Raw genomic sequence first — 49,647 nt, 5'->3', positions numbered from 1 at the left:
GGCTTTCGCCGGCACGACCGGTTGCGGGCCCGCATTCTGATGCATCACCAATTCAAGAACGTAGGCAAGCACCTAGGATAAAGGGGCGGAGGAAAAGATCCTCCACCCCAACATTTGAAATAGAACCTGAAAAGGAGGAAACCTGATGGATCAACAGAAAAAGACCCCATTATATGAAGAGTTTGTCAGATTGGGAGCGAAGACGATTAACTTTGGCGGCTGGCAGATGCCGGTACAGTTTACGGGCATAAAAAAAGAACATGCAGCCGTAAGGGAAGCTGCAGGGCTCTTCGATGTTTCCCACATGGGAGAAATATCGGTCAAAGGAGAAGAGGCAACAGCTTTCTTGAACAGCGTGCTTACTAATGATGTAGAAAAACTGAGCGAAGGAAGAGCCCAATACACGATGATGTGTTATGAAAACGGTGGGACTGTCGATGATCTGATCGTTTATTACCTCAATAAAAACGAATATTTACTTGTAGTTAATGCTGCTAACAAAGATAAGGATATGGAATGGCTGCTTGCCCATCAGACGGGTGAAGTCGAAATCGATGATGTTTCCGCCTCCTACGCACAACTTGCCATTCAGGGTCCGAAGGCTGAAGAGATTCTTCAATCTCTTACGGACAATCAGCTTCAGGACATTAAGTTTTTCCGCTTTCATGCCGGGGTAAGTTTTGCCGGGGTAGAAGGGAAGGCACTAGTTTCCCGGACCGGTTATACCGGAGAGGACGGATTTGAAATCTATCTTCCCGCAGCGTCCGCTGTCGACTTATGGAAGGCGTGTCTCGAAGCGGGGGAAGAGTACGGGATTCAGCCGGTCGGTTTAGGTGCAAGGGACACGCTGCGCTTTGAAGCCGGTCTCCCGCTTTATTCCCAGGAGCTGTCCGAAAATATCACCCCGGTAGAAGCCGGGCTGGGCTTCGCGGTAAAAATAGACAAAGAGGCGGATTATCCCGGTAAGTCCGTCCTGAAGAAACAGAAACAGTCCGGGACCGGGAGGAAATTGGCCGGAATAGAAATGCTGGATAAAGGAATTCCGAGAACCGGATACGGGATTTACGATGAGGATGGCGAAAACATCGGTTTTGTTACTAGCGGCACTCAATCACCGACTCTCGGAAAAAACCTGGGTCTCGCCATTTTGAAAAAAGAATATACGGACATGGACCAGACATTATACGTAGAAGTAAGAAAGAAAATGTTAAAAGCCAAAATAATAAACACTCCATTTTATAAAAGGTAGGAGGTACGACGGATGGAATTCAGATATTTACCTATGACCGACGAAGATAAGTCTGTGATGCTGGAAACGATCGGGGCGGGGTCGACCGATGATTTATTTTCGGATATCCCTGAAAAGATCAGATTAAAAGAGGAAATGAAGCTGAAACCTCCTGAAAATGAATATGCTCTGATGAAGGAACTGAGGGAACTTTCCGAGAAGAACGCGAACATGCGTCAGTACACCTCGTTTCTGGGAGCGGGCGTATATGATCACTACATACCTTCAGTAGTTGATCACGTCATTTCAAGATCGGAATTCTATACAGCATACACCCCTTACCAGCCTGAAATTTCACAAGGGGAGCTGCAGGCTATTTTCGAATTTCAGACGATGATTGCCGAGTTGACAGGTATGGACGTCGCCAATTCCTCCATGTACGACGGCGGTACGGCGCTTGCAGAAGCTGTAACCCTTGCTGCGGCACAGTCGAAAGGGAAAAAAATATTACTTTCGGACACGGTGCATCCTGATTCACTGGAAGTAATAAAGACGTACGCCAAAGCACACGACCTGGAACTGGTGTTTCTTAATGAAGAGAACGGCACGATGGCGTTAGACGAGCTCGAAAATCATCTGTCGGAAGATGTTGCGGCAGTCGTAGCCCAGTACCCGAATTTCCTCGGGAAAGTCGAACCGCTCGGGGAGATAAAGAAAGCCATGAAAGACAAAGCTGAAAAGGCGATGTTCATCGTCTCTGCCAATCCGCTTGCTCTCGGATACCTGACTCCACCTGGGGACTTCGGGGCGGATATCGTAGTCGGTGATACACAGGTGTTTGGTATCCCGGCCCAGTACGGAGGGCCACACTGCGGATACTTTGCCGTTACGAAAAAACTGATGAGGAAAGTTCCCGGAAGGCTCATCGGAGAAACGGTGGATGAAAAAGGAGAAAGAGGCTTCGTTCTGACGCTTCAGGCCAGGGAACAGCATATCCGCAGAGAGAAAGCGACATCGAATATCTGTTCCAACCAGGCACTGAATGCTCTTGCTTCAAGTGTTGCACTTACATCACTCGGCAAGGAAGGCCTGGTTAAAATGGCGAAAATGAATATTCAGAAAGCGATGTATCTGCGAAAGTGTGTAATAGAAAAAGGAATGAGTCTGCTTGTGGATGGCCCGTTCTTTAACGAACTGGCTATCAGACTTCCTGTTCCGGTCAGGGAAGCCAACGAGTATTTGTTCGACCACGGGATCATAGGTGGTTTCGATCTTGGAAAGATAGACAGTAAATATGAGAACTGCATGCTGGTAGCTGTAACTGAACTCCGTTCCAAAGATGAAATTGAAGAATTTGCACAGTTGTTGGGGGGATTAGATGAATAACGAGGCGTATCCACTTATATTCGAAAGAAGTACCGCTGGGCGATCCGGGTTCAGTCTTCCTGAAAATGATGTGGAGGACATGGAGATTGAAAGCATGTTTGAAGATGAATACATCCGAAAAGAGAAGGCAGAACTTCCGGAAGTGAGTGAACTTCAGCTGATCAGGCATTATACAGGTCTTTCCACGAGGAACCACGGTGTGGACACAGGTTTCTACCCTCTCGGTTCCTGTACGATGAAATATAATCCAAAGCTGAATGAGGACGTAGCGCGACTTCCGGGCTTCAGTCACATTCACCCTTACCAGGAGGAGAGTACGGTGCAGGGGGCTCTCACATGGATGTATGATCTGCAGGAGTCTCTCTGTGAAATTACGGGTATGGACACCGTGACACTTCAGCCGGCAGCCGGTGCTCAGGGCGAATGGACAGGACTTATGATGATCCGGGCCTTCCATGAAAACAATGGGGACTACGGGCGGACCAAAGTTATTGTGCCTGATTCTGCTCATGGTACGAATCCTGCTTCCGCAACGGTAGCCGGGTTTGAAGCGGTAACAGTGAAGACGAACGAACGCGGGCTGGTGGACATTGAAGATCTTAAGCGGCTGGTCGACCATCAGACAGCTGCCCTTATGCTTACGAATCCTAATACTCTCGGTTTGTTTGAGGAAGAAATTCTTGTAATGGCGGAGGTCGTTCATGAAGCCGGAGGCAAACTGTATTATGACGGAGCGAACCTGAATGCGATCTTAGGGTACACAAGACCCGGAGATATGGGTTTTGATGTTGTTCACTTAAACCTTCACAAAACATTTACAGGGCCACACGGAGGAGGAGGACCGGGGTCCGGGCCGGTCGGGGTGACCGCCGAGTTTGACCCGTATCTGCCTAAACCGGTACTCGTGAAAAACAATGACGGCATTACGTTCGAGTACGAAAGACCTTCTTCCATAGGACGGGTGAAGCCTTATTACGGTAATTTCGGCATAAATCTGCGTGCTTACACTTACATCAGGACTATGGGTGCAGAAGGGCTCAGGAGAGTCAGTGAGTACGCTGTCCTTAATGCCAACTACATGATGCGGAAGCTTGAGAAATCATTTGAACTTCCGTACAAACAGCATTGCAAGCATGAGTTTGTAATTTCCGGAAAACTTCAGAAGAAGCAGGGGGTCCGGACGCTGGATATGGCGAAAAGACTGCTTGATTTCGGTTATCACCCGCCGACGATCTATTTCCCGATAAACGTCGAGGAAGCGATGATGATCGAGCCTACGGAAACAGAAGCCAAGGAAACGCTGGATGGTTTCATCGAAACGATGGAACAGATTGCGCTGGAAGCGAAAAACGAGCCTGAGAAAGTGCAGGAAGCCCCTCACTCGACAGTAGTGGGACGAATGGATGAAACGACTGCCGCGAGAAAGCCGGTACTGAAATACGACTTCAACAGATAACGGCATTGGCAGCATATGTAATAATAATAACCCCCGGATTTTCTATTGTCCGGGGGTTATTACTGTTATTTTTTTGCCTTGATTTTACCGTTCCACTTTTTAAATCCACCCTCGAGCTGATTCAGATCTTTGTAGCCTTTTTTGTGGAGAAGCATGGCTGCACGTGTCGATCTTGCTCCGCTCTGACAATAAAGGTAGACGGGTTTATCCTGACGTATTTCCGCTGTGCGGTTACGCATCTGTGAAAGAGGAATATTGCGTGCCCCGAGGATATGACCGCTATCGAATTCTTTCGGTTCCCTTACATCAATCAGTTGTGCTTTCCGGTACCCCTGTTTAAACTCATCTTCTGACAGCGTAGTTAGAATTTTTTTGGATTTCATATATCGATACACAGAAAAGGCAATGAAAATAATGACAATGCCCAGTAGAATCCACCAGTTCATAAAATCTTCCCCCTAATTAAGAATATTTCCTTATTAATTATAATCAGTTCCCTTTATAATTTCAAAGGTTTCCTTCCTGGAAAAGCCATCCACAAAAAGCAAGGAACAAATTCTTTTGAAAGAAATGATTTTGACCGATTTTACTTCGTTATACGCCTTCACGTTTCTTTATATATACGTTTACTGAGTTGACAAATTAAAAATACGTTGTTCAAAAACACAATATATTGTGTTTTTTAAAAAAAGAAGCACAATATATTGATTAACTTTTTGTGGATGTGGTATGTTACTAATTAGAAGATATGTTCCGGAAAGGGAGAGGATTACCATGACAACGAGTGCATCTGAAAAAGTTCACACAAAAATTAATGTACAACAGTTGAACGAGGATATCAAATTATTTCCTCAGGTTTTTGAGGTGAGTGATGACATGACCACCACCCATGATGGTGTCTCCAGGCTTGTAATGCTGGACAGGTATGCATTTAAGGATACAGAGAGACTGACGTTAAAAGAAGGGGACTTTGTCGTACTGACTGTCAAGGCTGATCCCAAGTTCCCTGCACGGGGATACGGTTTCATCGTCTCTATCGACTGGGAAACGAGAGAGGCTATGGTGAAAGTGGAAGATGAGTTTTCTCACGTGCTGGACGAAGAAGAAGCTGACGGAGTCGTGAAACGCGGTCTCGATACTATCGATAAACCTATGGAAGTTTATTACGAACAGATAGCCAAGAGAAATGCTGCGGGCCTCTCCCGGGTCGAGACTACCAAAGAAAGACAGGAACAGAGTTTCAGCGAATTCTATGAAGAACTCTCACAGATGAACTTCGTTCCTGCAGGCCGGGTGCTTTACGGGGCAGGTTCCGAAAAGGAAGTAACGTATTTTAACTGTTACGTTATGCCGTTCATCCAGGATTCCAGGGAAGGCATTTCGGATCATCGTAAACAGGTGATGGAAATTATGTCCCGGGGTGGAGGAGTCGGCACAAACGGCTCGACATTAAGACCGAGAAACACGTTGGCAAGAGGAGTGAACGGGAAGTCCTCAGGCTCCGTTTCCTGGCTCGATGACATAGCGAAACTTACTCACCTGGTCGAACAGGGCGGATCCCGCAGAGGGGCCCAGATGATCATGCTCGCCGACTGGCATCCGGATATTCTGGAGTTCATTATTTCCAAGATGCAGAACCCGAGAATTCTCCGCTATTTAATTGAAAATACAACGGACGAACAGATTAAACAGCTGGCGCAGGATAAGCTCAAATTCCAGCCTCTTTCCGAAAAAGAACGGGATCTTTATCAGAGTGTCGTTAATTTTAAGGGGATAGAAGGTCAGGGAGGATTTACAAACCAGTCCATCAGGGAGGCCGAAGAAAAACTCAGAGATGGCGGCACGTATTCCGTACATCACTCAGACTTTTTGAGCGGGGCCAATATTTCTGTATGTATTACAGACGAATTTATGGAAGCCGTTGAGAATGAAGCGTTCTACTCTCTTCGCTTTCCGGACGTGGAGTCATACACCGAAGAAGAAATGAAGTATTACAATGAAAACTGGCAAGACTCCGGAGATGTAAGAGAATGGGAAGAAAAAGGACTGGGCGTACGTACTTACAGAAAAGTTGCGGCCCGGGAACTATGGGATCTGATTAACATTTGCGCAACTTATTCAGCAGAACCGGGGATCTTTTTCATCGACAATGCGAATGAAAAAACAAATGCTACGGCGTATGGACAGAAAGTTGTTGCGACCAATCCTTGTGGGGAACAGCCACTGGCTCCCTGGAGCGTGTGTAACCTTGCAGCCGTGAATCTGGCAGAGATGGCTGATAAGGAAAACAAAACGGTTGATTACGAAAAGTTGAAACATACAGTAAGCGTCGGAGTACGCATGCAGGATAACGTTATTGATTCCACTCCTTACTTCCTGGAGGAAAACAAAAGACAGGCTCTGGGAGAACGCCGGGTAGGCCTTGGTGTAATGGGTCTTCATGATCTGCTCATTTATTGTGAGACGGAATATGGGTCGGAAGAAGGCAATAAACTGATCGACGAAATTTTCGAAACGATTGCCGTAACCGCCTATGAAGCTTCGATTGAACTTGCTGGCGAGAAAGGCAGTTTCCCATTCATAGAAGGGGAATCACCGGAAGATACGAAAGAAAAGAGAAGTCAATTCGTTAACACAGGATACATGAAAGGGATGCCGGAACACGTAAGAGAAGGAGTGATGAGAAACGGAATCCGGAACTCTCACCTGTTGACCGTGGCTCCTACCGGTTCCACAGGAACCATGGCCGGAGTGAGTACCGGTCTGGAACCATATTTCTCCTTCTCCTATTACAGAAGCGGCCGTCTCGGGAAATTTATAGAAGTGAAGGCGGATATCGTTCAGGAATATCTGGATCGTACGCCTGGAGCTGATGAAAATAATCTGCCTCACTGGTTCGTAACGGCTATGTCCATGACTCCGGAAGCTCATGCTGATGCCCAGTGTGTAATTCAGAGATGGGTGGACAGTTCAATTTCGAAAACGGTGAACGCTCCCAAAGGTTACACTGTGGAACAGGTCCAGTCCGTTTACGAACGGTTGTACGATGGCGGTGCAAAAGGTGGTACCGTTTATGTAGACGGCAGTCGTGACTCCCAGGTTTTAACCCTGAAAGCCGAACAAAGTGAATTCGACGGGGAACAAGAATCCTTTGAGTTCGAAGATGAAAAAAGAAAAGTGGTTCTCATGGATACTGTACAGGAGCTGCAGTCCACTAACGTCTCTATCGGATCGGAAATCGGTGATACATGTCCTGTATGCAGACAGGGGACGATTGAAGATATCGGAGGCTGTAACACTTGTACGAATTGTAATGCTCAGTTGAAATGCGGTCTCTAAAAAGTGTCAAAGTGAAGATATTTTAAGACTTATATGTATAAGAAGGACCCGGACTCTGTCAGAACAGTCCGGGTCTTCGATATATGCAGAACGATATTCCGCCATTGGTCCGGAAATCTTCGTAACGACCCTGACATAAAATGGAACGGATATTTTCACGTGAGGTCGAGTTGTTAATCTCTTTGAATTAGTGTATGATTTTTAGTGAATGACCTGAGTGATAACGGAGGTAAATTATGCCCACACCGAGTATGGAAGATTACATTGAGCAGATTTATTTGTTAATTGAGAATAAGGGGTATGCCAGAGTTTCCGATATTGCGGAAAACCTTAATGTTCATCCTTCCTCTGTAACCAAAATGGTGCAAAAACTCGGGAAAGATGAATACTTGATCTACGAAAAATACAGAGGTTTAATGCTTACTTCAAAAGGTAAGAAAATTGGGAAACGTTTAGTATACCGGCATGAGTTACTGGAGAACTTTCTTGAATTAATCGGGGTGGAGAAGGATAAAATATACGAAGAAGTGGAAGGGATCGAGCACCACTTGAGCTGGGATTCCATCGATCGCATCGGTGATCTGGTTCAGTATTTCGAAGAAGATTCCTCGCGACGCGAAGCCTTAATCCACATTCATAATAAAAGCGAAGAAGATGCTTAAAATGCATCTTCTTTTTTGATCACCTGAAAAAGCGGTGTTTATGAACATGTGCAAATACAATGAGTGCTAGAAGGTCGCTCTGTCCTTGTCTTTATTTTTTCCTTTACTCCCGTCGATCACTTTCAGATGAGGAGCGTTGGATCTGCGTTTTTTCGTTTGTTTTCCTGAGGGCCTGGCAGTTTTGACCTGTTCGTTCGAGCTGGTGCCGTACTTCTGTTTTGACTGTTTGACGGCCTGCTTATATTTCTTCATTTCATCTGTGTTGCCCCTTACACCTCCGGATCTTTGTCGAATGAAAAAGAAATAAATCACCCCGTAGATGATGGCGGCGACAACAACCATAGTAAGAATGGAAACCAGAAAGCTGCCCGTGTTGGTCAGAAGCTGATTGACGATATAGAACACAGCAAATCCGATAAATACATACATTACCCATTTAAACCATCCGCGTGCCATGAGGAGGCCTCCTTTCATAGCTCTTATACTACTGTTATACCACTTTTCGGGGTGTTTCTATCATGAAATCGCAAAATTTTTCAATTCTTATTTCACGTATCGCCCTGCAATCATTTTAACAGATGAAAACCCGCGAAATTCTTTTTGAATCAATAGTCGCATACGGAGCGATGACGCTGGAGTAGTGATGGTACGTACAATTATGATACACTATTAATGGCTATTAGTAAGAATATTCAAAGGAGGTTGAACACATATGTCGCGATTGGTACAAATAAGGGAGTCCATGAAGAAACAGAATATAGACGGGCTGCTGGTCATGAGTGATAAAAACAGGAGGTACATAACCGGTTTCACCGGAACTTCCGGAGCTGTAGTCATTACGGACAGAAGTGCGAAACTGATTACCGATTTCAGATACGTAGATCAGGCGAATGATCAGGTGAGTGAATTTGAAGTGGTAGAACACAAGGGCCCGATGTCCGACGAAGTGGCTGCACAGTTTTCCGAAGCAGGCAGTAAAAAAATCGGATTCGAAAAGGATCACATTACCTATGGTATATATGAAACTTTTTATGAGAAGGTAAAAGGGGAACTGGTTCCTGTATCAGGCATCGTCGAAGCTTTGCGTTTAATAAAGACAGACGAAGAACTTAGCGTGCTGAAGAAGGCAGCTGAAATTGCGGATGATGCTTTCGATCACATTCTGGACTTCATCAAACCTGGGGTGAAAGAGATAGACGTATCGAACGAACTTGAATTTTATATGAGAAAGCAGGGGGCCACATCTTCGAGTTTCGATATTATAGTCGCTTCCGGGTATCGTTCTGCACTGCCGCACGGGGTCGCTTCCGAGAAGGAAATCGAGTCCGGTGACCTGGTTACTCTCGATTTTGGAGCCCTCTACAAAGGGTACTGTTCCGACATTACGAGAACAGTGGCCGTAGGTGAGATAAATGAAAAACAAAAAGAAATATATTCAGTCGTGCTCGAAGCTCAGAAAAAAGGAATGAACGGTCTGAAGGCCGGCCTGACAGGTAAAGAAGCCGATGCACTTACGCGAGATGTCATCGAAGATAAAGGGTATGGCAGTTACTTCGGACATTCCACCGGTCACGGTATAGGTCTCGACGTACATGAAGGACCCGCACTGTCGCATCGCTCCGACGTGGAACTGAAACCCGGCATGGTCGTTACGGTGGAACCGGGTATATATGTGAAAGGCGTAGGCGGCTGCAGAATCGAGGATGATACGGTCATAACGGAAAACGGGAACGAGCCTCTGAATTTTGCACCTAAAGAACTGATTGTTTTATAAGTTGGGAGGAAAATAATGATTTCAGTAAACGATTTTAAGACAGGACTAACTATTGAAGTAGACGGGGAAATTTGGAGTGTCATGGATTTTCAGCACGTTAAACCGGGTAAGGGAGCGGCTTTTGTCCGTTCTAAACTCAGAAACCTCAGGAATGGAAATATCCAGGAAAAGACCTTCCGTGGCGGCGAGAAAGTGAACCGTGCTCACATCGAAACGAAAAAAATGCAGTATTTGTATGGGTCGGGGGATATGCATACGTTTATGGATACACACACCTACGACCAGCTGGCATTGCCGGAGCAGCAGATCGGCGATAAACTATACTACATCAAAGAAAATATGGAAGTGTCTATTCAGACGTATGGAGCTGAAACGATCGGAATTGAACTTCCGAAAAACGTCCAGTTGCAAGTGACCGAAACGGAACCTGGTGTGAAAGGTGATACGGCGAGCGGAGGTACGAAACCTGCCACGCTTGAAACGGGTCTTACTGTTCAGGTACCGTTCTTCGTGAACGAGGGCGACATGCTTCTCATCAGCACCGATGAAGGGAAATATGTATCCAGAGCCTAGCCAGCTGTCCTTCCGGAGTTTTCGGACTCCGGAAAGATAGTTTTAACGAAAATATTTCATAGATTACTTTTTGTAATCGCTTTCCGATTAGTTGCAGGCCGGAAATATCTATCGTAAAATGAGGAAGTAGTCACATTATACAGATTTTACATAAAAGGAGTGCCAGTAAATGCTAAAGGTGCAGGAAATCAGGGAAATTATTAAGCTAATTGATGAATCAAGTGTCCAGGAATTCGAATACGAATCCGGAGACAGTAAAGTCACTTTGAAAAAACACGGGGGCTCAGTTCCTGTGGCTGAGGCACAACCTGTAGTACAGGCACCATCACCAGCACAGGAGGCTGCGCCAGTCAGGCAGGAAAACACTCCCGTTGAAGAACAGCCTTCCAACGAGAAGGGTAAAGCAGAAGAGAAAACGCAGGAATCGAAGACTGAAGGTTCTGCCGATTATGATTATGAAGTAACTTCTCCAATGGTAGGGACTATTTATCACGCTCCGTCGCCGGAAGACGATCCGTACGTACAGGTAGGAGACAGAGTAAGTAATGATTCTGTAGTTTGTATCGTGGAAGCAATGAAACTATTTAATGAAATTGAAGCGGAAGTTTCTGGGGAGATTGTTGAAATCCTGGTAAGCGACGGGGATCTTGTTGAATATAACCAGCCACTCTTCCGCGTAAAACGCTAAAGAGAGGTGGGAGCATTTGATTAAAAAAGTATTAATAGCCAACAGGGGAGAAATCGCGGTTCGGATCATTCGTGCGTGTAAAGAAATGGATATTGAGACTGTTGCTGTCTATTCCGAACCGGATAAGGAAGCCCTGCACGTCCAAATTGCAGATGAAGCCTACTGTGTAGGTCCCAAACTCAGTAAAGACAGCTACTTGAATTATACGAACATACTCAGTGCAGCTACGATGAGCGGCTCCGATGCCATTCATCCGGGGTACGGGTTTTTATCGGAGAATGCTGAGTTCGCTGAGATGTGCGAAGAATGCAATGTGACTTTTATCGGTCCATCAGCATATGCAATTCAGAACATGGGTACGAAGGACGTAGCGAGACAGACGATGGAAGATGCCGGAGTCCCGGTGGTACCAGGTTCGAAAGGTATAATCAAGGATACGGATGAAGGTAAACAGGTCGCTGAAGAAATTGGCTACCCCGTAATCATTAAAGCCACTGCCGGGGGCGGAGGCAAAGGGATACGGGTAGCCCGTGACGAGAAAGAACTGATTGAAGGTATTAAGATGACGCAGCAGGAAGCGGAAACTTCTTTCGGTAACCCGGGCGTATATCTTGAAAAATTCATAGAGGATTTCCGTCACGTAGAGATTCAGGTCCTCGCCGATAATCATGGCAACGCCATTCACTTGGGAGAAAGGGACTGCTCTGTACAGAGACGTCTTCAAAAGCTGATCGAAGAAACTCCTTCTCCGGCAGTCACGGAAGACATCCGTAAGGAAATGGGTGATGCTGCTGTGCAGGCAGCGCTTGCTGTTAATTATTCCGGGGCAGGAACGATAGAGTTCATTTTCGATCATAACGAAAAGAAATTCTACTTTATGGAAATGAACACACGTATCCAGGTGGAGCACCCTGTAACTGAAATGGTCACAGGTGTCGATCTGATCAAAGAGCAGATTAAAGTTGCCAACGATGAAGTTCTCTCCTTCAGTCAGGAGGATATTAAATTTGAGGGCTGGGCGATTGAATGCAGGATCAACGCAGAAGATCCTTTCAAGAATTTCATGCCTTCCGCCGGCTACATTGATATGTACCTTCCGCCCGGAGGATTCGGAGTCAGGGTGGATTCAGCAGCCTACACAGGCTATATGATCCCTCCGTACTACGATTCCATGGTAGCTAAACTGATCACATACGGACAGGACAGAGACGAAGCTATCGCAAAAATGAGACGTGCCCTCAGCGAATTTGTGGTGGAAGGGGTACACACTACTATCCCGTTCCATCAGCGAATGATGAACCATGAAGTATTTAAGGGAGGCGACTTTAACACGAAGTTCCTCGAAACATACGCTGTCATGGATGAGAAAGAGGAGAATTTATAATGGATGAACATCCGGTGAATGTAACCGAAAGCTCGAACCTCGGTTCTATAGAAATAGCCCCTGAAGTAATCGAAGTTATTTCAGGTATTGCGGTGTCCGAGGTGAGCGGTGTAGCTGAAATGAGAGGTAACTTTGCAGCCGGGGTGGCTGAAAGACTCGGTAAAAAATCGCGCGGAAAAGGTGTGAAAGTAGATCTTCTCGAAGAAGGTGTTGTAATCGAGACTTACGTAGTGATGGATTACGGAATTTCTATCCCCGAAGCTGCGAAAAAAATTCAGGAAAACACCCGCCAGGCTCTTGAAAACATGACCTCTCTTTCCGTAAAAGAAGTGAACGTTCATGTCGTCGGTGTCCACATGGATATCAAAGAAACAGAAACGAACGAATGAAAGGATCGGAGCAGCTGCTCCGATCTTTTTTTGATGATAAAAAGTGGAGAACGAAAAAGGCACTGCCTCTCTTGCGTAATTTACTTACGGATCTTGTTAGCATTTCGGGTTTGTAAATGATATGATTTTAATCGGACAGAGTTCGAAAGGGGAAAGAAAATGAAAAGAAGGCTAGCCAGAGAAAAAGCATTTCAGGCGCTTTTTCAAATGCTCACAACACATTTGACACAGCAGGAAGCAGTGGATTACGTAATGGAAGGCGAAAGAGACGAGTTTCTGATGGAGCTCGTTGACGGGGTGACCCGACATCAGCAGGAACTTGATGAGCTTATTTCGGATCATCTGGAGCACTGGTCACTCGAACGTCTCCCTAAGGTGGAAAGAACAGTGCTTCGCATAGCGATATTCGAGTTGAAATTCTACGGGGATACTCCAACTCAGGTTGCAATCAATGAAGCCGTCGAACTCGCGAAAACATTCGGAGAAGAGACATCCGGAAGGTTCGTAAACGGAGTTTTATCTAAAATTCAATAACAGGAAACGGGGGAGTAAGGAAATGGCAGCAGAAATCATATATGGCAGCGAACTGGCTCAGGAGATAAGAAGCGAACTGAAAAGTGAAGTGGAGACTCTTAACGGACAGGGCATCCATCCAAAACTTTCGGTCATAATAATCGGGGACGATCCCGCTTCCAAATCCTATGTAAGGGGGAAACAGAAAGCCTCCAATAAAATAGGTATGGATGCTGACCTGTGGGAATATGACAGTACAATCACAGAAACAGAGTTGCTGAACAAAATTGAAGAGCTGAATAACGAGAAAAGCGTGCACGGCATTCTTGTTCAACTTCCCCTTCCCGAACATATTGAAGATCAGAAAGTGATCGAGGCTATCTCGCCGGAAAAAGACGTGGATGGTTTCCATCCGATCAGTATCGGTAAGATGATGACGAATCAGGAGACGTTCCTTCCATGTACTCCTCACGGAATTATAGTAATGATGGAACGGGCCGGGATTGAACTGGAAGGAAAACATGCAGTCATCCTCGGCAGAAGTAATCTTGTAGGAAAACCGGTAGGACAGCTCCTTCTTAATAAGAATGCGACGGTGACTTACTGCCACTCAAAAACCGAGGATGCGCAAAATATAACGAAACAGGCTGATATCCTTATTGTGGCGATAGGTAAACCGTCCGTAATTTCGGCAGAAGATATTAAATCCGGAGCAGTCGTCATCGACGTAGGCGTGAACAGAGTGGATGGAAAGCTTACCGGGGATGTTGATTTTGAATCCGTTAAGGAAAAAGCATCCTATCTCACTCCTGTCCCTAAAGGGGTAGGTCCAATGACTATTACGATGCTTCTCCACAACACGATTGAAGCAGCGAAAAGAATACACCAATAACCGGGGGAGGGGTACCCAGTGGAAGATCGTTATTTGACGGTCACGGCCCTGACAAGGTATATCAAGCAGAAGATATCGAGAGACTCCCATCTTAAAGAAGTGTGGTTAAGAGGGGAAATCTCCAATTTCAAGCATCACAGTCGCGGCCACATGTATTTCTCAGTAAAAGATGACAGCGCACGCATTCAAACGGTTATGTTTGCAGGTAATAACCGCAATCTTAACTTTGCACCGGAAAACGGCATGAGCGTCCTCATAAGAGGAGAAATTAATGTTTATGAGCCCATGGGTCAGTATCAGTTATATGCAAAAGAAATGATACCGGATGGTATCGGAGACTTACATATTGCTTTTGAACAGCTTAAAGACAGACTCATGAAAGAAGGAATATTTTCCGACGAAAACAAGCAGTCAGTTCCGCTCATCCCCGCTCACATCGGTGTTATAACTTCTCCGACAGGGGCAGCCATCCGGGATATTATCACAACTGTAGAGAGAAGATTTCCCGTGGTGAAAATATCCGTACTCCCGGTTCCTGTTCAGGGGAAAAGAGCAGCGTCTTCTGTATCACGCGCTATCGCCTATGCTAATCAGAACCTTGAATGCGATCTGCTTATCGTAGGCCGGGGGGGAGGGTCGATAGAAGATCTGTGGGGATTCAATGAAGAGGAAGTTGCGAGAGCTGCTTATCATTCCCGTATACCGATAATCTCTGCAGTCGGCCACGAAACGGATACAACGATTATTGATTTTGTCGCCGACTATCGTGCCCCTACCCCGACAGGAGCGGCAGAAATAGCGGTACCGGACTGGAAAGAATTGAACAGTCAAGTTATTAATTATACCCGCAGACTTCAGCAGGCTCTCGATGTGAAAGTGGAGCATGCGAAGGAGCGACTCCAATCACTGAAGAAATCATATGCCTTCAAATATCCGAAACAGCTTACTCAGCAGAAAGAGCAGGATCTCGACAGAATAATGGACCGGTTCCATGCCGCTGCAGAACGACTGCAAAGGGAAAAGGCCGATTCGGCTAAACGGCTGGAAAACAGACTGCATCAGGTCAGCCCGGACAAACGTTTGGAACGTGAACAGGCGAATGTCCGGCAGCTGGATATCCGTCTGAACAAAAAGATGCAGAGAATTGTGGAAGAGAAGAAGTACCGCTGGCAGTCGCTCGTGCAGCAGCTCTCACTCGTAAACCCTCTGGAAATTATGAAAAGGGGCTATGCCCTGCCGTATAATGAACAGAATGAACTGATTAAATCCGTCAAAAATGTAAGTGAAGATGAAACAATCCACCTGCAGATAAATGACGGAATGATTTACGGTAAAATCATTGGATGGGAGGAGAAGGAAGATGAGTGAAAATAAAGAACAGACGTTTGAAGAAAACATGAAGCAGCTGGAAGAGATAGTGGAAAAACTTGAATCCGGCGATGTTCCTCTGGAAAAAGCTATTCAGTATTACCATGAGGGCATGAAACTTTCTAAAACATGCAATGATAAATTGAGCAGTGTAGAAGGGCAGATGAAGCAGATTCTGAATGAGCAGGGTGAATTTGAGTCATTTGATATACAGGAGGACGAATAGTGGAGCAGTACCTGAAAGAACAGAAGGCCTGGATCGATGAGAAAATATATACGAAGATAGATGAGTTCACCTCCGAAGGAAGGCTCCGTGATTCTATCATCTACTCGATGAAAGCGGGTGGGAAAAGATTACGTCCCATGCTGATGAAAGCGACGTTTGAATCTTTCTCGGAATCGGATCCACTATATGTTTCTCCCGCTGTAGCCCTTGAAATGCTTCATACCTATACACTCATACACGATGATCTTCCGGCGATGGATGATGATGATATGAGAAGAGGCAGATGGACCAATCACATACAATTCGACGAAGCTACTGCTATTTTAGCCGGGGACTCTCTCCTGACGATGAGCTTTGAGCTGATAAGTTCGGATCCCTCCCTGTCTCCAGAACAGAAAGTTTTCATTATACGTCAACTCTCCCGGGCTGCGGGTCCGAAAGGCATGGTCGCCGGGCAGATGTGGGATATGCAATATGAAGATCTGGAAACAGACGTGGATACGCTGAAAAGGATCCATTCAAACAAAACAGGGAAGCTGATCGCTTTTTCCATTATTACCGGCGGTTATCTTGCCGGTCTTGAGGAAGAAAAGTTGCAGAAACTGAAAGAAATCGGAGAAGCCGTCGGTCTCATTTTCCAAATTCAGGATGACATACTGGATGTGACAGGAGATACTGCCAAACTGGGGAAAGCAACAGGAAGCGACGAATCGAATTTGAAAAGTACGTATCCTAAACTTCTGGGTCTTGAAGGGGCGAAACAGGAAAAGCAGAAATACGAACGAAGAGTGGAAGAACTCCTTAGTGAACTGAAAGCCGATGAAACTCCGTTAGCGGACCTGATCGGTTACATGAGCCAAAGAGAATATTAGTCGGTTTTACTTTGAGACGGTATATATTGTGTGATATATTTAAGGTAAGTTAGGAATGGTGCAGTATTCTAGTCAGTCCTCCGTCCCTGAAGGCGGGCCTAAAAATCCGCCAAAGGGCATATCGATGAAGTTCCTTGTGCCGGCTTGAGGCGCCCAGCCTTGGGTCGGTGCTGGGAGTTAAGGTCGTGGGGCGATCCACAAAGGCATGTGGGCGTTGACCCCGCTTCCGCGGAGGCCCATCTTTGTAAGGAAAGCTGAGCCAGCTTTCTTTATGAAATGGGGTATGAACCTGTTTCATATGGAGTAACATCTGTATGTACAGCGTAGCCTGCCTTGAGTGGCTTCGAGGGGATTACAGTATTTCAGGAATCATGTCTAAATGGCCAATGAAACATGGTTTCGTTCTTTGCTGTATGAAATCGAAGCTGCAAAAGAGGCTAAGGAACGGTCAAAGACTGCCGGAGAAACTCCCTAGACTGTTCGTAAGGACGGAAAACAGTTATTATAGTGTGGACTGAGTGGTAATCCAGTCCGAGTAACGGAGACGTGCTCGACCCGGCTTTAAAGGGGAACCGCCAGAGTGGTGACACTCGGTAGCCGGGTGGGAAAACCTACTGGACCTAAGCCGCAATTTTTACCTGTTTTTCGACCATTCCTTCCTACATAACTTTGAAACGATAATTGGAGCAAACTATGAATTCAAAACTAAAACGTTCTTTATCATTCAGTTTCACCATTGCCGTTATCACTTTTGTGTTAGCGGCTATTTTTTCCATCATTTCTTCGTCGCTGCTCAATGGAGTGCCCTGGTTCGTAGGTATGGTAGTCGTATTTGTCATCGTTTTGACCGGAGTGTTTTTTGATATGCTGGGGATTGCAGCTACAGCCGGCAGGGAGGCTCCTTTTCATTCCATGGCTTCGGAGAAAGTGTTCGGTGCCAAACACGCAGTGGTGATAGTCAGAAACGCCGATCGTTTCGCAACTTTTTGTAATGATGTAATAGGTGATATCGCCGGCATTATCAGTGGTACGGCTTCGGCACTTGTCGTACTTCAACTCGCCATCGCTTTTGGAAATGGAGAAGGTTCTACCTTGCAGCTGGTGCTTTCTGTTATAATGACAAGTACGATTGCTGCACTTACGGTTGGCGGTAAAGCCGTAGGTAAACATTTAGCGATCAACCATTCAACTGAGATAATCTTTTTTGCCGCAAAGCTTATAGCAAGGTTTGAGAAATATTCCAGGTGGAAAATAGTCACAAAATAAATTATTACTGTCTTATAGTGAAGGGGGTCCTTTCATGGATCTGAACAATATTAAAGACCCGTCGGTCGTCAAAAATCTGACCGATGAGGAAATGAAGAATTTAGCTCAGGATGTACGCAACTTTTTGATAAATAATTTATCGGAAACCGGAGGGCATCTTGGGGCGAATCTTGGTGTGGTCGAATTGACGCTCGCTCTCCACCGTACATTCGACAGCCCCAATGACCGCTTTCTTTTTGACGTGGGGCATCAGTCTTACGTGCACAAAATCCTTACAGGTCGCGGAGGTCAGTTTGACACGTTGCGCAAGTATCAGGGTTTGTGCGGATTCCCGAAACGTAACGAAAGTGAACACGACGTCTGGGAAACAGGTCACAGTTCCACATCTTTATCGGCAGCGATGGGGATGGTTATTGCAAGAGATCTGAAAAATGAAAGTCATTCCGTAGTCCCTATCATAGGGGATGGAGCCCTGACCGGAGGAATGGCTCTGGAAGCGCTTAACCACATCGGTCATGAGAAGAAGAATGTAACCGTCATTCTTAATGATAATGAAATGTCGATTGCCAAAAACGTGGGAGCGTTGCATAGTGCCCTTGCAAGAATGAGAAGTGCAGGCAAATACAACAGAGTAAAAGACGATTTCGAATGGCTTCTGAAAAAAATCCCGGCCATCGGCGGAAGAGTAGCATCAACTGCAGAACGACTTAAAGATTCAATGAAATACTTCGTCGTTCCTGGGATGTTTTTTGAAGAACTCGGCTTCACCTATTACGGTCCGGTAGACGGCCATGACTTCGAAGATCTGCAGGGGAACCTTGATTATGCCCGTAAGACCGACGGGCCGGTCATCGTCCACGTAATGACCCAAAAAGGAAAAGGGTATCAGCCTGCTGAATCAGATGTGAAAGATAAATGGCACGGCGTCGGACCTTATAAAATCGATTCCGGAGAAAAAATCAAACCTGCAGACGCTCCCCCTGCCTGGAGTGAAGTGATCAGTGAAGCTCTCAGGGCGGAAGCACGGGAAGATGAGCGTATCGTAGCCGTTACCCCGGCTATGATTCTTGGTTCGAAACTGGAAAAATTCGGAGAGGAATTCCCGGATCGTCTGTATGATGTCGGGATCGCCGAGCAGCATGCGACGACGATGTCAGCAGGACTTGCTACGCAGGGCATGAGACCTTTCCTTGCTATCTATTCAACCTTTTTACAGCGCGGGTATGATCAGGTCATCCATGACGTGGCCAGACAGAACCTGAATGTTATCTTCGGGATCGATCGTGCGGGTCTCGTAGGCGCAGACGGAGAAACGCACCAGGGTGTATTTGATATCGCTTTTCTCAGAACTGTCCCTAATATGTCTATTATGATGCCCAAAGATGAGAATGAAGCAAAACACATGGTTCACACGGCTGTGAAGTATGAAAATGGACCGATTGCTCTTCGTTATCCGAGAGGAAACGCGCTCGGCGTCGAAGTGGCGGATAAAGCAGAAACGATTGATATCGGTTCATGGGAAATATTAAAATCGGGTAAAGATGCAGTGATTCTGACCTTCGGCACGACCATTCCACTTGCGATAGAGGCGGCCGAAACGCTTCAGGAACAGGGCGTGAACGTGGAAGTTGTGAACGCAAGGTTTATGAAACCGATGGATGAAAAAATGCTTCATGAAATATTTGAACGTAATATACCGGTACTCACTCTCGAAGAAGCTGTAGTACAGGGAAGTTTCGGATCTGCGGTTCTCGAATTCCAGAGTGATCACGGTTACTATAACAGACCTCTGAAGCGAATCGGACTGCCGGACAGGTTCGTTGAACATGGAGATGTCAAGGACTTATGGAAGGAAGTCGGATTAACCAGGGAAAATGTCGTGGATAAAGTGTTGAAGTTGCTGCCGCAAAGCGAGAAAAGGGCGTAGTTTATGGGAAAGAAAGTTAGACTGGACACATTACTTGTGGAAAGAGGACTCGTGGAAACGCGGGAAAAAGCAAAGAGAACCGTTATGGCAGGTCTGGTTTTTTCTGACCAGCAGCGACTTGAAAAGCCCGGGGTCAAGGTGGCGGAAGATATTGAACTGACAGTGAAGGGGAAAGCTATCCCTTACGTAAGCAGGGGAGGACTGAAGCTTGAGAAAGCTATCTCCTGCTTTTCTCTTGATTTGAAAGACAAAGTGATGGTGGATATCGGCTCTTCGACCGGAGGTTTTACGGACTGCGGTCTCCAAAATGGAGTGAAACTTAGCTATGCCATAGATGTCGGGAATAACCAGCTGGACTGGCGGCTCCGGAACCACGAGCAGGTAGTGGTTATGGAAAGAACTAACTTCCGCTACGTCACGAGAGAAGATCTGTCTTTCGGGATGCCTGAGATAGCCACCATTGATGTTTCGTTCATATCTTTGAAACTGATTCTCCCGGTGCTGGCCGATTTGATGAAACCCGGCGGGGACGTAGCAGCTCTTATTAAACCCCAGTTCGAAGCCGGCAGAGAACAGGTGGGTAAAAAAGGTATCGTAAGAGACTCGCAAATTCATGAAAAAGTGATTACCAGCCTCATTACCTTTGCCCGTCAGCTTGGTTTTGAAACGAAAGGCCTCACTTTTTCGCCGATCACAGGCGGGGACGGGAATATAGAATTTCTCGTGCATTGGCAGTTCAACCCCGGGGAAGAAGAGCGTCCGTGGGATATAGAAAAGGTAAGTGAACTTGTGGCGGACGCACATTCTCAGTTGACGAAAGTGTGAGCCGATTCGAAAGGGGACGGGTTATTTTATATGACTTTAAGCAAAGGGCAAAGGCACATAAAAATCCGCGAAATGATTACGAGTGAAAACATTGAAACACAGGATGATCTTGTGTTCAGACTGAAATCACTGGGGTATAACGTCACCCAGGCTACTGTTTCAAGGGATATTAAAGAATTGCATCTGGTGAAAGTACCGGTAGCCGACGGCCGTTACAAATACAGTCTTCCGGCTGATCAGAAATTCAATCCTCTGGAAAAACTGAAGAGGATGATGATGGACTCATTTGTCAGTATCGACCGTGCGGGACACTTTATCGTATTGAAGACCTTACCCGGAAATGCTCACGCGGTAGGAGCTCTCATTGATAACCTGGACTGGGAAGAGATTATGGGGACGATCTGCGGAGACGACACTTGTATGATTATATGCAGGGCAGAGTCCCAGACGGAACAGGTTAGTGAGCAGCTGCTGAATATGTTGTAAGCGAAGGGGTTTCTATCATGTTAACTGAATTGACTATCAGAGACTTTGCAATTATCGATTACGTCTCTTTGACATTGAAAGATGGATTGACTGTGTTAACCGGGGAGACTGGTGCCGGTAAATCGATTATTATTGATTCCATTCAATTACTGACGGGAGCAAGAGGCTCTGTAGATTTTGTAAAGCATGGAGCCAAACGTGCAGAGATAGAAGGTTTATTCAACGTGGATGGAAACCACTCTGTGTATGCTAAAGGCGAGGAGTACGGAGTGGAAATAGATGAGGATGGTATGGTGGTACTGCAACGCTCCATCACCCATCAGGGGAAAAGCATCTGCCGGGTGAACGGAAAGCTGGTGACTCTCGGTGTTTTGAGGGAATTCGGTAAATCCTTAATAGACATACACAGTCAGCACGAAACGCAATCGCTGATGGATCCGGAACGCCATATTGATCTGCTGGATACCTATGCGGCGGAAAAGCTGCAACATCCGAAACAGGAATATCGGAAACAGTACGAAAAATACAGGTCTCTCCAAAAAAGATATCAGGAATTAAGTGATAACGAGCAGGAAATGGCGCAGCGGCTCGACCTGCTGGAGTTCCAATGGAATGAACTGGAAGAAGCGCACCTTTCTCCAAAAGAAGACGAAGAGCTGATGGAAGAAAGGAATAAGTTATCAAATTTCGAAAAAATTTATTCCGGTCTCAACGATACGTACGAAGCTTTATATGGGGAACAGAAAGGGATGGACTGGGTCTCCCATGCTATGATGAGCCTGGAGGCGACCAGCGACTATGATGAAAACTATCAGAAAATGTCTGATGAGCTTTCCAATGCCTATTACGTAGTGGAGGAACTGACTTTCCGGTTGAGCACGGAAATGGAAGCTCTCGAATTCGATCCCGAAAGGTTAAATGAAATCGAAGAGAGACTCGATGAAATTAACCGGCTCAAAAGAAAGTATGGACAGTCCGTCGAAGAGATGCTTGAACACAAAAATAAAGTCGAAGAAGAAATTGATGAAATCAACAATAAAGATTCTTTTCTTTCAAAGCTTGAAGCGGAAATAAATGATGTATCAGAAGACCTCCTTCTGGAAGCTCAGCACATCCATGATATAAGGAGTGAGGCTGCTAAAGAGCTCGTAGGAGCGGTTCACGAAGAACTGAAAGACCTCTATCTCGAAAAATCCGTCTTCGATGTAAAAGTCGAGAAAAGAAAAGGCGGGAAGGAAAGCCCCGTGATGAATGGGCGTCAGGTGGCTTTGAATTCGAACGGGGTTGATGAAGTAAGGTTCATGATTACGACGAATCCGGGTGAGCCGTTGAAACCACTTCACAAGATAGCCTCCGGTGGCGAAATGTCCAGAATTATGCTGGCCTTAAAGCAGATTTTTTCAAGACATCAGGGTATTACCAGTGTTATCTTTGATGAAGTCGATACGGGGGTAAGCGGACGTGTAGCACAGGCGATAGCCGAGAAGATATTTAAGATCTCCGTTAATTCCCAGGTGCTGTGCATTTCCCACCTGCCTCAAGTTGCGGCTATGGCGGATACGCATGTGCAAATTCAGAAGAACATCACCGACAACACCACAAAAACGAATGCCAAAGAACTCGATCACCATGAAAAAGTCGAAGAAGTTGCACGGATGATCAGCGGAGCGGAACTCACCGAGACTACACTGCAGAACGGTCATGAATTACTTAATCTCGCTGAGTCCTTCAAAGCAAAAGTGTAAAAGTGCCCACGTGGGCGCCCATCAGGCTGTCGAGAAAGTATCGGCAGCTTTTATTTGTTTTCCGATTTTATTGAACCACCGCGTTAATTCGTTATAATAATTGTAGCTTATCAACGAAAAGTGATTTGATATTTCAATCCAGAACAAAGCAACATAGTGGAATCTGAATGATTACCATTGAAGAAATTGTCCCTGAAGAACATCTCCTCTGTAAAATTGAGCAACAAATAGATTTTTCTTTCGGTCCTGTCTGGCTGATTCAAAAAGAACTGCACGGCTGAGTCTATCATCGCTTGTGTGAAAAAGAGAATGTAAGCGAACAAGAGTCACTGGAGGGCGGACGAATACCAGGAGACTCCTGCGGAAAAACGGGCGATCCTAGACCCCGCAGTGAAGGTTTACTCGAGGAGGCTCGGGCGTTCGTCCACGGAAAGCGATTGGTATTCGTCCCGCGGGAAAGACGCAGAGAAATCTTGTGTTTCTTTGCAAGCTGAACGCCCACATGAGCGTTTTATCAGGTCTTTACGGCGGATACACCCTTTTATATGCAGAAAGTGTAGTTATTTCTTTCAGAACGTTCCGGTGGATCACAAAAACCATTCGAAATGTGGGGAGGTATGTGTTAAAATTTTTAATTATCTAATTCTTTACCATATTAAAAGGGAGCTGTACATATGAAAGTAGTGAAATTCGGAGGAAGTTCTGTAGCCAGTGCGGCACAATTAAAAAAAGTGACGGAAATTCTGGAGAGCGATCCTGAACGGACGGTCGTCGTCGTTTCGGCCCCGGGCAAGCGGACTGCACATGATGAGAAGGTCACTGATCTGCTCATTCAGCTGGGGGAATCCGTAGACGACAATCAGATGAACGAAGATATTTACGAGAAGGTGAGGAACCGTTTTAAGGAAATTATAGACGATCTGGACCTTTCTGACAGAACTCTTTCGAAAATTACGAATAAAATTGATGAAGGGATAGCGATGATCAGAGGAGGAGCCGCGAACGGTATAGATGCACTGAAAGCATGCGGGGAGGACGGAACGGCCCTGATTTTAAGTGCGTTTTTGTCCGGAAGGAAGCACAATGCTTCGTATGTGCACCCGAAAGAAGCGGGAATCTTTCTGAAAGATGAACCGGGGGGTGCTCTTGTACTTGAAGAAAGCTTCGCTCATCTTTATGAATTGCGTAAGAAAGACGGGATTCTCGTAATACCGGGATTTTTCGGTTATACGAAGGAAGGGAAACTCATCACTTTCTCACGCGGCGGATCGGATATTACCGGTTCCATTGTAGCGGCTGGTGTCAAAGCCGATCTTTACGAAAATTTCACGGACGTTGATTCGGTTTACTGTGTGAACCCGGCTCTCGTTAAGAATCCGAAAGAGATGAAGAACCTGACTTACAGAGAAATGCGGGAGCTTTCCTATGCAGGCTTTTCCGTATTCCACGATGAAGCACTGATACCCGCTTTCAAGGAGAAAATACCCGTGTGTATAAAAAATACTAACAACCCGGAAGCACCGGGAACCATGATAGTTGCGGAAAGAGAGGATACATGCGGGGACGTGGTCGGCATAGCGAGCGATGACGGATTCGTGACTATATATGTAAGTAAGTATCTGATGAACCGCGAAATCGGGTTCGGACGCCGTCTTTTGCATATACTTGAAGATGAAGACGTTTCTTTTGAACACGCCCCTTCCGGTATAGATGACATGTCCATTATTCTCAGGGAAGATGTTCTGCCTCCTCACAAGGAACAAACCGTAGTAAAAAGGATCAGAGAAGAATTACAGGTGGATACGGTGGAGATCGAACGCAACATGGCGATGATTATGATTGTCGGGGAAGGAATGAATCAGAGAGTGGGAGTTGCAAGTAAAGCTGCCAGAGCTTTTGAAAAAGCAGGAGTGAATCTTGAAATGATCAACCAGGGCTCCTCCGAAGTTTCGATGATGTTCGGCATTCATGAAGACGGGATGGAGAAATCCGTCCAGGAACTGTACAAAATGTATTTTTCGTGAAAATAAAAGTAAATGGTTTTAAACGAGCAGATTCACTGCTCGTTTATTTTTTGCTGAAGTACACTGTAGGAAGTGATAAAGAAATCCTTTTCCGCTATACGAAGGAGTTCCGTAAAGAGGCGGGCTGTCATCGTCGCGTCGTTTAAAGCATGATGTCGTTCCAGGTTGTGGATGTTGAAATGGTTGAGTAACGGATCCAGCCGGTGGCTGACACCTGGAAGGGTATATTTTGCCATCAGTTGCGAATCGATACACGCAGGAGAGTATTCCGGTAATTTCCAGCGTTTCACCATAGCCCTCAGGAACCGTACGTCGAAATGAGCCGGATGAGCCACAAGCGTACTGTTTTCAGAGAAGGAGAGAAATTTTTGGAAACCCGTAATAAAAGATTCGGCACGATCAAGGTCTTCTCTCGATAAATTGGTAAGAGAGAGGATATGGTTCGGTACGGGTCTGATCGGTCTGATCAGCTGATGCATCTCCCCGGATTTCTGTCCTTCTCCATCTATTCTCACAGCCCCGATAGAGAGTACTTCATGTCCTATTTCCGGGAGGAATCCGGTCGTTTCAAGGTCGAACACCGTGTACTCCCTTTCTTTTAAGAAATCCGAACTGTTACTTTCCTCTCTGTTTTCCATATAAGTACATAGGTCGTTATATTCTTCGGTTTCAAAGTAAGGTTTCATTTTGAAATAGTATATAGGTTTTTCTATAAAGATGTATTTTAAAATTTGAAGGTCTACTGGCAGCATTACATCACCCGATTCCGATTATAGCTTAACTCAAGCACCTGCTGAAGACGCTTCGCAACATTCAGGGCTTCTTTCAATGAACGTCTTTCCTGTTTTTGGAACTTCACAAGAGAGACATAGTTACTGAGGGGAGAACCGTTTTCGAGTTGTTCAAGATTTGACGTCAGTCGGAACAGCATAAGCCTATGAAGGGACAGTTTCGCATTTTCCACATCCCGGGGATGAAAGTGATTTTCTTCGGCCAATAAAGTCAGGCGTTGTACGGTATTATTCACTTCCACACCGTATTTCATACTGTAAATACGAACAGCGTTAACGATCTGCATAGTGGCCGATTTCTTTAAATCGAGTAAACGTTTCTTCCCGAAACTGTTTATACGTCCGAACGGCTGGACCGGAACGCGGAATCTCAAAGTGTCTTTCATAAGCAGCTGGTGGAGCCCGAGAGAATTTTTCACTTTATTGGATACGTATTTTTTCAGCTCATAGGCAAGCGTGTAGTCACCGAACACAGGGCGGAAATCCATGAAAATCGTAAAGTCTCTTATCTCTTCGGCATCCAGCTTTTTTATCCATTCGTCCACGCTTGTTCTCCATTCCTGTTCGTTTTTTCTCCATTTTTTCTCTTTAGCCATAATTCCGCCGCTGCAGTAGGGGAAACCGCACTCATCCAGCATGTCATTGATTCTCTTTGTGAAGCGGGAAAAGTAGGCTTCAATCTTTTCTTTGTTTCTGGAAGATTCATAATCGGCGAGAATGATGCCGTTATCCTGGTCGGTGGAAAAGGTCTGTTCTTTCCGCCCGCCGCTTCCCATAATTAAAAAACAGTAATTGATAGGGGGCGCACCGTAGCCGAGACTAACCATTTCATCTTCTGCAAGCTGGATGATCTGTTTGTGGATGCGGTCGTTATAGTTCGTTATTAATTCAGCGATATGATAAGCAAGCATCTGATCATCGATAAGACTTCGTACGAACTCCTGGAATTTCCTGTTGTACACGGGAGAGAGTTTCACTAATTCTTCCAGTGTTCTGGCGTTTGAAATTCTGTACGTCAGGTCGAAGTAAACAGACTGATTAATTTGAATGAACGAAGATTGCCTCAAAATCCCGGCTACCTGATCCTTGTGCATAACAGGGATAACGGTGGCAGGGTGGTGTTTTAAAAAGCTGAGTGCATCAAAAATGAAATCCTGCTCGCCTACACTGAAGTTTTCATCCTTCATATATTTACTGACGGAAGCGTAAGATTCGCCATTCATAAAAGCTTCCACGATTTCATGATAACTGATCATACCTTTGAAATTTTGTCTGTTGTCCGATACGAGAAGGCCTTCCACCTCTTCCTTGCGAAGCACCTGGGCAGCTTCGGCTATAGTGCGGGAGGGCTGGATGAATACCGGTTTCTCCATGTATCTCTTAATGCGTTCTTTGAAAAGACCGCTCTCATTTTCTTCTTCCTCGTCAGAACTTTTATACTTGACTTCGTCGTAAAGACTTTTGGTCAAACCGCTTAGCCTGTCGAGAATAACATTCGAAAATGTCGGGTTGTCTTTCATTATTTTCAGGAAGGAAGCACGTTTAAGCTTTAAAGTCTGGACAGACTCGAGGCATCTGACCGAGAAACGCATCTTTTCACTGGTCAATAGAACCATGAGACCGATGAGATCACCGGGGTAAAAATAGCGGATCGAATGCTGAGTCCCGTCCGCCCGGTGCATAATGCTGTCTGCCAGGCCTTCAATCAGTATGTGTACGTCCGTTTCGCTCTGGTCTTCGTGGATGACGAATTCATTTTTTGAGTACTCTTCCCGGGTTGACTCTCGGAATAGCTCCGTAAATTCTTCTTCGTTCAGCAGTTCGAACGGATATTGATGTCTCCAAACGTCTAAATTCACTTCCATAGCCAACTCCCTTTCTGAAGGAAAATTAAATATACTGGACGGGAACAAAAAAGTAGAGCTTTTCAAGCTCTACCTGTTTTCAAAACGGCCTTTCGTTTTGTTTCTTTTTCTGTCGCGATGCAGAATGAATCCTCCGATGAAAAAGAGACCGCCGATTACAAATACAACTCCTGCAACACCCTGGAGGAACAGGTGGAGAAAAAGGGGCTGCAGTTCGCCGAATAAGGAATCCCTGATAAGTTTGATTCCATAGACGGCGAGAACCCCGGGTGCCACTAATATAAGCAGTGCAACTAAACGCATATGCCGTACTCCTTTTTTCTTAACATTAGTCTCAGTATAGCAAAAATTATGTAACTAGGGAAAAGTTTCACTATTGCTAAAGTGTGCATAATCATTTATGATTTAAGTGTGCAAAAAGTTGCAGGGTGTGATGAAATGAAACGTGTAATTATTGTAGGTGCCGGAACCGGGGGAAGCGCTCTATTGAATCTGCTGAAAGAAACGGATCAGTTAGAGATTGCAGCGATCACCGACATAAATCCCGGGGCTGCAGGTCTGAAAAAAGCTGCAGAATTCGGCATTCCATCCGGGGAGAACTGGGAACACTGGCTGGATGAATCGGTGGATATAATTTTCGAGGCGACCGGTGAAGAAGAAGTCTTCAAAGAGCTGCAAAGGAGGACTTCTAAAGATATAGTTGTCGTTCCCGGAGCAATCGCTTACGTTATATCCGCGCTGCTTGAAGAGAAGAATTCACTCATCTCCGAAAAAAGTGAACAGGCACATAATCAGGATTTAATTCTGAACAGTATCCACGATGGAATGATCGTCATCGATTCTCACAACAAAGTGGTTTTTATCAATCAGAGTGCCGAAAGAATACTACATACCACCAAAGAGCAGGTGGTGGATCGTCCTGTAACAGATGTGATACCGCTTACAAAACTTCCTGAGTTACTTACGACGAAGGAGAAACAGATAAATAAAGAAGTGTCCCTCCCGAATGGGAAAAAACTTCTGTCCACAAGAATTCCGATGGTCGATGCTTCGGGCAACATCATAGGGGCATACGCTATATTCAAAGACATCACAGAAGCGGTGGCACTTGCCGAAGAACTGACAGACATCAAAGAAGTGACAACCATGCTGGAAGCTATCATCAATTCTTCGGAAGAAGCCATCTCCGTAGTGGATGAAAAAGGGAACGGGCTGATGATCAATCCTGCATACACTAAAATCACCGGCCTTACAGAACCACAGGTGATAGGCAAACCGGCCACTGCCGACATCTCAGAAGGTGAAAGTATGCATATGCAGGTGTTGCGTACCGGAGAACCTGTAAGAGGAGTACAGATGAAAGTCGGTCCCAAAAAGAGGGATGTCCTCGTAAACGTAGCTCCGATAATCGTGGAAGATGTAATTAAAGGAAGTGTCGGAGTTCTGCATGACGTATCGGAACTTTATCAGCTGAATGAAGAGTTGTCCAAAGCGAAACAGCTCATCAGAAGTTTGAAAGCTTCCTACACCTTCAAAGATCTGTTAGGAAAATCGGAAGCGCTTCAATTAGTCATCGACCAGGCCAAAATCGCTGCCAATACCTCCGTGACCGTTCTTCTGCGCGGGGAGTCCGGAACGGGTAAGGAACTTCTGGCTCATGCCATACATCATGAAAGCGAACGTTCCGACCGTAAATTCATCAGAATCAACTGCGCCACTATGGCACATGATTATATAGAGGAAGAGTTATTCGGAGTGGCGGGCTCCCCAGGCAGAGAAGGTTATTTCGAAGAGGCTCATAAAGGCACTCTGTTTTTGGATGAAATCGGTGAACTGCCCGTTAAAATACAGGCTAAACTGTTGAGAGTGTTGCAGGAAAAAGAAGTGAAAAGACTCGGAAGCAGCCACGCCAGCAAAATTGATGTAAGAATCATAGCAGCTACGAACATGAACCTGGAAAAAGCTATCGGTAACGAGTTTTTCAGGGAAGACCTCTACTACCGTCTGAACAAACTGCCGATACATATCCCGCCTCTCCGGGAAAGGAAAGAAGACCTCGTCGAACTCATCCCTTTTCTTCTGGAAAAGCTGAATGATGCTTACGGACGTAAAGTGGAGGAAGTGGACAGGGAGGCTTTCGAAAGGCTGATGAATTATGAGTGGCCGGGAAATATAAGGGAACTCGAAAACATTCTCGGAAGAGCATTCATAAATATGGAACACTCCGGTACGGTGATAAGAGCTCACCATCTCCCCGCTTTGAGCAGCGACATTACTGCCGAATTCAACAGAAGAGCAGACTGGGAGGACTTCCAGCTTCAGGAAGTGGTCGAGCAGTATGAAAAACAGGTGCTCGTACAGGCGTATCGCACTCATAATTTCAATAAGACGAGAACGGCCAAAGCATTAGGGGTGTCTCTCCGGAATCTCTACTATAAGCTTGATAAATACGGGTTAAGCAAGAACGATACTAAAGAGTAGGAGGTGGAGCAATGAAACGACTGGATCAGCTGCTGCATAAATCGAATGCCAACAGGCGCACGGTGGCCGTAGCTCAGGCGGATGAACCCGGGATTTTAAAAACAGTGGCTCGTGCAGTGGAGGAAGAGTTGTGCGATTTCCGCCTGTTCGGCGACGGGGAGAAAATCAAAAGTATTGCGGCAGAAAACGGTATCTCTCTTGAACAGGGAATAACTGTAGAACATGTCTCTTCCGGCAGCGCTTCAGAGATGGCTGTAAAAGCGGTGAGCGGTAATGCGGCAGATGTTCTTATGAAGGGCCACGTAGATACGGGCACACTTATGAAACAGGCCCTCCACAGGGACTATGGACTGAAAGGGAACAAAATACTTTCGCACGTTGCCCTTTTCGATTTTCCGGAATACGAAAAAGTCCTGTTCCTTACAGATTCCGCAATGAATATCAGTCCGGATCTCCACGAGAAGAAACAGATAATCGAAAATGCGGCACACGTTGCCCGCAGGACGGGCATCGACGAACCGCTCGTAGCTCCGCTGGCTGCTATTGAAACGGTGAATACATCGATGGAAGCTACTACCGACGCAGCACTGCTCAGTCAAATGAATGCGCGGGGACAAATAGCGGGATGTATCGTCGACGGTCCGTTGGCTTTTGACAACGCGATCAACGAAGAGGCTGCCAGGAAGAAAGGTATTACTTCCAGGGTAGCGGGTCATGCTGATATATTAGTAGCACCTGATATTGAGGTGGCTAATGTATTATATAAATCTTTTGTATTTTTTGGAAAGGCAAGGGTAGCGGGGATTATTGCAGGAGCTCGGGCGCCGATTGTTTTGACTTCGAGATCCGACAGTACCGAGAACAAGCTGTTTTCACTGGCACTTGCCATAAATGAGGAGGAATAATAATGGAAATCTTTAACTACATGGAAACGTACGATTACGAGCAACTTGTATTCTGTCACGATAAGACTTCGGGGCTGAAAGCGATCATCGCCATTCACGACACTACTCTTGGGCCTGCACTGGGTGGAACAAGGATGTGGACGTATAAAACCGAGGAAGAAGCGGTGGAAGATGCCTTAAGACTTGCTAAAGGAATGACGTATAAAAACGCAGCAGCAGGTCTGAATCTCGGAGGAGGTAAAACAGTAATTATCGGGGATCCTAAAACCGAGAAAAACGAAGAGATGTTCCGGGCGTTCGGCCGTTATATCCAGGGACTGAGCGGACGTTATATTACTGCGGAAGATGTAGGTACGACCGTGCAGGATATGGATCTTATTTATCAGGAAACTAATTTTGTTACCGGAATTTCTTCCACCTCCGGGGCTTCCGGTAACCCTTCTCCGATTACTGCTTATGGGGTCTACAGAGGAATGAAAGCGGCTGCCAAAGAAGGCTTCGGCACCGATGATCTTAATGGCCGGACAGTAGCTGTCCAGGGAGTGGGTAACGTAGCATACAATCTCTGCCGTTATCTGCACGAGGAAGGCGCGAACCTGATTGTTACCGATATTAATAAAGAAGCAGTAGCAAGAGCCCGCGACGAATTTGGGGCGCGCGTCGTCGAACCTGATGAAATCTATGACGTGGACTGCGATATTTACGCCCCTTGCGCCCTTGGAGCTACCTTGAACGATGACACGATTCCAAGAATCAAAGCGAAAGTGATCGCGGGTGCTGCCAACAACCAGCTCAAAGATTCAAGTCATGGAGAAACCCTGCATAAAAAAGGCGTCATCTATACTCCGGACTATGTATTGAATGCCGGCGGTGTCATTAACGTGGCTGATGAACTGAACGGCTACAACAAAGACCGGGCGATGAAGAAAGTGGAAACTATTTATGATAACGTCAGTCAGGTATTCGAAATATCAAGAAGAGATAACATACCGACGAACGAAGCTGCTGATCGACTTGCCGAGGAGCGGATCGAAAGAATGAGACACTCCAGAAGTCAGTTCCTGCAAAGCGAAAAACATATACTGAAAAACCGTATCTAAGAGGAGAGCACTTATGGAGTTTCACACACTGGTAATAAACCCGGGGTCCACCTCGACGAAAGCTGCTCTTTTCAAAAACAGTACCCCGGAATGGGAAGAAACCATCCGGCACGGGCAGGAAGAACTGAAACAGTTCAGACGCCTGATGGATCAGTACCCGTTCAGGAAGCAACTGATCCTTGGACTATTAGAAGAAAAAGGGTTCCGGGCTGATAAGTTAGATGCCGTATGCGGTCGGGGTGGTCTGTTAAAGCCCATTCCCGGCGGCACTTATGAAGTTAACAATTCTATGCGTGAGGATTTAAGAAAGGGATACAACGGGGAGCACGCCTCCAATCTAGGCGGTCTCATAGCTCATGATATTGCAGCGGAGGTGGAAGCGAAAGCATTCATCGTTGATCCGGTAGTAGTCGATGAACTGGATGAAATAGCCCGTCTTTCGGGAGTTCCCGAGTTACCGAGGAAAAGTATTTTCCACGCTTTGAATCAGAAAGCCGTAGCCAGACGCGCCTGCAGGGAACTAGATCTGACATATGAAAAAGCCAACCTTATAATCGCCCACATGGGGGGGCGGAATAACGGTAGGGGCTCACCGCGGCGGTAAAGTGGTGGATGTCAATAACGGCCTTCACGGAGAAGGACCATATTCTCCTGAAAGAGCCGGGACAGTACCGGCAGGGGACCTGGTCCAGTTGAGTCTCTCCGGCGATTATTTTCTCGATGAGGTCATGGAGAAACTTATCGGCAAAGGAGGACTCACGGCTTATCTTGGTACGAGTGATGCAGTGGAAATAGAAAACAGGATAGGAAAAGGCGACAGGGAGGCCAGACTTGTCTACGAAGGTATGGCCTATCAGGTAGCTAAAGAAATTGGAAGTCTCAGCGTGCTTTTCGGCGGGACGATTGATGCAGTAATACTTACGGGAGGACTCGCTTACGGTAAAGAGTTTACCGGCTGGATCGAGGAGAAAGTCTCCTGGATCGGCAAAGTGATGATTTTTCCCGGTGAAGATGAGATGTCGGCGTTAAACGAAGGCGCTCTTCGCGTACTTAAAGGGGAAGAAGAAGCAAAAGTGTATTCTTGAAGATAGGGGATGAGTAATAGTGGCAAATGAATATGATCTGGTAGTTTTAGGAGGCGGAACCGGCGGTTATGTCGCGGCCATAAGAGCTTCTCAGCTTGGGAAAAAAGTGGCTATCGTAGAAAAAGGGGCTCTCGGAGGTACATGTCTGCACAGGGGCTGCATACCTTCCAAGGCACTATTGAAAAGTGCAGAAGTTTTTTCGCAGACCAAGAACTCGATGGAGTATGGAGTGGCATCCGAAGGAGTGAAGCTTGACTTCGGGAAAGTACAGGAAAGAAAGCAGTCGGTGGTAAACAAATTGTACAACGGAGTTCAATCCCTCATGAAGAAAGGTAAAATCGACGTATATGAAGGACACGGACGAATACTCGGCCCATCCATATTCTCGCCTTCAGCCGGAACGATTTCCGTAGAAATGACGAGCGGCGAAGAAAATGTAATGCTGCTTCCCAAAAACGTGCTTGTTGCCACCGGTTCGGCCCCGAGAACTCTTCCGGGACTCGAGGTGGACGGCGAGCAGATTATGACCTCGGATGAGGCGTTGGAAATGAAGGAACTGCCGGCGTCAATCATTATCGTCGGAGGCGGAGTCATCGGGATCGAATGGGCTTCGATGCTGGCTGATTTCGAAGTGGATGTAACAGTGGTTGAATTCGCCGATAGAATCCTTCCTCAGGAAGACAAAGATGTCTCGAAAGAAATGGAGCGCCTCCTGAAACAGAAAGGGATTACTATCCACACGGGCACGAAGCTTCAGCCCGAAACGCTGAATACCGGTGACACACTGACAGTTTCAGCTGTGAAGAAGGAAGAGGAGCTGGAACTTCAGGCCGAAAAAGTTCTTGTTTCTGTTGGACGTAATGCGAACGTCAAAGATATCGGACTCGAAAACACTGATATTGAAATTAAAAATGACGTGATCGATACAAACGACATGTACCAGACGAAGGAAAGCCATATTTATGCTATCGGAGACGTGATAGGCGGACTGCAGCTCGCTCACGTAGCTTCACACGAAGGAATGACAGCCGTTGAACATATGAACGACGGAACGCCGGACCCCGTGGATGATAAACTGATTCCTTCCTGCATATACTCCAGTCCCGAATCAGCCAGAGTAGGCTGGACGGAAGAGGAAGCCGTAGAAGCGGGATTCGACATTAAAACGGGTAAATTCCCTTTCCAGGGAGTAGGAAAAGCTCTTGTAGAAGGGGAAAGCGATGGGTTCGTAAAGATTATAGCGGATAAAAATACAAATGATATTCTCGGTGTCCATATGATTGGCCCGGACGTTACGAATCTCATCTCCGAAGCCGGACTTGCGAAAGTACTCGATGCCACTCCTTGGGAAGTCGCTTCGAGCATACATCCTCATCCTACACTCTCGGAGGCAATGGGAGAGGCTGCTATGGCGGTAGACGGTAAACAAATTCACGGCTGACAAAGGAGGAAGAAACAGTATGAGTAAGAATAGACACGAAAAGTTGGGACTCAGTGATGAACAGGTTTTGGATATGTACCGCACTATGTTACTGGCAAGAAAAATTGATGAAAGAATGTGGCTGTTGAACCGCTCCGGTAAGATACCTTTCGTCATTTCCTGTCAGGGTCAGGAAGCCGCTCAGGTGGGTGCTTCGTACGCGCTTAATCTGGAAGAGGACTACGCCCTTCCTTATTATCGTGATATGGGTGTCGTGCTTTCTTTCGGAATGACGCCAAGAGAACTGATGCTTTCCGCATTCGCCAAAGCGGAAGATCCGAACAGCGGAGGACGCCAGATGCCCGGGCATTTCGGCCAGAAGAAAAACAGAATAGTAACCGGCTCTTCTCCGGTAACGACACAGGTACCACACGCAGTCGGTATCGGTTTGGCAGCTAAAATGGAGAACAAAAATATCGTCAGTCTCGTCACTTTCGGCGAAGGCTCTTCCAACCAGGGGGACTTTCACGAAGGAGCGAACTTTGCAGGTGTCCATAAATTGCCGGTGATTTTTATGGTGGAAAACAACAAATATGCAATATCGGTTCCGGTAGAGAAGCAGATCGCCTGCGAAAAAGTTTCGGACCGTGCTATCGGCTACGGTATGCCTGGAGAAACAGTGGATGGAAATGATCCTCTTGCAGTATTCGAAGCTGTTAAAAAAGCGGCAGACAGAGGTCGGAATGGTGACGGGCCATCTCTCATCGAAGCGGTTTCCTACCGGCTCACCCCCCATTCCAGTGACGATGACGACCGTACGTATCGCGAGAAGGATGAAGTGGATGAGGCGAAAAAGAAAGACTCGCTTATTACATTCGGTAATTACCTGCGCGAAACGGGAATCCTTACAACCGAGAGGGAGAAGGATCTGGAACAGGAATTGAAAGATATAATCAATGATGCTACTGACTATGCCGAAGAAGCTCCGTACGCTTCTCCTGAATCGTTGATGGATTTTGTATATGAAGAGTGAGGAGGATGGGAAATGCCAGTAATTTCTTATATTCAGTCTGTAACCCAGGCTTTAAAAGAAGAAATGAGAAGAGACGATAAGGTGTTTGTATTAGGGGAAGATGTCGGCGTCCGCGGAGGAGTTTTCCGTGCGACGGATGGCTTGTATGAAGAGTTCGGCGAGCAGCGGGTCATTGATACTCCGCTTGCTGAATCCGCTATCGCCGGAGTGGGGATAGGTGCAGCGATGTATGGTATGCGCCCGGTGGCCGAAATGCAGTTCGCCGATTTCATTATGCCTGCAGTGAACCAGATTGTATCGGAAGCAGCCAAAATTCGTTACCGTTCGAACAACGACTGGACCGTTCCGATGACTATCAGGGCCCCTTATGGAGGGGGCGTACATGGAGCGCTGTACCACTCCCAGTCCGTGGAGGCACTGTTTGCAGGAACGCCCGGACTGAAGATCGTTATGCCTTCTACTCCTTATGACGTTAAAGGGCTGCTGAAAGCCTCTATAAGAAGTAACGATCCGGTGCTTTTCTTTGAACATAAGCGCGCTTACCGTCTGATAAAGGGTGAGGTTCCCGAAGAGGATTATACACTCCCTATCGGTGAGGCGGATGTGAAGAGGGAAGGTTCGGACATTACCGTGATTACGTATGGTCTGTGCGTACACTTCGCCCTGCAGGCCGCGGAAAAACTGGAAAAAGAAGGAGTGGACGTGCACATTCTTGATTTGCGTACCGTCTACCCGCTTGATAAAGAAAGTATCATCGAGGCAGCTAAAAAGACAGGGAAAGTTCTTTTGATCAGTGAAGATAACAAAGAGGGCGGAATCATCTCCGAAGTTTCTGCTATCATCAGCGAAAACTGTCTGTTCGATCTGGACAGTCCCGTCGAACGTCTGGCCGGCCCCGATGTTCCTGCTATGCCTTATGCACCTACCATGGAAAAAGCATTTATGATGAATCCGGACGAAGTAGAAAAAGCTATGCGGAACCTCGCAGAGTTTTAGGGAGGAATATTCATATGGCAATTGAAAAGATAAACATGCCCCAGCTCGGGGAAAGCGTAACGGAAGGTACAATCAGTACGTGGCTTGTAAAGCCCGGGGATACAGTGGAGAAATACGATCCGATTGCAGAAGTTATGACGGATAAGGTTAACGCGGAAGTCCCTTCTTCTTTTACAGGTACAATTACGGAATTGCAGGCTGATGAGGGAGAGACTATAGCAGTCGGAGAGCTCATCTGTTATATAGAAACAGAAGATGCATCCGGGAACGGCTCTGAAGGTGATTCCGGCACGGATGAATCGGACGAACAGGAAGAAACTGCTACCGGGAAAGCGGAAGCAGAGTCTGATAAAGAAACAGCTGCGGCTAAACCGAGATACTCACCGGCGGTACTTACTCTTGCATCTCAATATGGTATCGACCTTGAAGATGTGGCTGGAAGCGGTAAAGACGGCCGTATTACAAGAAAAGACGTCGAGAAATACCAGGCTGAAGGCGGAGCTTCCAAGGCACAGAAAGAAACGAAACAGCCGGCCGGAAAGACGGAAGCAACGGAAAGCCGTAAGGCAAAAGCTCCAGCGGCCGAGGTCTCTTCCGATGAGGGCGATAAAGAAATTCCTGTTACAGGGGTCCGTAAAGCCATCGCATCCAATATGGTCACTTCCACTACTGAAATACCACATGCCTGGATGATGGTCGAAGTGGACGTGACGAATCTCGTGAAACTCAGGGAGAAGAACAAAGAGGCCTTCAAAAAACAGGAAGGGTACAGCCTTACTTATTTCTCCTTCTTCGTAAAGGCAGTTGCTCAAGCACTCAAAGAATATCCGGAACTGAACAGCCAGTGGGCCGGAGATAAAATTATCCAGAAAAAAGATATCAATCTGAACATTGCTGTCGCTAAGGAGAATGAACTGTTCGTACCCGTCATCAAACATGCGGATGAGCTGAGTGTGAAAGGTATCGCAAGAAACATTACCGACCTTGCAGCAAAAGCAAGAAAAGGTAAGCTGACTACAGAGGATATGCAGGGCGGTACATTCACCGTCAACAATACCGGTTCCTTCGGTTCCGTACAGTCCATGGGGGTAATCAATCATCCTCAGGCAGCCATCCTCCAGGTGGAATCGATTGTTAAAAAACCTGTATACATGGATGGAATGTTCGGACCAAGAGATATGGTGAACCTCTGTCTATCTCTGGATCACCGCGTTCTGGACGGACTGATTGCGGGGAACTTCCTGCAAAAAGTAAAAGAGATACTGGAAAATATGGATGAAAACGATTCGGTTTATTAACCATAGTAATGTTATGTAAACTATCTCTTAATTGAAAGTTACTGCTCTGGTTGGTAGAATGTGTTTAACACTACGTAAAGGAGCGATTAATATGGATTTCAATTTATATATGGATGATGTAGTAACAAAAGCAAGAAACGAAATTGTAGAAGCCGGGTACGAAGAACTTACCACCCCGGAAGAGGTGGACGAAGCTTTGAAGCAGAACGGAACGACGCTCGTGATGGTTAATTCGGTCTGCGGCTGTGCCGGAGGTATTGCAAGACCTGCTGCGAGAAATGCGATTCATTATGATAAACGACCGGATCAGCTTGTGACGGTTTTCGCAGGACAGGACAGAGAAGCTACAGAGAAAGCCAGAGAATACTTTGAAGGATACCCGCCTTCCTCGCCGTCTTTTGCCCTTTTAAAAGATGGAAAAATCCAGACTATGGTGGAGCGTCACGACATCGAAGGGTTTGAACCGATGGAGGTTATCAACAAACTTCAGAAAGATTTCGATACTTACTGTGAAGAAATGTAATCGGAAAGAAAAAGAGTCTTTGACTGCAAAGACTCTTTTTCTATGAAAGGGTTTAACAATATGAGGATAGGGTCCAGAACTATTAAAACTGCTCTTGGTACACCTTTGGCCATATGGATGGCGCAGTTGCTGGAGCTGGATAATTTCGCTTCGGCAGGTATCGTGACGATATTATGTATTCAGGTTACGAGGAAAAGGTCTCTTCTATCTGCATGGCACAGGTTTGCTGCCTGTATGCTTGCGATTCTTTACTCATTTATATTTTTCGAAGGGCTGATGGGTTTCACGCCACTTGCTATCGGCGTCATGCTTCTCTTGTTTATACCTACTACCGTTCGGCTGAAGATAACACCCGGGATCATTACGAGTTCTGTAATCGTTCTCCATTTGTATACCTTCGGTAAAATCGATCTCTCAATCGTGTGGAACGAATTTTTACTGATAGTTATCGGTATAGGAATAGCTTTAATACTTAATATATATATGCCAAGCCTTGAACGGAGCCTTGAGGAATACCAGACGGATGTGGAAGACTGCTTCTCTTCGATACTGAAGGAAATTTCACTTTATCTGAAGGAGGAGAAATACGCCTGGGCGGGAGAGGAACTGACCAGAACTGCCGAATTGCTGGAGGAAGCGAAAGCGCTGGCCTACAAACAGGTGGAGAATCGTCTGCTTAAACCGCACCACCCTTATTATCATTATTTCCATATGAGGACGAAACAGTTTGAACTGCTGGAGCAGATGCTCCCGCTTGTCACGAGAATTTCCCAGTACGATGAATACGCAAGTAAAATCGGGGATCTTTTTGAAGATTTATCGGGAGCAGTCCATCCCGGGAACACGGCTCTCCTGTACTTGAGAAAACTGGAGGAATTACGTAACTACTTTAAAGAGGAACCACTGCCCGAGTCACGCGAAGAATTCGAAAGCAGAGCGAGTCTGCATCAACTGTTGAACGAACTCGAGGATTACCTGATCATCAAACGTTCCTTCAAGAGAAGCGACATTTAAAAAAGCAGTCGTTCCGGACGACTGCTTTCTCTGCTGATTATAAAAAATAACTGGCTCCCATTAATAGCGAAGACAACAGCATGGAAAAAATCATGAGATATATAACAACTTTCATACGCTTCTCCCGTTTCGACGGTTTTCTGTGCTCGGCCAAGTGCGGTACCTCCTTCACTTACATATGCTAATCGTATTTTACACAAGATTTTGAAAGAAGACAAGAGAGCGTGAAACCCGGGTAATAAAACTTGTACAAAGTAAGCGCTTTATTGTTATTATGTTAATATAGTAAGTTATTAAGGAGGAATATTATGAGTGGGTCCTATGAGAATCAAAAGAATAAATGGAAACAGAATGTCGATAAAACTCTGCAGAAGTTCCCTGAAAGAAAAGAACCTTTTGAAACCAGTTCGGGCATTCCTGTACATAGACTGTATGAACCTGAGAAACCCGAAGACGGTTATCTGGAGAAACTGGGCTTTCCAGGTGCCTATCCCTATACGAGAGGGATACAGCCGACGATGTACCGCAGCAGGCACTGGACCATGCGTCAATACGCCGGATTCGGTTCTGCGAAAGAAACAAATGAACGTTTCAGGTATCTTCTTGATCAGGGGCAGACCGGACTCTCCGTCGCTTTCGACCTGCCTACCCAGATAGGTTATGATTCGGACGATCCGATGGCTGAAGGCGAGGTCGGGAAGGTGGGGGTCGCCATAGATTCCCTCGAGGATATGGAACAGCTATTCGCCGAAATACCGCTGAACAAAGTGAGTACTTCTATGACTATTAACGCTCCCGCCTCCATCCTTCTGGCGATGTATATTGCAGTAGGCGAGAAGCAGGGAGTGGCCAAGGAAAAACTTACAGGAACTATTCAGAATGATATACTTAAAGAATACATAGCAAGAGGAACTTATATTTATCCGCCCGAGTCTTCCATGAGAATTATAACGGATATATTTTCCTATTGTCAGGAGAACCTGCCTAAATTCAACACAATCAGTATATCGGGCTACCATATAAGAGAAGCCGGGGCTACAGCAGTACAGGAAGTGGCATTTACACTTGCTAACGGAATGGCCTACGTAGATGCCGCACTTGCAGCAGGACTGGAAATAGATCAGTTTGCTCCAAGGCTCGCATTTTTCTTTAATGCCCATAACCAGTTTTTCGAAGAGGCTGCAAAATACAGAGCTGCGAGAAGAATGTGGGCGAAAATCATGAAAGAAAAATATAACGCCCAGGATCCGAAGAGCTGGAAGATGCGTTTCCATACGCAGACCGGAGGAAGCACGCTGACGGCCCAGCAGCCGGATAACAACATAGTAAGAGTTACTGTACAGGCGCTTGCCGCTATAATGGGAGGAACACAGAGCCTGCACACGAACTCGAAAGATGAGGCTCTCGCCCTTCCTACCGAGGATTCTGCGAGAATCGCTCTCCGGACACAGCAGATTCTGGCTCATGAAAGCGGCGTTACCGAAACGGTGGATCCACTCGCAGGTTCGTATTTTGTGGAGTCCCTCACCGATGAGATAGAAGAGAAGGCGAACGAGTATATTAAACGGATTGATGAATTCGGAGGAGCCGTAAAAGCGGTGGAAGCCGGTTATATGCAAAGAGAAATCCATCAGACCGCTTATGAAACGCAGAAAGATATTGAAAAAGGCGAAGATGTCATCGTAGGGGTGAATGAGTTTACGATTGATGAAGAAGTGGAGCCGGAACTTCTGCGTGTAGATGAAAAGCTCGAAAAGAACCAGGTGGAAGCAACAGAGCGGATCAGAGAGAACCGTGACGCTGACGCTGTTGCTGATTCCCTTAAGAAATTGAGAGAAGCGGCTGTAAATAATGAGAATCTTATGCCTTTTATAGTGGAGGCCGTGAAAGTGTATGCGACCGTCGGAGAAATAGCCAACGTACTGAGAGAAGAATTTGGGGAATATACAGCAATGTAGGAAGGATGAACTGAGATGGAACCTATCAGAGTATTGATTGCCAAACCCGGTCTTGACGGCCACGATCGTGGAGCACTTATTATTGCACAGGGACTTAGAGATGCAGGCATGGAGGTGATTTACACCGGATTACGCCAGTCGCCGGAACAGATAGCACAGGCCGCCATCCAGGAAGACGTTAACGTTATAGGTCTTTCCTCTCTTTCCGGCGCACACAAAACCCTGTTTCCGAAAGTAGTGGAAGCGTTGAGAGCGAATAATGCGGAAGACATACCTGTGATTGGCGGAGGGGTTATTCCGACAGAAGATATCCCTTACCTGGAAGAAAAAGGGGTGAGGAAGATATTCACCAGCGGTACAGCAATGTCCGATACTGCCACTTTCATTAAACAGCTGGTACAGGGGGAGGAAACGCCGCCTCCAAACAAAATATCGCATATCGGAATAGCGGTTCAGCACCTGGAGCAGGCCCTGCCTTTCTATCAGCACAGCCTCGGTCTTCCGCTTGAATCAGTGGAAACGGTGGAAGAGGAAAAAGTGAAAGTAGCGTTTTTCCCGATCGGTGATACAAGGATTGAACTGCTGGAGCCGATGGATGAGGATTCTCCGATCCAGAAATTTATAGATAAAAAAGGCGAAGGAATCCATCATATCGCTCTTGACGTTGACAATATCGAGAAAAGAATCAGCTTATTTAAGGAACAGGGAATCAGTATGCTGAATGAAACTCCGAAACAGGGTGCGCATGACAGTCGTATCGCCTTCCTTCATCCAAAAGCGGGGCAGGGTGTACTATATGAACTTTGCGAAGAAAAACAGGAGGGTTAGTTGTTATGGATATGTTCGATAAAATCAATGAACTTTATGATAAACGGCGGGAGACGGAACTCGGCGGCGGAGATGAAAAAATAGCCAAGCAGCATGATAAGGGCAAGAAAACAGCGCGCGAACGTATCGACTACCTCGTGGATGAAGGGTCGTTCATGGAGCTCAACCCTTTCATACAGCACCGTCATCACGACGCAGGAGTGAAAGATGCGCCCGGAGAAGGTGTAGTGACCGGGTACGCCACAATAAACGGCCGGGGCATATATCTGTTCGCCCAGGATTTCACTGTTTACGGAGGAGCACTCGGTGAAATGCACGGGAAAAAGATCGCGGCAGTAATGGATCTGGCTGCTAAAAACGGCGTCCCGTTCATCGGTCTCAACGATTCCGGGGGAGCCAGAATACAGGAAGGCGTCTCCTCGCTGGATGGATACGGTCACGTATTTTACCGGAACTCCATCTATTCGGGAGTCATTCCTCAGATTTCCGTCATTCTCGGACCATGTGCCGGCGGTGCAGTGTATTCTCCGGCAATTACGGACTTTGTCGTTATGGTCGAAGAGAGTTCCCAGATGTTTATAACTGGGCCGAAAGTTATCGAAACCGTCACAGGCGAAAAGATTTCTCCGGAAGATCTGGGAGGTGCCCGGGTACATAACTCCACCAGCGGAAACGCTCATGTGCAGGCTTCCACCGAAGAAGAAGCTCTTGATGCTGTAAGAGATCTGCTTCTATATCTTCCGGACAACTACAAAGAGAAGCCGCCTTTTATTGAAAGTAAAGAAGAGGAAAAAGAAGATTTTCTTCCGGACATTACAGATTTTGTACCTTTCAATTCCTCCCGTCCTTATGACGTGAGAAAATTGATCGACCATATCGTCGACGAAGAATCATTTTTCGAAATTCATGCCAGTTTCGCGAAAAACGTAGTAGTCGGTTTCGCAAGAATCGATGGACAGACGACAGGTATTATTGCAAACCAGCCGAAATACATGGCAGGCGGGCTGGATATCGACTCCAGTGATAAGGCGGCAAGGTTTATCCGGATGTGTGACTCCTTTAATATCCCTCTCGTTACTTTCGAGGACGTTACCGGATTTTTCCCGGGTATCAAACAGGAGCATGGAGGAATAATCCGTCACGGGGCTAAAATATTATATGCCTATTCGGAAGCGACGGTGCCGAAATTGACGGTAATTACAAGAAAAGCTTACGGCGGGGCGTATGTAGCACTTAACAGTAAGTCCATCGGTGCCGATATCGTTTTTGCATGGCCTAATGCCGAAATAGCAGTAATGGGGCCGGAGGGTGCCGCAAATATTATTTACGCTAAAGAAATCAATCAGAGTGATAATCCGGAGCAGACCCGTCAGGAGAAAATTGATGAGTATAGGGAACGGTTCGCTAACCCTTACGTCGCTGCCGGCCTCGGTATGGTCGATGACGTAATAGACCCGAGAGAAACGCGTATAAAACTGAAACAGTCACTTAGAATGCTTCGTAACAAAGAAGAAAAACGACCGGATAAGAAACACGGGAACATACCTCTGTAAGTTCCGGACATTAATCGCATAGACAGAATTACTGCAGGAAAGCAAGGAGGAAAATGAATTGAGTTCAGTGAACAGAGAGCGTCTTCTGGAAGAATTTATGGAACTTGTGCAAATCGATTCCGAAACCAAGAATGAAGAAGAAATTTCCGGAGTACTGACGACGAAACTTCAGGAAATAGGGTTCAATGTGGAGGAAGATGATTCGAAGACAGCGACGGGACATGGAGCAGGCAACCTTATTGCTACTCTTGAAGGAAATGATCCTTCAAAAGATCCGGTCTATTTTACCGTACACATGGACACGGTAGTGCCCGGGAAGAATATTCAGCCGAGGGTAGAGGACGGCTACATCGTTTCGGGAGAGGAGACCATTCTTGGAGCTGATGATAAGGCAGGAGTGGCCGCGATATTTGAAGCAGCCCGCGTTTTCAAAGCGTCCGGTGCTGCACATGGCACAATCCAGTTCGTTATCACAGCCGGGGAAGAAAGCGGGCTCGTCGGTGCGAGACATCTCGATCACTCTAAACTGAAGGCTGCATACGGTTATGCTGTGGACAGCGACGGTACAGTAGGAGATATCATCGTTGCAGCTCCGACCCAGGCGAAGATCTCGGCTACCGTAAAAGGGAAAAAGGCTCATGCCGGCGTAGCCCCCGAGGAGGGTGTCTCCGCAATTACGATCGCATCAAAAGCTATAGCGAATATGCCCCTTGGAAGAATCGATGAAGAGACGACGGCGAATATCGGCAGTTTCGAAGGTGGACAGCAGACGAATGTGGTGTGTGACCATGTGTCAGTACTGGCTGAAGCACGGTCATTGAATCCTGACAAAATGCAGGAGCAGGTGAAACGGATGACGGAAGCTTTCGATCAGGCTGCTGCTGAGTTGGGCGGAGAAGCAGTCTGCGAAGTACAGGTCATGTATCCGGGATACAAACAGAAGCAAGGGGATCAGGTAGTGGAGGTCGCCAGAAGTGCAGCTGAAAAAATCGGGCGCGAAAGCCGGCTGCTTAAAAGCGGAGGCGGCAGTGATGCTAACGTAATCTCAAGTTACGGCATCCCTACAGTGAACCTGGCAGTAGGTTATGAAAATATTCACACGACGAATGAAAGAATTGCTGTGGAAGATCTCGTTAAGGTATCGGAATTTGTCCTGGCAATTATGGAGGAGGTATGAGCCGTGCATAAAGCACGGCTCTTCTTTTTTGAAATGATTATTGATATAATATAGGGAAACAAGCGTTCGAAAGGTGATTCCGAATGGAGAACAAAAACCGGCAACCGAGAGTTATTCTACACATTGATATGAACAGCTTCTATGCTTCGGTAGAGATGGCGGATCACCCGGAACTTCAGGGGAAACCTTTAGCCATCGCCGGAAACCCCGAAGAAAGAAAAGGGGTGATCGTCACAAGCAGTTACGAAGCCAGGAAATATGGCGTGAAGACGACGATGCTCGTAGGAGAAGCAAGAAGACTGTGTCCTTCTCTTCTCATTCGCAGGCCGAATTTTGACCGCTACAGAGAAGTATCGAAACAGTTATTTGCCATATTGAGAGAAGTTACGGAACTGGTGCAGCCCGTATCGATCGATGAAGGGTATATGGACATATCGGACCTGGCTGACCGTCATCCTCCGGAACTTGCGGAGGAACTTCAGAAGAGAATATTCGCGGATCTTAAGGTACCCTGCAGTATCGGAATCGCCCCCAATAAGTTTCTCGCTAAAATGGCTTCCGACATGAAAAAACCGATGGGGTGTACAATTCTGAGAAAACGGGATATCCCTAAGAAACTCTGGCCTCTGCCCGTCCTTGACATGCATGGAGTAGGGGAGAAAACAGCGGAAAAACTGAAAAAGATTGACGTACACACGATCGGCGACCTGGCCAACCGGAAAGAATATGAACTGAAGAATCTTCTTGGTGTTAACGGAAGCAAGCTTCACCAGCGGGCTAACGGGTTCGACGACAGGGAAGTGGATCCTGAAGCGATCCATTCATTCAAAAGTATAGGTACTTCGACGACACTTGCAGAAGATACGTCGGAAGAGACGGAGGTTTACCGTACGTTCAGAAAACTCGCCGAGAAGGTAGAGGGAAGGATGAAGAGGAAAGAAGTGGTGGGACAGCAGCTGCAGATAATGATCCGTTATAATAACAGAAAAACAGTGACCAGGACGAGGCTCCTTCATAACAATACGAACAGCCGGGAAGTTATATCCCGGGAAGCTGTAGATTTATTTGAGGAACACTGGAATCAGCAGCCGATACGCCTTCTCGGTATTACCATGTCGGAGCTGGTTGAAACGGATGAAGCGGTCGAACAGCTCAACCTGTTCACTTATGAACGGGTGGCGGAGAAGGAACCTTTATATAAAACGATTGAAGAACTTAAAGAAAAATACGGGAGCGACGTTCTCAAAAGTTCAAAAATGCCGCTCCCGTCCATCCGGACAAGTTTTCAAAAGGACTTTCTGGATGGTGATTAAAGAATACGTTTTATAATTTTAAGGCTGTTTTTATCCCGCTTGTATCTGAATGACGGATCGAACTTCGTGTTCTGTTTCGTAATCGACTTCTTGTGGGTGAATGTTTCAAAGCTGAATTTGCCGTGATAGCTGCCCATCCCGCTGGCACCGATGCCGCCGAACGGGAGATGAGGGTTGATGATATGGTAAAGCGTATCATTGATGCAGCCTCCTCCGAAAGAAAGGGACGTTGTGACAAATTCCTGGGATTTTTCATCCTCGCCGAAATAATACAAAGCCAGAGGATCAGGTTTGTCGCTGATCGTTTCCACTGCTTCCTGCAACTCCCTGTATTCAAGAACCGGCAGTATGGGACCGAATATTTCTTCCTGCATAACCGGATCCTTCTCTGTCACTTCTGTCAGAACGGCAGGGGCGATTTTATTATTTTTCTCGTCAGTTTCGCCACCTAATGCAATGTTCCCGTCGGAAAGATAACTCTTGATACGGTCGAAGTGATCCTTGCTTACGATTTTGACGAAATCATCGTTTTTCAGAGGTTCTTTACCATAGAGAAGGTGTACGGCCGCTTTATATTCTCTGATGAACGCTTCTTTTATGTCCTTATGAACATATACGTGATCCGGGGCGATACAGGTCTGACCGGCGTTGATGAGTTTCCCCCACGCGATTCTCCTTGCTGCTACCGGAAGGTTCGCATCTTTGTGTACGATTGCCGGACTTTTGCCACCGAGCTCAAGCGTTACCGGAATAAGCTGTTCGGATGCTTTCTGCATAACAATTTTGCCCACACGTTCGCTCCCGGTAAAAAAGATGTAATCGAACGGCTCGGATAATAGCTGCTGGGTGACTTCCTTACCGCCTTCGACCACCTTAAGTACGTGCTCAGGGAAGAACTCCTCGATCATACGCCTGATGACCCAGGAAACCGTGGGTGTCATTTCCGATGGTTTGAGCACTGCCGTATTCCCGGCGGCTAATGCACCGATAGCTGGAGCTATAGCAAGCTGTAGCGGGTAGTTCCATGGTGCTATGATCAGGACGCTGCCATAGGGCTCTTTTCTGATATAGTTTTGTGTGCCTGTATGGGACAGGGGAGCCTTCACTTTTTCCGGAGCCATGCGTTTTTTTAAATGAGACAGCTGTTCCTGTATTTCTGCATTAAGAAAAGCTATTTCCGTAGTGTAAGCTTCGAATTCCGATTTATTGAGATCGTACTGCAAAGCTTTCAATAGAGGTACTTCAAAAGTTTGAAGCATCCTTTTCATTTTCAGCAGCTGCTGTTTTCTGAATTCATAGTTCTGGGTGTATCCGTGTTTGAACCACTGTTTCTGACGGGTGACGATTTCCATAAGGTTTCCTCCTTAGTAAATACGGTTCCGTTTCTTTTCCCTGAATAAGCAGCAGTTACACTATTGTCTTTCTTTTCTTACCACACTCGTGTGGAAGTGATCATGGACGATGAATGTGTCCGGGAACACCTCGCGGGCTTCCGCAAGCAGCCTGGCTATATCCTCTCTCTGGTAACGGGAGGAGAGATGGTTGACGTACAGCGTATCCACCCCTGACTGAGCCGCTGTCTCAGCTGCCTGAACGACAGTAGAGTGATAATAATCATAAGCCATCCGGCTTTCTTTTCCTTCGAAAGTCCCTTCATGAATAAGAACATCCGCTCCTTTGATCCATTCCGTGTGACGCTCTCTGAAACGCGTGTCACCAAGGATGGCGACGGATCTGCCCGGCTTAGGGGCACTGAGTACATCTGATCTCTTAATGACTGTGCCGTCTTCGAGCACGGTCGTTTCCTGATTTTTGATGGTCTGGTAAACCGGCCCCGGCCGAATTCCCATCGCTTCAAGTTTTTCTTTCTGTAATGCTCCCGGTTTCGGTTTTTCTTTTATGAAGAATCCGTACGAAGGTAAGCCGTGCTCAAGCAGATGGGCACTGATTTCAAACTGCTCGTTTTCTTCACTGAAACCATCTTCTATCGTCCGGAAATGCAGGTCGTAAGTGAGGTGGGTTCCGCTGATGCGCAGAGCGGATTCGACGAATTCCTGTAATCCTTCCGGCCCGTAGACGGTAAGAGGCTCTGTGCCTCCCTGGAAAGATCTGCTGCTGAGAAATCCTGGCAGCCCGTAAATATGATCACCATGCAGGTGGGTAATAAAAACTTTTTCGATTCTCCGTGCTTTTACAGGCGAGTCCAGTATTTGATGCTGAGTCCCTTCGCCGCAGTCGAACATCCAGCTTTTTCCCGTCTCCTCGATCAGACGGAGCACCAGGGAGGAGACATTTCTTTCTTTGGAGGGGACGCCGCTCCCGGTACCGAGAAAATATAGTTCCATCTTATCAACTCTCCTCTACAGCTTCTCTTATGCTCCATGCGATATCAGGGACGTCGGTGAAGATACCGGAACATTTCAGGTGGTAACACTTCCTTAAATGAGCGGGTCTATTCACCGTGTATACTCTGAGTGGTATTTGGTTTTTTCTGCAACGGGAAGCCAGTTTCCTGTTCAGAATCGTATGTTTTACGTGTAACCCGTCTGCCGGGATGGAAGAGAGATATGAAAGCATCTTCCTCATTTTCGTTGATGTGAGAAAAGCTGTGTCGATTGAAGAGTTGAGCTCTTTGACGTTCTTCAGAGTGTCTTCGTTGAAGCTTGAAAGAGTAGTTCTTTCCGTTACGCTGTATTTCTGCAGAAGATCATAGACGATTTTTTCTATATGTTTGTAAGAGATTTTATCCGTTTTTAATTCAAGATGAAGAAACAATGGACGTGGTGCGACCCACTGTAGAAGTTCTTCAAGGGAGGGGATGAGCGCCCCTTCGTATTCTTTGGAGAACCAGCTTCCGGCATCAAGTGAACGCAATTCCTGGAAGGTATAGTCCTGGACGAAACCTGAACCGTCCGTAGTGCGCTTTACGTTCTCATCATGAATTAATACAGGAATCTGATCCCTGGTCAACTGCACATCCGTTTCCACTCCTTCAGCCTGCATATGCAGTGCAAGTCTGAAAGCGGGCATCGTATTCTCGGGAGCATACCTGCTGGCTCCCCGATGCGCGAAAATCTGTGTCTGCATAACGTCCACTCCTATTCCAGTAATCTCAATACTAGAATCTTACCACGTTCCTATTTTACATAAAAGAAAAGAGTCTGGGACAAAACCAGTAAATATTAGTAAAAAAGGGCGTCCCTTCCAATGACTTTCATTGCAAGGGACGCCCTTTCTCTATGGATGTTTCTGTACGTTTATACACAAAAAGAGATCCCTCTGCT

44 protein-coding genes and 1 pseudogene are annotated in these 49,647 nt (G+C 46.4%); 36 read left to right on the top strand and 9 right to left on the bottom strand.

The features are described 5' to 3' along the window. The first annotated feature begins 145 nt into the window (after positions 1–145). From gcvT to gcvPB, 3 genes are read left to right on the top strand one after another with little or no spacing between them, the layout of a single operon-like run. Positions 146–1,249 (top strand): glycine cleavage system aminomethyltransferase GcvT, encoded by a 1,104-nt coding sequence (gene gcvT, locus CKW00_RS10920; protein ID WP_095822592.1) that lies wholly within the window; start codon positions 146–148, stop codon positions 1,247–1,249. 12 nt (positions 1,250–1,261) lie between these two features. Then, a complete protein-coding gene (gene gcvPA, locus CKW00_RS10915) occupies positions 1,262–2,614 on the top strand; it encodes an aminomethyl-transferring glycine dehydrogenase subunit GcvPA (protein ID WP_095822591.1) in 1,353 nt (450 codons plus the stop codon). Continuing rightward, a complete protein-coding gene (gene gcvPB / locus CKW00_RS10910) occupies positions 2,607–4,070 on the top strand; it encodes an aminomethyl-transferring glycine dehydrogenase subunit GcvPB (RefSeq protein ID WP_095822590.1) in 1,464 nt (487 codons plus the stop codon). Before gcvPA ends, gcvPB begins: the two co-directional genes overlap by 8 nt. Before the next feature lie 65 nt (positions 4,071–4,135). Here gcvPB and CKW00_RS10905 read toward each other — a convergent pair whose 3' ends face one another. Then, the gene (locus CKW00_RS10905) at positions 4,136–4,516 is read right to left on the bottom strand and encodes a rhodanese-like domain-containing protein (protein WP_095822589.1); all 381 of its coding nucleotides are present in this window, start codon (positions 4,514–4,516) and stop codon (positions 4,136–4,138) included. Between the two features lie 328 nt (positions 4,517–4,844). Between CKW00_RS10905 and CKW00_RS10900 the strand changes: the two genes are divergently transcribed. Together CKW00_RS10900 and mntR are read left to right on the top strand one after the other, a co-directional pair. Then, positions 4,845–7,409, top strand: a complete 2,565-nt coding sequence (locus tag CKW00_RS10900; protein WP_095822588.1) for a vitamin B12-dependent ribonucleotide reductase — start codon at positions 4,845–4,847, stop codon at positions 7,407–7,409. A 236-nt stretch (positions 7,410–7,645) separates the two neighbouring features. Beyond that, a complete protein-coding gene (mntR, locus tag CKW00_RS10895) occupies positions 7,646–8,071 on the top strand; it encodes a transcriptional regulator MntR (RefSeq protein ID WP_095822587.1) in 426 nt (141 codons plus the stop codon). Positions 8,072–8,137: 66 nt separating this feature from the next. On the opposite strand, the gene CKW00_RS10890 is transcribed toward mntR, so the two are convergent. After that, positions 8,138–8,527 carry an SA1362 family protein gene (locus tag CKW00_RS10890; RefSeq protein ID WP_095822586.1) on the bottom strand — a complete coding sequence of 130 codons (390 nt, stop codon included), beginning with the start codon at positions 8,525–8,527 and terminating at the stop codon, positions 8,138–8,140. A gap of 256 nt (positions 8,528–8,783) precedes the next feature. Between CKW00_RS10890 and CKW00_RS10885 the strand changes: the two genes are divergently transcribed. The 16 genes from CKW00_RS10885 (at position 8,784) to CKW00_RS10810 (ending at position 25,023) form a co-directional block, all read left to right on the top strand. Next, positions 8,784–9,845: a M24 family metallopeptidase gene (locus CKW00_RS10885; RefSeq protein WP_095822585.1), complete on the top strand. Its 1,062-nt coding sequence runs from the start codon at positions 8,784–8,786 to the stop codon at positions 9,843–9,845. A 15-nt stretch (positions 9,846–9,860) separates the two neighbouring features. Then, entirely contained in the window at positions 9,861–10,418 is a 558-nt protein-coding gene (gene efp, locus CKW00_RS10880; RefSeq protein ID WP_008588907.1) for an elongation factor P, read from the top strand. A gap of 169 nt (positions 10,419–10,587) precedes the next feature. Beyond that, positions 10,588–11,106, top strand: coding sequence for an acetyl-CoA carboxylase biotin carboxyl carrier protein (gene accB / locus CKW00_RS10875; protein WP_095822584.1), 519 nt, complete (start codon positions 10,588–10,590; stop codon positions 11,104–11,106). 16 nt (positions 11,107–11,122) lie between these two features. After that, a complete protein-coding gene (accC, locus tag CKW00_RS10870) occupies positions 11,123–12,490 on the top strand; it encodes an acetyl-CoA carboxylase biotin carboxylase subunit (protein ID WP_008588910.1) in 1,368 nt (455 codons plus the stop codon). Continuing rightward, complete coding sequence (locus tag CKW00_RS10865) at positions 12,490–12,879, top strand: Asp23/Gls24 family envelope stress response protein (RefSeq protein WP_095822583.1); 390 nt, start codon at positions 12,490–12,492, stop codon at positions 12,877–12,879. The genes accC and CKW00_RS10865 overlap by 1 nt, the downstream gene beginning before the upstream one ends. Before the next feature lie 159 nt (positions 12,880–13,038). After that, positions 13,039–13,413, top strand: a complete 375-nt coding sequence (gene nusB / locus CKW00_RS10860) for a transcription antitermination factor NusB (protein ID WP_008588914.1) — start codon at positions 13,039–13,041, stop codon at positions 13,411–13,413. A gap of 22 nt (positions 13,414–13,435) precedes the next feature. Beyond that, complete coding sequence (locus CKW00_RS10855) at positions 13,436–14,284, top strand: bifunctional 5,10-methylenetetrahydrofolate dehydrogenase/5,10-methenyltetrahydrofolate cyclohydrolase (RefSeq protein WP_095822582.1); 849 nt, start codon at positions 13,436–13,438, stop codon at positions 14,282–14,284. Positions 14,285–14,302: 18 nt separating this feature from the next. Further along, positions 14,303–15,652, top strand: coding sequence for an exodeoxyribonuclease VII large subunit (gene xseA / locus CKW00_RS10850; RefSeq protein ID WP_095822581.1), 1,350 nt, complete (start codon positions 14,303–14,305; stop codon positions 15,650–15,652). Beyond that, positions 15,645–15,878 carry an exodeoxyribonuclease VII small subunit gene (gene xseB, locus CKW00_RS10845; protein WP_095822580.1) on the top strand — a complete coding sequence of 78 codons (234 nt, stop codon included), beginning with the start codon at positions 15,645–15,647 and terminating at the stop codon, positions 15,876–15,878. Before xseA ends, xseB begins: the two co-directional genes overlap by 8 nt. Continuing rightward, positions 15,878–16,750, top strand: a complete 873-nt coding sequence (locus tag CKW00_RS10840; RefSeq protein ID WP_095822579.1) for a polyprenyl synthetase family protein — start codon at positions 15,878–15,880, stop codon at positions 16,748–16,750. Before xseB ends, CKW00_RS10840 begins: the two co-directional genes overlap by 1 nt. A gap of 693 nt (positions 16,751–17,443) precedes the next feature. Next, on the top strand, positions 17,444–18,016 hold the full coding sequence (locus tag CKW00_RS10835) for a hypothetical protein (RefSeq protein WP_095822578.1): 573 nt from the start codon (positions 17,444–17,446) through the stop codon (positions 18,014–18,016). A 34-nt stretch (positions 18,017–18,050) separates the two neighbouring features. Further along, positions 18,051–19,943: a 1-deoxy-D-xylulose-5-phosphate synthase gene (gene dxs, locus CKW00_RS10830; RefSeq protein WP_095822577.1), complete on the top strand. Its 1,893-nt coding sequence runs from the start codon at positions 18,051–18,053 to the stop codon at positions 19,941–19,943. Positions 19,944–19,946: 3 nt separating this feature from the next. Then, complete coding sequence (locus tag CKW00_RS10825; RefSeq protein WP_095822576.1) at positions 19,947–20,768, top strand: TlyA family RNA methyltransferase; 822 nt, start codon at positions 19,947–19,949, stop codon at positions 20,766–20,768. A 30-nt stretch (positions 20,769–20,798) separates the two neighbouring features. Beyond that, complete coding sequence (ahrC, locus tag CKW00_RS10820) at positions 20,799–21,254, top strand: transcriptional regulator AhrC/ArgR (protein ID WP_095822575.1); 456 nt, start codon at positions 20,799–20,801, stop codon at positions 21,252–21,254. 17 nt (positions 21,255–21,271) lie between these two features. Next, a complete protein-coding gene (gene recN / locus CKW00_RS10815) occupies positions 21,272–22,999 on the top strand; it encodes a DNA repair protein RecN (protein WP_095822574.1) in 1,728 nt (575 codons plus the stop codon). 674 nt (positions 23,000–23,673) lie between these two features. Next, positions 23,674–25,023 (top strand): aspartate kinase, encoded by a 1,350-nt coding sequence (locus CKW00_RS10810; RefSeq protein WP_095822573.1) that lies wholly within the window; start codon positions 23,674–23,676, stop codon positions 25,021–25,023. Between the two features lie 32 nt (positions 25,024–25,055). On the opposite strand, the gene CKW00_RS10805 is transcribed toward CKW00_RS10810, so the two are convergent. The 3 genes from CKW00_RS10805 to CKW00_RS10795 form a co-directional block, all read right to left on the bottom strand. Next, positions 25,056–25,661, bottom strand: coding sequence for a 3'-5' exonuclease (locus CKW00_RS10805; protein WP_233129773.1), 606 nt, complete (start codon positions 25,659–25,661; stop codon positions 25,056–25,058). 113 nt (positions 25,662–25,774) lie between these two features. Next, complete coding sequence (locus tag CKW00_RS10800; protein ID WP_095822571.1) at positions 25,775–27,679, bottom strand: DUF294 nucleotidyltransferase-like domain-containing protein; 1,905 nt, start codon at positions 27,677–27,679, stop codon at positions 25,775–25,777. A gap of 69 nt (positions 27,680–27,748) precedes the next feature. Next, complete coding sequence (locus CKW00_RS10795) at positions 27,749–27,982, bottom strand: DUF2627 domain-containing protein (protein WP_095822570.1); 234 nt, start codon at positions 27,980–27,982, stop codon at positions 27,749–27,751. A gap of 135 nt (positions 27,983–28,117) precedes the next feature. Here CKW00_RS10795 and CKW00_RS10790 point away from each other — a divergent pair, with 135 nt between their 5' ends. The 10 genes and pseudogenes from CKW00_RS10790 (at position 28,118) to CKW00_RS10745 (ending at position 39,534) form a co-directional block, all read left to right on the top strand. Then, on the top strand, positions 28,118–30,160 hold the full coding sequence (locus CKW00_RS10790) for a sigma-54 interaction domain-containing protein (protein ID WP_095822569.1): 2,043 nt from the start codon (positions 28,118–28,120) through the stop codon (positions 30,158–30,160). Between the two features lie 11 nt (positions 30,161–30,171). Beyond that, entirely contained in the window at positions 30,172–31,065 is an 894-nt protein-coding gene (locus CKW00_RS10785) for a bifunctional enoyl-CoA hydratase/phosphate acetyltransferase (RefSeq protein ID WP_008591248.1), read from the top strand. 2 nt (positions 31,066–31,067) lie between these two features. Further along, complete coding sequence (locus CKW00_RS10780; protein WP_008591251.1) at positions 31,068–32,165, top strand: Leu/Phe/Val dehydrogenase; 1,098 nt, start codon at positions 31,068–31,070, stop codon at positions 32,163–32,165. 13 nt (positions 32,166–32,178) lie between these two features. After that, positions 32,179–33,250 (top strand): annotated as a pseudogene (gene buk / locus CKW00_RS10775) (butyrate kinase). Positions 33,251–33,269: 19 nt separating this feature from the next. Beyond that, positions 33,270–34,691 carry a dihydrolipoyl dehydrogenase gene (gene lpdA / locus CKW00_RS10770; protein ID WP_095822568.1) on the top strand — a complete coding sequence of 474 codons (1,422 nt, stop codon included), beginning with the start codon at positions 33,270–33,272 and terminating at the stop codon, positions 34,689–34,691. 19 nt (positions 34,692–34,710) lie between these two features. Further along, complete coding sequence (locus CKW00_RS10765; RefSeq protein ID WP_095822567.1) at positions 34,711–35,703, top strand: thiamine pyrophosphate-dependent dehydrogenase E1 component subunit alpha; 993 nt, start codon at positions 34,711–34,713, stop codon at positions 35,701–35,703. Positions 35,704–35,715: 12 nt separating this feature from the next. Beyond that, positions 35,716–36,699 carry an alpha-ketoacid dehydrogenase subunit beta gene (locus CKW00_RS10760; protein WP_095822566.1) on the top strand — a complete coding sequence of 328 codons (984 nt, stop codon included), beginning with the start codon at positions 35,716–35,718 and terminating at the stop codon, positions 36,697–36,699. Positions 36,700–36,713: 14 nt separating this feature from the next. Then, positions 36,714–37,997, top strand: coding sequence for a dihydrolipoamide acetyltransferase family protein (locus CKW00_RS10755; protein WP_095822565.1), 1,284 nt, complete (start codon positions 36,714–36,716; stop codon positions 37,995–37,997). Positions 37,998–38,082: 85 nt separating this feature from the next. Continuing rightward, positions 38,083–38,520 carry a BrxA/BrxB family bacilliredoxin gene (locus tag CKW00_RS10750; RefSeq protein ID WP_040609624.1) on the top strand — a complete coding sequence of 146 codons (438 nt, stop codon included), beginning with the start codon at positions 38,083–38,085 and terminating at the stop codon, positions 38,518–38,520. A 60-nt stretch (positions 38,521–38,580) separates the two neighbouring features. Continuing rightward, positions 38,581–39,534, top strand: coding sequence for an aromatic acid exporter family protein (locus CKW00_RS10745; protein WP_095822564.1), 954 nt, complete (start codon positions 38,581–38,583; stop codon positions 39,532–39,534). 37 nt (positions 39,535–39,571) lie between these two features. Here CKW00_RS10745 and prli42 read toward each other — a convergent pair whose 3' ends face one another. Continuing rightward, positions 39,572–39,688, bottom strand: coding sequence for a stressosome-associated protein Prli42 (gene prli42 / locus CKW00_RS13735; protein ID WP_233129772.1), 117 nt, complete (start codon positions 39,686–39,688; stop codon positions 39,572–39,574). A 154-nt stretch (positions 39,689–39,842) separates the two neighbouring features. Between prli42 and CKW00_RS10735 the strand changes: the two genes are divergently transcribed. From CKW00_RS10735 to CKW00_RS10715, 5 genes are all read left to right on the top strand, one after another. Next, the gene (locus tag CKW00_RS10735; protein ID WP_095822563.1) at positions 39,843–41,492 is read left to right on the top strand and encodes an acyl-CoA mutase large subunit family protein; all 1,650 of its coding nucleotides are present in this window, start codon (positions 39,843–39,845) and stop codon (positions 41,490–41,492) included. 15 nt (positions 41,493–41,507) lie between these two features. Beyond that, positions 41,508–42,320 (top strand): methylmalonyl-CoA epimerase, encoded by an 813-nt coding sequence (mce, locus tag CKW00_RS10730; protein WP_008591271.1) that lies wholly within the window; start codon positions 41,508–41,510, stop codon positions 42,318–42,320. 5 nt (positions 42,321–42,325) lie between these two features. After that, the gene (locus CKW00_RS10725; protein ID WP_008591272.1) at positions 42,326–43,873 is read left to right on the top strand and encodes an acyl-CoA carboxylase subunit beta; all 1,548 of its coding nucleotides are present in this window, start codon (positions 42,326–42,328) and stop codon (positions 43,871–43,873) included. Positions 43,874–43,931: 58 nt separating this feature from the next. Beyond that, a complete protein-coding gene (locus CKW00_RS10720) occupies positions 43,932–45,050 on the top strand; it encodes a M20/M25/M40 family metallo-hydrolase (RefSeq protein ID WP_095822562.1) in 1,119 nt (372 codons plus the stop codon). An 83-nt stretch (positions 45,051–45,133) separates the two neighbouring features. Then, the gene (locus CKW00_RS10715) at positions 45,134–46,363 is read left to right on the top strand and encodes a DNA polymerase IV (protein ID WP_095822561.1); all 1,230 of its coding nucleotides are present in this window, start codon (positions 45,134–45,136) and stop codon (positions 46,361–46,363) included. Here CKW00_RS10715 and CKW00_RS10710 read toward each other — a convergent pair. Genes CKW00_RS10710 through CKW00_RS10700 form a run of 3 tightly spaced genes read right to left on the bottom strand, consistent with a single transcriptional unit; the run spans position 46,360 to position 49,450 of the window. Continuing rightward, positions 46,360–47,715: an aldehyde dehydrogenase gene (locus CKW00_RS10710; protein WP_095822560.1), complete on the bottom strand. Its 1,356-nt coding sequence runs from the start codon at positions 47,713–47,715 to the stop codon at positions 46,360–46,362. The genes CKW00_RS10715 and CKW00_RS10710 overlap by 4 nt on opposite strands. Before the next feature lie 60 nt (positions 47,716–47,775). After that, positions 47,776–48,708, bottom strand: a complete 933-nt coding sequence (gene rnz, locus CKW00_RS10705; RefSeq protein ID WP_095822559.1) for a ribonuclease Z — start codon at positions 48,706–48,708, stop codon at positions 47,776–47,778. A gap of 4 nt (positions 48,709–48,712) precedes the next feature. Next, entirely contained in the window at positions 48,713–49,450 is a 738-nt protein-coding gene (locus CKW00_RS10700) for a glycerophosphodiester phosphodiesterase (protein ID WP_095822558.1), read from the bottom strand. Between the last annotated feature and the right edge of the window lie 197 nt (positions 49,451–49,647).

The sequence above is a fragment of the Salimicrobium humidisoli genome (assembly GCF_002295105.1).
Lineage (GTDB): Bacteria > Bacillota > Bacilli > Bacillales > Halobacillaceae > Salimicrobium > Salimicrobium humidisoli.
Note: the sequence above shows the minus strand (reverse complement) of the source record. Positions and strands in the feature narration are given on the sequence as shown.

What these genes read in the sequence shown, in the direction of transcription:
- gcvT (WP_095822592.1), top strand. Translation starts at nt 146, where the DNA reads ATGGATCAACAGAAAAAGACCCCATTATATGAAGAGTTTGTCAGATTG.
- gcvPA (WP_095822591.1), top strand. Translation starts at nt 1,262, where the DNA reads ATGGAATTCAGATATTTACCTATGACCGACGAAGATAAGTCTGTGATG.
- gcvPB (WP_095822590.1), top strand. Translation starts at nt 2,607, where the DNA reads ATGAATAACGAGGCGTATCCACTTATATTCGAAAGAAGTACCGCTGGG.
- CKW00_RS10905 (WP_095822589.1), bottom strand. Translation starts at nt 4,516, where the DNA reads ATGAACTGGTGGATTCTACTGGGCATTGTCATTATTTTCATTGCCTTT.
- CKW00_RS10900 (WP_095822588.1), top strand. Translation starts at nt 4,845, where the DNA reads ATGACAACGAGTGCATCTGAAAAAGTTCACACAAAAATTAATGTACAA.
- mntR (WP_095822587.1), top strand. Translation starts at nt 7,646, where the DNA reads ATGCCCACACCGAGTATGGAAGATTACATTGAGCAGATTTATTTGTTA.
- CKW00_RS10890 (WP_095822586.1), bottom strand. Translation starts at nt 8,527, where the DNA reads ATGGCACGCGGATGGTTTAAATGGGTAATGTATGTATTTATCGGATTT.
- CKW00_RS10885 (WP_095822585.1), top strand. Translation starts at nt 8,784, where the DNA reads ATGTCGCGATTGGTACAAATAAGGGAGTCCATGAAGAAACAGAATATA.
- efp (WP_008588907.1), top strand. Translation starts at nt 9,861, where the DNA reads ATGATTTCAGTAAACGATTTTAAGACAGGACTAACTATTGAAGTAGAC.
- accB (WP_095822584.1), top strand. Translation starts at nt 10,588, where the DNA reads ATGCTAAAGGTGCAGGAAATCAGGGAAATTATTAAGCTAATTGATGAA.
- CKW00_RS10865 (WP_095822583.1), top strand. Translation starts at nt 12,490, where the DNA reads ATGGATGAACATCCGGTGAATGTAACCGAAAGCTCGAACCTCGGTTCT.
- nusB (WP_008588914.1), top strand. Translation starts at nt 13,039, where the DNA reads ATGAAAAGAAGGCTAGCCAGAGAAAAAGCATTTCAGGCGCTTTTTCAA.
- CKW00_RS10855 (WP_095822582.1), top strand. Translation starts at nt 13,436, where the DNA reads ATGGCAGCAGAAATCATATATGGCAGCGAACTGGCTCAGGAGATAAGA.
- xseB (WP_095822580.1), top strand. Translation starts at nt 15,645, where the DNA reads ATGAGTGAAAATAAAGAACAGACGTTTGAAGAAAACATGAAGCAGCTG.
- CKW00_RS10835 (WP_095822578.1), top strand. Translation starts at nt 17,444, where the DNA reads ATGAATTCAAAACTAAAACGTTCTTTATCATTCAGTTTCACCATTGCC.
- dxs (WP_095822577.1), top strand. Translation starts at nt 18,051, where the DNA reads ATGGATCTGAACAATATTAAAGACCCGTCGGTCGTCAAAAATCTGACC.
- CKW00_RS10825 (WP_095822576.1), top strand. Translation starts at nt 19,947, where the DNA reads ATGGGAAAGAAAGTTAGACTGGACACATTACTTGTGGAAAGAGGACTC.
- ahrC (WP_095822575.1), top strand. Translation starts at nt 20,799, where the DNA reads ATGACTTTAAGCAAAGGGCAAAGGCACATAAAAATCCGCGAAATGATT.
- recN (WP_095822574.1), top strand. Translation starts at nt 21,272, where the DNA reads ATGTTAACTGAATTGACTATCAGAGACTTTGCAATTATCGATTACGTC.
- CKW00_RS10810 (WP_095822573.1), top strand. Translation starts at nt 23,674, where the DNA reads ATGAAAGTAGTGAAATTCGGAGGAAGTTCTGTAGCCAGTGCGGCACAA.
- CKW00_RS10805 (WP_233129773.1), bottom strand. Translation starts at nt 25,661, where the DNA reads ATGGAAAACAGAGAGGAAAGTAACAGTTCGGATTTCTTAAAAGAAAGG.
- CKW00_RS10800 (WP_095822571.1), bottom strand. Translation starts at nt 27,679, where the DNA reads ATGGAAGTGAATTTAGACGTTTGGAGACATCAATATCCGTTCGAACTG.
- CKW00_RS10795 (WP_095822570.1), bottom strand. Translation starts at nt 27,982, where the DNA reads ATGCGTTTAGTTGCACTGCTTATATTAGTGGCACCCGGGGTTCTCGCC.
- CKW00_RS10790 (WP_095822569.1), top strand. Translation starts at nt 28,118, where the DNA reads ATGAAACGTGTAATTATTGTAGGTGCCGGAACCGGGGGAAGCGCTCTA.
- CKW00_RS10785 (WP_008591248.1), top strand. Translation starts at nt 30,172, where the DNA reads ATGAAACGACTGGATCAGCTGCTGCATAAATCGAATGCCAACAGGCGC.
- CKW00_RS10780 (WP_008591251.1), top strand. Translation starts at nt 31,068, where the DNA reads ATGGAAATCTTTAACTACATGGAAACGTACGATTACGAGCAACTTGTA.
- CKW00_RS10765 (WP_095822567.1), top strand. Translation starts at nt 34,711, where the DNA reads ATGAGTAAGAATAGACACGAAAAGTTGGGACTCAGTGATGAACAGGTT.
- CKW00_RS10760 (WP_095822566.1), top strand. Translation starts at nt 35,716, where the DNA reads ATGCCAGTAATTTCTTATATTCAGTCTGTAACCCAGGCTTTAAAAGAA.
- CKW00_RS10755 (WP_095822565.1), top strand. Translation starts at nt 36,714, where the DNA reads ATGGCAATTGAAAAGATAAACATGCCCCAGCTCGGGGAAAGCGTAACG.
- CKW00_RS10745 (WP_095822564.1), top strand. Translation starts at nt 38,581, where the DNA reads ATGAGGATAGGGTCCAGAACTATTAAAACTGCTCTTGGTACACCTTTG.
- CKW00_RS10735 (WP_095822563.1), top strand. Translation starts at nt 39,843, where the DNA reads ATGAGTGGGTCCTATGAGAATCAAAAGAATAAATGGAAACAGAATGTC.
- mce (WP_008591271.1), top strand. Translation starts at nt 41,508, where the DNA reads ATGGAACCTATCAGAGTATTGATTGCCAAACCCGGTCTTGACGGCCAC.
- CKW00_RS10725 (WP_008591272.1), top strand. Translation starts at nt 42,326, where the DNA reads ATGGATATGTTCGATAAAATCAATGAACTTTATGATAAACGGCGGGAG.
- CKW00_RS10715 (WP_095822561.1), top strand. Translation starts at nt 45,134, where the DNA reads ATGGAGAACAAAAACCGGCAACCGAGAGTTATTCTACACATTGATATG.
- CKW00_RS10710 (WP_095822560.1), bottom strand. Translation starts at nt 47,715, where the DNA reads ATGGAAATCGTCACCCGTCAGAAACAGTGGTTCAAACACGGATACACC.
- rnz (WP_095822559.1), bottom strand. Translation starts at nt 48,708, where the DNA reads ATGGAACTATATTTTCTCGGTACCGGGAGCGGCGTCCCCTCCAAAGAA.
- CKW00_RS10700 (WP_095822558.1), bottom strand. Translation starts at nt 49,450, where the DNA reads ATGCAGACACAGATTTTCGCGCATCGGGGAGCCAGCAGGTATGCTCCC.